The 55,919-nt window shown below is 43.7% G+C and carries 64 protein-coding genes, 1 pseudogene and 1 riboswitch (2 of these 66 cut by a window edge); of the genes and pseudogenes, 10 read left to right on the top strand and 55 right to left on the bottom strand.

Going from position 1 to position 55,919, the window contains the following annotated elements:
• On the bottom strand, positions 1–554 hold the 5' portion of the coding sequence (locus tag H539_RS0118745) for a YpbB family protein (protein WP_162144755.1). Its footprint begins 493 nt before the window's first position; the window shows 554 of its 1,047 coding nt (coding positions 1–554); the start codon lies at positions 552–554; its stop codon lies off the left edge, out of view.
• A gap of 311 nt (positions 555–865) precedes the next feature.
• Between H539_RS0118745 and H539_RS0118740 the strand changes: the two genes are divergently transcribed.
• Positions 866–1,114, top strand: coding sequence for a ferredoxin (locus H539_RS0118740; RefSeq protein WP_026694789.1), 249 nt, complete (start codon positions 866–868; stop codon positions 1,112–1,114).
• Positions 1,115–1,163: 49 nt separating this feature from the next.
• Here the strand turns inward: H539_RS0118740 and H539_RS0118735 are convergent, their stop codons facing one another.
• A complete protein-coding gene (locus tag H539_RS0118735) occupies positions 1,164–1,748 on the bottom strand; it encodes an ECF transporter S component (RefSeq protein WP_035323472.1) in 585 nt (194 codons plus the stop codon).
• Positions 1,749–1,897: 149 nt separating this feature from the next.
• Positions 1,898–2,030: riboswitch (FMN riboswitch) on the bottom strand.
• A gap of 242 nt (positions 2,031–2,272) precedes the next feature.
• On the opposite strand from H539_RS0118735, the gene serA reads away from it, so the two are divergent.
• Positions 2,273–3,847: a phosphoglycerate dehydrogenase gene (gene serA / locus H539_RS0118730; protein ID WP_026694787.1), complete on the top strand. Its 1,575-nt coding sequence runs from the start codon at positions 2,273–2,275 to the stop codon at positions 3,845–3,847.
• A gap of 48 nt (positions 3,848–3,895) precedes the next feature.
• On the opposite strand, the gene H539_RS0118725 is transcribed toward serA, so the two are convergent.
• The 18 genes from H539_RS0118725 to H539_RS0118635 form a co-directional block, all read right to left on the bottom strand.
• Positions 3,896–4,726 carry a histidinol-phosphatase gene (locus H539_RS0118725; protein ID WP_026694786.1) on the bottom strand — a complete coding sequence of 277 codons (831 nt, stop codon included), beginning with the start codon at positions 4,724–4,726 and terminating at the stop codon, positions 3,896–3,898.
• Positions 4,727–4,846: 120 nt separating this feature from the next.
• The gene (locus H539_RS31680) at positions 4,847–5,020 is read right to left on the bottom strand and encodes a hypothetical protein (RefSeq protein WP_155890145.1); all 174 of its coding nucleotides are present in this window, start codon (positions 5,018–5,020) and stop codon (positions 4,847–4,849) included.
• 189 nt (positions 5,021–5,209) lie between these two features.
• Positions 5,210–6,484, bottom strand: coding sequence for a GerMN domain-containing protein (locus H539_RS0118715; RefSeq protein ID WP_026694785.1), 1,275 nt, complete (start codon positions 6,482–6,484; stop codon positions 5,210–5,212).
• Complete coding sequence (gene sigX / locus H539_RS0118710) at positions 6,471–7,010, bottom strand: RNA polymerase sigma factor SigX (RefSeq protein ID WP_026694784.1); 540 nt, start codon at positions 7,008–7,010, stop codon at positions 6,471–6,473. Before sigX ends, H539_RS0118715 begins: the two co-directional genes overlap by 14 nt.
• A gap of 433 nt (positions 7,011–7,443) precedes the next feature.
• A complete protein-coding gene (locus tag H539_RS0118705) occupies positions 7,444–9,222 on the bottom strand; it encodes an ATP-binding protein (RefSeq protein WP_026694783.1) in 1,779 nt (592 codons plus the stop codon).
• Positions 9,219–9,935: a response regulator transcription factor gene (locus H539_RS0118700; RefSeq protein WP_026694782.1), complete on the bottom strand. Its 717-nt coding sequence runs from the start codon at positions 9,933–9,935 to the stop codon at positions 9,219–9,221. Before H539_RS0118700 ends, H539_RS0118705 begins: the two co-directional genes overlap by 4 nt.
• Positions 9,936–10,193: 258 nt before the next feature.
• Positions 10,194–11,372 carry a c-type cytochrome biogenesis protein CcsB gene (gene ccsB / locus H539_RS0118690; protein ID WP_026694780.1) on the bottom strand — a complete coding sequence of 393 codons (1,179 nt, stop codon included), beginning with the start codon at positions 11,370–11,372 and terminating at the stop codon, positions 10,194–10,196.
• A 17-nt stretch (positions 11,373–11,389) separates the two neighbouring features.
• On the bottom strand, positions 11,390–13,009 hold the full coding sequence (resB, locus tag H539_RS0118685; RefSeq protein WP_026694779.1) for a cytochrome c biogenesis protein ResB: 1,620 nt from the start codon (positions 13,007–13,009) through the stop codon (positions 11,390–11,392).
• A 15-nt stretch (positions 13,010–13,024) separates the two neighbouring features.
• Positions 13,025–13,552: a thiol-disulfide oxidoreductase ResA gene (gene resA / locus H539_RS0118680; protein ID WP_026694778.1), complete on the bottom strand. Its 528-nt coding sequence runs from the start codon at positions 13,550–13,552 to the stop codon at positions 13,025–13,027.
• 247 nt (positions 13,553–13,799) lie between these two features.
• Positions 13,800–14,534 (bottom strand): pseudouridine synthase, encoded by a 735-nt coding sequence (locus tag H539_RS0118675; RefSeq protein ID WP_026694777.1) that lies wholly within the window; start codon positions 14,532–14,534, stop codon positions 13,800–13,802.
• 150 nt (positions 14,535–14,684) lie between these two features.
• Positions 14,685–15,218 (bottom strand): spore maturation protein, encoded by a 534-nt coding sequence (locus H539_RS0118670; protein WP_026694776.1) that lies wholly within the window; start codon positions 15,216–15,218, stop codon positions 14,685–14,687.
• 1 nt (position 15,219) lies between these two features.
• Positions 15,220–15,813 (bottom strand): nucleoside recognition domain-containing protein, encoded by a 594-nt coding sequence (locus H539_RS0118665; protein WP_026694775.1) that lies wholly within the window; start codon positions 15,811–15,813, stop codon positions 15,220–15,222.
• Positions 15,806–16,951, bottom strand: a complete 1,146-nt coding sequence (locus H539_RS0118660) for a D-alanyl-D-alanine carboxypeptidase family protein (RefSeq protein ID WP_026694774.1) — start codon at positions 16,949–16,951, stop codon at positions 15,806–15,808. Before H539_RS0118660 ends, H539_RS0118665 begins: the two co-directional genes overlap by 8 nt.
• A 338-nt stretch (positions 16,952–17,289) precedes the next feature.
• On the bottom strand, positions 17,290–18,162 hold the full coding sequence (locus tag H539_RS0118655; RefSeq protein ID WP_026694773.1) for a superoxide dismutase: 873 nt from the start codon (positions 18,160–18,162) through the stop codon (positions 17,290–17,292).
• 105 nt (positions 18,163–18,267) lie between these two features.
• Positions 18,268–18,756 carry a DUF3907 family protein gene (locus H539_RS0118650; RefSeq protein WP_026694772.1) on the bottom strand — a complete coding sequence of 163 codons (489 nt, stop codon included), beginning with the start codon at positions 18,754–18,756 and terminating at the stop codon, positions 18,268–18,270.
• A 21-nt stretch (positions 18,757–18,777) separates the two neighbouring features.
• Positions 18,778–19,197, bottom strand: a complete 420-nt coding sequence (locus tag H539_RS0118645; RefSeq protein ID WP_026694771.1) for a hypothetical protein — start codon at positions 19,195–19,197, stop codon at positions 18,778–18,780.
• Between the two features lie 66 nt (positions 19,198–19,263).
• The gene (gene scpB / locus H539_RS0118640; RefSeq protein ID WP_026694770.1) at positions 19,264–19,836 is read right to left on the bottom strand and encodes an SMC-Scp complex subunit ScpB; all 573 of its coding nucleotides are present in this window, start codon (positions 19,834–19,836) and stop codon (positions 19,264–19,266) included.
• The gene (locus tag H539_RS0118635) at positions 19,826–20,593 is read right to left on the bottom strand and encodes a segregation/condensation protein A (protein ID WP_035323291.1); all 768 of its coding nucleotides are present in this window, start codon (positions 20,591–20,593) and stop codon (positions 19,826–19,828) included. The genes scpB and H539_RS0118635 overlap by 11 nt, the downstream gene beginning before the upstream one ends.
• Positions 20,594–20,911: 318 nt before the next feature.
• Here H539_RS0118635 and H539_RS0118625 point away from each other — a divergent pair, with 318 nt between their 5' ends.
• Positions 20,912–21,448 (top strand): DUF309 domain-containing protein, encoded by a 537-nt coding sequence (locus tag H539_RS0118625; RefSeq protein ID WP_026694768.1) that lies wholly within the window; start codon positions 20,912–20,914, stop codon positions 21,446–21,448.
• A 37-nt stretch (positions 21,449–21,485) separates the two neighbouring features.
• On the opposite strand, the gene H539_RS0118620 is transcribed toward H539_RS0118625, so the two are convergent.
• The gene (locus H539_RS0118620) at positions 21,486–21,833 is read right to left on the bottom strand and encodes a GNAT family N-acetyltransferase (protein ID WP_026694767.1); all 348 of its coding nucleotides are present in this window, start codon (positions 21,831–21,833) and stop codon (positions 21,486–21,488) included.
• Positions 21,834–22,266: 433 nt separating this feature from the next.
• Between H539_RS0118620 and H539_RS0118610 the strand changes: the two genes are divergently transcribed.
• Positions 22,267–23,142 (top strand): DUF1002 domain-containing protein, encoded by an 876-nt coding sequence (locus H539_RS0118610; protein ID WP_245602220.1) that lies wholly within the window; start codon positions 22,267–22,269, stop codon positions 23,140–23,142.
• A 34-nt stretch (positions 23,143–23,176) separates the two neighbouring features.
• On the opposite strand, the gene lysA is transcribed toward H539_RS0118610, so the two are convergent.
• The 15 genes from lysA to spoIIM form a co-directional block, all read right to left on the bottom strand.
• Positions 23,177–24,496, bottom strand: a complete 1,320-nt coding sequence (gene lysA, locus H539_RS0118605) for a diaminopimelate decarboxylase (RefSeq protein ID WP_026694765.1) — start codon at positions 24,494–24,496, stop codon at positions 23,177–23,179.
• A gap of 238 nt (positions 24,497–24,734) precedes the next feature.
• Positions 24,735–25,352 (bottom strand): stage V sporulation protein SpoVABEA, encoded by a 618-nt coding sequence (spoVAEA, locus tag H539_RS0118600; protein ID WP_026694764.1) that lies wholly within the window; start codon positions 25,350–25,352, stop codon positions 24,735–24,737.
• A gap of 36 nt (positions 25,353–25,388) precedes the next feature.
• Entirely contained in the window at positions 25,389–25,841 is a 453-nt protein-coding gene (locus H539_RS0118595) for a stage V sporulation protein AB (protein WP_081415950.1), read from the bottom strand.
• Positions 25,801–26,421, bottom strand: a complete 621-nt coding sequence (locus H539_RS0118590; protein WP_026694762.1) for a stage V sporulation protein AA — start codon at positions 26,419–26,421, stop codon at positions 25,801–25,803. Before H539_RS0118590 ends, H539_RS0118595 begins: the two co-directional genes overlap by 41 nt.
• Before the next feature lie 390 nt (positions 26,422–26,811).
• Complete coding sequence (gene sigF, locus H539_RS0118580; protein WP_026694761.1) at positions 26,812–27,570, bottom strand: RNA polymerase sporulation sigma factor SigF; 759 nt, start codon at positions 27,568–27,570, stop codon at positions 26,812–26,814.
• A 12-nt stretch (positions 27,571–27,582) separates the two neighbouring features.
• The gene (gene spoIIAB / locus H539_RS0118575) at positions 27,583–28,023 is read right to left on the bottom strand and encodes an anti-sigma F factor (RefSeq protein WP_026694760.1); all 441 of its coding nucleotides are present in this window, start codon (positions 28,021–28,023) and stop codon (positions 27,583–27,585) included.
• Positions 28,024–28,374: an anti-sigma F factor antagonist gene (gene spoIIAA / locus H539_RS0118570; protein WP_026694759.1), complete on the bottom strand. Its 351-nt coding sequence runs from the start codon at positions 28,372–28,374 to the stop codon at positions 28,024–28,026.
• 125 nt (positions 28,375–28,499) lie between these two features.
• Positions 28,500–29,666, bottom strand: a complete 1,167-nt coding sequence (locus tag H539_RS0118565; protein ID WP_026694758.1) for a D-alanyl-D-alanine carboxypeptidase family protein — start codon at positions 29,664–29,666, stop codon at positions 28,500–28,502.
• 665 nt (positions 29,667–30,331) lie between these two features.
• Positions 30,332–31,636: a pyrimidine-nucleoside phosphorylase gene (locus tag H539_RS0118560; protein WP_026694757.1), complete on the bottom strand. Its 1,305-nt coding sequence runs from the start codon at positions 31,634–31,636 to the stop codon at positions 30,332–30,334.
• Positions 31,637–31,658: 22 nt separating this feature from the next.
• The gene (locus H539_RS0118555) at positions 31,659–32,474 is read right to left on the bottom strand and encodes a purine-nucleoside phosphorylase (protein ID WP_026694756.1); all 816 of its coding nucleotides are present in this window, start codon (positions 32,472–32,474) and stop codon (positions 31,659–31,661) included.
• A gap of 15 nt (positions 32,475–32,489) precedes the next feature.
• Positions 32,490–33,677 (bottom strand): phosphopentomutase, encoded by a 1,188-nt coding sequence (gene deoB, locus H539_RS0118550; protein WP_026694755.1) that lies wholly within the window; start codon positions 33,675–33,677, stop codon positions 32,490–32,492.
• 461 nt (positions 33,678–34,138) lie between these two features.
• Positions 34,139–35,032 (bottom strand): site-specific tyrosine recombinase XerD, encoded by an 894-nt coding sequence (gene xerD, locus H539_RS0118545; RefSeq protein WP_026694754.1) that lies wholly within the window; start codon positions 35,030–35,032, stop codon positions 34,139–34,141.
• Between the two features lie 2 nt (positions 35,033–35,034).
• Positions 35,035–35,262, bottom strand: coding sequence for a YqzK family protein (locus tag H539_RS0118540; RefSeq protein WP_026694753.1), 228 nt, complete (start codon positions 35,260–35,262; stop codon positions 35,035–35,037).
• Positions 35,263–35,383: 121 nt separating this feature from the next.
• Positions 35,384–35,866, bottom strand: a complete 483-nt coding sequence (gene fur, locus H539_RS0118535; RefSeq protein WP_026694752.1) for a ferric iron uptake transcriptional regulator — start codon at positions 35,864–35,866, stop codon at positions 35,384–35,386.
• Between the two features lie 113 nt (positions 35,867–35,979).
• Complete coding sequence (gene spoIIM / locus H539_RS0118530; RefSeq protein ID WP_026694751.1) at positions 35,980–36,627, bottom strand: stage II sporulation protein M; 648 nt, start codon at positions 36,625–36,627, stop codon at positions 35,980–35,982.
• A 110-nt stretch (positions 36,628–36,737) separates the two neighbouring features.
• On the opposite strand from spoIIM, the gene H539_RS0118525 reads away from it, so the two are divergent.
• Complete coding sequence (locus H539_RS0118525; protein ID WP_342664022.1) at positions 36,738–37,325, top strand: GNAT family N-acetyltransferase; 588 nt, start codon at positions 36,738–36,740, stop codon at positions 37,323–37,325.
• A gap of 72 nt (positions 37,326–37,397) precedes the next feature.
• Here the strand turns inward: H539_RS0118525 and H539_RS0118520 are convergent, their stop codons facing one another.
• Positions 37,398–38,567, bottom strand: coding sequence for an endonuclease Q family protein (locus H539_RS0118520; protein ID WP_026694749.1), 1,170 nt, complete (start codon positions 38,565–38,567; stop codon positions 37,398–37,400).
• Positions 38,564–39,118 carry an NUDIX hydrolase gene (locus H539_RS0118515; RefSeq protein WP_026694748.1) on the bottom strand — a complete coding sequence of 185 codons (555 nt, stop codon included), beginning with the start codon at positions 39,116–39,118 and terminating at the stop codon, positions 38,564–38,566. The genes H539_RS0118520 and H539_RS0118515 overlap by 4 nt, the downstream gene beginning before the upstream one ends.
• A gap of 74 nt (positions 39,119–39,192) precedes the next feature.
• Here H539_RS0118515 and mciZ point away from each other — a divergent pair, with 74 nt between their 5' ends.
• Complete coding sequence (mciZ, locus tag H539_RS30960; RefSeq protein ID WP_081415949.1) at positions 39,193–39,360, top strand: Z-ring formation inhibitor MciZ; 168 nt, start codon at positions 39,193–39,195, stop codon at positions 39,358–39,360.
• A gap of 111 nt (positions 39,361–39,471) precedes the next feature.
• Entirely contained in the window at positions 39,472–40,392 is a 921-nt protein-coding gene (locus tag H539_RS0118505) for an aldo/keto reductase (protein ID WP_026694747.1), read from the top strand.
• A gap of 49 nt (positions 40,393–40,441) precedes the next feature.
• On the opposite strand, the gene H539_RS0118500 is transcribed toward H539_RS0118505, so the two are convergent.
• Positions 40,442–40,702, bottom strand: coding sequence for a YqkE family protein (locus H539_RS0118500; RefSeq protein ID WP_026694746.1), 261 nt, complete (start codon positions 40,700–40,702; stop codon positions 40,442–40,444).
• 211 nt (positions 40,703–40,913) lie between these two features.
• On the opposite strand from H539_RS0118500, the gene H539_RS0118495 reads away from it, so the two are divergent.
• Positions 40,914–41,816 carry an alpha/beta hydrolase gene (locus H539_RS0118495; RefSeq protein ID WP_026694745.1) on the top strand — a complete coding sequence of 301 codons (903 nt, stop codon included), beginning with the start codon at positions 40,914–40,916 and terminating at the stop codon, positions 41,814–41,816.
• A gap of 40 nt (positions 41,817–41,856) precedes the next feature.
• On the opposite strand, the gene H539_RS0118490 is transcribed toward H539_RS0118495, so the two are convergent.
• A complete protein-coding gene (locus tag H539_RS0118490) occupies positions 41,857–42,183 on the bottom strand; it encodes an iron-sulfur cluster biosynthesis family protein (RefSeq protein ID WP_026694744.1) in 327 nt (108 codons plus the stop codon).
• A 122-nt stretch (positions 42,184–42,305) separates the two neighbouring features.
• On the opposite strand from H539_RS0118490, the gene H539_RS0118485 reads away from it, so the two are divergent.
• Entirely contained in the window at positions 42,306–42,524 is a 219-nt protein-coding gene (locus H539_RS0118485; RefSeq protein WP_035323286.1) for a CDGSH iron-sulfur domain-containing protein, read from the top strand.
• A gap of 206 nt (positions 42,525–42,730) precedes the next feature.
• Here H539_RS0118485 and H539_RS0118480 read toward each other — a convergent pair whose 3' ends face one another.
• From H539_RS0118480 to H539_RS0118465, 4 genes are all read right to left on the bottom strand, one after another.
• Positions 42,731–43,066: a YolD-like family protein gene (locus H539_RS0118480; RefSeq protein WP_026694742.1), complete on the bottom strand. Its 336-nt coding sequence runs from the start codon at positions 43,064–43,066 to the stop codon at positions 42,731–42,733.
• A gap of 27 nt (positions 43,067–43,093) precedes the next feature.
• Positions 43,094–44,353: a Y-family DNA polymerase gene (locus tag H539_RS0118475; protein ID WP_026694741.1), complete on the bottom strand. Its 1,260-nt coding sequence runs from the start codon at positions 44,351–44,353 to the stop codon at positions 43,094–43,096.
• 258 nt (positions 44,354–44,611) lie between these two features.
• Positions 44,612–45,952 carry a DUF4179 domain-containing protein gene (locus tag H539_RS0118470; protein ID WP_026694740.1) on the bottom strand — a complete coding sequence of 447 codons (1,341 nt, stop codon included), beginning with the start codon at positions 45,950–45,952 and terminating at the stop codon, positions 44,612–44,614.
• Positions 45,945–46,463: a sigma-70 family RNA polymerase sigma factor gene (locus tag H539_RS0118465; protein ID WP_026694739.1), complete on the bottom strand. Its 519-nt coding sequence runs from the start codon at positions 46,461–46,463 to the stop codon at positions 45,945–45,947. The genes H539_RS0118470 and H539_RS0118465 overlap by 8 nt, the downstream gene beginning before the upstream one ends.
• 302 nt (positions 46,464–46,765) lie before the next feature.
• Between H539_RS0118465 and H539_RS29055 the strand changes: the two are divergent.
• A pseudogene (locus H539_RS29055) lies at positions 46,766–47,422 on the top strand (HAD family hydrolase).
• Between the two features lie 48 nt (positions 47,423–47,470).
• Here the strand turns inward: H539_RS29055 and H539_RS0118455 are convergent.
• From H539_RS0118455 to H539_RS0118400, 11 genes are all read right to left on the bottom strand, one after another.
• Positions 47,471–48,265 (bottom strand): SDR family NAD(P)-dependent oxidoreductase, encoded by a 795-nt coding sequence (locus tag H539_RS0118455; protein ID WP_026694738.1) that lies wholly within the window; start codon positions 48,263–48,265, stop codon positions 47,471–47,473.
• A gap of 16 nt (positions 48,266–48,281) precedes the next feature.
• Positions 48,282–49,241: an MBL fold metallo-hydrolase gene (locus H539_RS0118450; protein ID WP_026694737.1), complete on the bottom strand. Its 960-nt coding sequence runs from the start codon at positions 49,239–49,241 to the stop codon at positions 48,282–48,284.
• Positions 49,242–49,603: 362 nt separating this feature from the next.
• The gene (gene gvpU / locus H539_RS0118440) at positions 49,604–49,996 is read right to left on the bottom strand and encodes a gas vesicle accessory protein GvpU (RefSeq protein WP_342664021.1); all 393 of its coding nucleotides are present in this window, start codon (positions 49,994–49,996) and stop codon (positions 49,604–49,606) included.
• Positions 49,996–52,365, bottom strand: a complete 2,370-nt coding sequence (gene gvpT / locus H539_RS0118435; protein WP_026694735.1) for a GvpT/GvpP family gas vesicle accessory protein — start codon at positions 52,363–52,365, stop codon at positions 49,996–49,998. Before gvpT (H539_RS0118435) ends, gvpU begins: the two co-directional genes overlap by 1 nt.
• Before the next feature lie 81 nt (positions 52,366–52,446).
• Positions 52,447–52,920 carry a GvpT/GvpP family gas vesicle accessory protein gene (gene gvpT, locus H539_RS0118430; RefSeq protein WP_026694734.1) on the bottom strand — a complete coding sequence of 158 codons (474 nt, stop codon included), beginning with the start codon at positions 52,918–52,920 and terminating at the stop codon, positions 52,447–52,449.
• A 14-nt stretch (positions 52,921–52,934) separates the two neighbouring features.
• A complete protein-coding gene (locus H539_RS0118425; RefSeq protein ID WP_026694733.1) occupies positions 52,935–53,267 on the bottom strand; it encodes a gas vesicle protein GvpJ in 333 nt (110 codons plus the stop codon).
• A 26-nt stretch (positions 53,268–53,293) separates the two neighbouring features.
• Positions 53,294–53,578, bottom strand: a complete 285-nt coding sequence (locus H539_RS0118420) for a gas vesicle protein K (protein WP_026694732.1) — start codon at positions 53,576–53,578, stop codon at positions 53,294–53,296.
• A complete protein-coding gene (locus tag H539_RS0118415) occupies positions 53,544–53,819 on the bottom strand; it encodes a gas vesicle protein (protein ID WP_026694731.1) in 276 nt (91 codons plus the stop codon). Before H539_RS0118415 ends, H539_RS0118420 begins: the two co-directional genes overlap by 35 nt.
• Before the next feature lie 331 nt (positions 53,820–54,150).
• Entirely contained in the window at positions 54,151–54,957 is an 807-nt protein-coding gene (locus H539_RS0118410) for a GvpL/GvpF family gas vesicle protein (protein ID WP_026694730.1), read from the bottom strand.
• A gap of 3 nt (positions 54,958–54,960) precedes the next feature.
• Positions 54,961–55,221, bottom strand: coding sequence for a gas vesicle protein GvpG (locus H539_RS0118405; protein ID WP_026694729.1), 261 nt, complete (start codon positions 55,219–55,221; stop codon positions 54,961–54,963).
• On the bottom strand, positions 55,221–55,919 hold the 3' portion of the coding sequence (locus H539_RS0118400) for a GvpL/GvpF family gas vesicle protein (RefSeq protein WP_026694728.1). The gene runs 69 nt beyond the window's last position; only the last 699 of its 768 coding nucleotides appear in the window; the start codon falls outside the window, past its right edge — the gene reads right to left on this strand; its stop codon occupies positions 55,221–55,223. Before H539_RS0118400 ends, H539_RS0118405 begins: the two co-directional genes overlap by 1 nt.

Here is a 55,919-nt window from a genome sequence, read left to right as displayed (position 1 = left end):
AGGATAAAAACCTTTTGCTCCCTTTCGCTGACCTCGTTTAACAGCCCGAAAAGCTCTTCATAAAGCTTCTCAGGAATCTCAAAGCGGTTTCCCTTCAAGCTCTTTATATATTGCTTTACCCAATTTTGGATTTGCTGATCCTTTTGAATGGGGAGATACTCCTTTTCATTGCGGACTAAATAGGAAACAGCCTGAATCATCAAAGACAGCCTTTTCCAGAACACTTCTGCACGATTTTGTATTTCCCACCCATTTATGTGTTCCAGTAACGGATATCTCTCAAAAAATATTCTCAGTTCTTTCATGCCAAGCTGACTTACCGCATAATTATTAGTAACTGCATTCAGGAGTCCCCGTTCCGCAAACTGTTTCTGCAGTTCCAGGAGTGCTTCCCGGGTTATGGAGGGGTAAACCCCAAAAAAACAGCTGATCCCGAATAAATGCCCATCCTGGATGGTCTGCGAGGACTTTTTACCCTTTAACAGATGGTATAGACCAGAGATAGACCTCTCGCCGTTCAGCTTAGAAAGGCAGTATAAAATTATTCCTTCCATGTAGGAATGCATCACAGAATCACTCGCTTTAGTTTTACTAATACCTGTCTTAATTTTAACAAATACTAAGGTATACTGTGTTGAAAATTTATAGTTCTTTTAGGATTTTGTCACATTCTGTCCTCAGTCTGGATGTTTAGGTGAAATTATTGCCAAATTAAGTTCTCTCAAGCAATCCATGAAAACACTTACAATTCTTTTGTCCTTGAAAAGTTTATAAAACAGCTTTACAATGAATTTTAGTAACCATGTTTTCTGTTGTTTTTTAAGAAATACACAGTACATAGTGTTTAATAATGGGAGGGTAAACAATGGCCAAATATACGATCGTTGATAAGGATACTTGCATTGCCTGCGGTGCATGCGGCGCTGCGGCACCTGATATTTATGATTATGACGATGAAGGCATTGCATATGTAACACTTGATGACAATCAAGGAATTGTAGAAATTCCTGATGTATTGCTGGATGATATGATGGATGCGTTTGAAGGCTGCCCGACAGATTCAATCAAAGTGGCAGATGATCCTTTTGATGGCGATCCGGTTAAATTCGAATAAATGCATGAAATAAAACCCGCAGGCTATAGAAAAGCCTGCGGGTTTTTGTTTATACATTCTTATATATAGCCTGCTTCTCAAGCCAAGTGCGCAGCCTTGCAAATAAAAGCATAAACACGATGGTGATCAATGCTCCCTTAACCAAATTGAAAGGGAATATAGACCCGACAACCAGCTTTTTAGTCTGCGCAGAAGTCATCATATCCGCACCCAGGAAAATCGAATACGCTGGCAGGAAAACATAATAATTTAAAACACTCATTAAAAGGCTCATCAGGACAGTTCCAGCAATAAGGCCAGCCACCATTCCCTTCTTGGAGCTTATCCGCTTATAAATATAATACGAAGGCAGGATGAACAGAACCCCGGCTGTCAAGTTTGCGATTTGTCCTACCGGAACGCCTGTAGCAGCCCCAGTCGCAAGGTAATCAATCGTATTTTTAATTAGTTCCACCAGTACACCGGCAAGCGGACCAAAGATAACCGCCGCAACCAATGCGGGAATATCGCTGAAATCAACGAGCAGAAAACCCGGGAACCCAGGAAACGGAAAGTTCAGCAGCATTAGGATATAGGAAATGCTGCTGAACATTCCAATTCCCACCATTGTTTTAACCTTTTGTGTTTTTGCCATTTCTATTCTCTCCTTTTCGTCTATCACCAAAAAAGAGGAAAGGTCCATTTGAATTCCATAAAAAAATCCCTCCAAAAAAATTCGGAAAGGGACTTGTATGGCAAATTCAAATAAACGTTCGATAAATGCATGTTTGAACGTCTTAGAACCTCCATCTTCTCCCATCCAGACTGTACTGTCGGCTTTGGAATCTCACCAAATCCTGCCAAAAAAGGCTCGCGGGCTTAGAGCTTTCAGCTCAATACCGCCGGTCGGGAATTTCACCCTGCCCCGAAGATAGACTTATTAATTTTCTTATTACATTACACATTATATACCATAATTCTCTCGATGTGAAGATAAATCACTTCGAGAGTAAAAGACCCCTAAGACAATAAGGAAGCCAATATATTTTAAAAGCCTTTGATATTCGGGAACAGGCGTAGTTTAAGCGCTTTCACTCCTTTTATCTTATTTGACAATATTTTTTCAGCGAGGTAGAATTAACCGAATATTGAGACTTTACTGAAATGGCTGGTGATATTTTGTTTAAGATTTTAGTCGCAGATGCTATAAAACCGGAAGGATTAGCCCCTCTGCATGAAGCTCCGAATGTGGAAGTTATTCAAAAATCCGTACAGGAAGCGGGAGAAGAATTACAGAATATTGATGCACTTCTGGTAAGAAGTGAAACAAAAGTAACAGATGAGCTGTTTGCGGCCATGCCGAAGATCAAGATTGTCGCCCGCGCAGGAGTGGGAATTGACAATATTGATGTTACTGCCGCAACAAAGCACGGTGTTGTAGTCATAAACGCACCGGATGGGAATACGATCTCAACTGCTGAACATACCTTTGCCATGATGGCTTCCCTGGTCAGGAATATACCCCAGGCCCATTCTTCTGTAAAGAATAAGGAATGGAAGCGTTCGGCGTTTACAGGTACGGAGCTTTTCGGCAAGACCCTGGGCATTGTAGGCATGGGAAGAATCGGCACCGAACTTGCGAAACGTGCGAAAGTTTTTGGCATGAATGTCCTTGTCTATGATCCTTTCTTTTCTGAAGAGCGCGCAAAGCAGCTGAATGTCAAGGCATCCGCACTTGAAGAATTACTGGCTGAGGCTGACATCATAACCGTCCATACTCCCCTCACAAAAGAGACGAAGGGATTAATCAATGAGAAAAATATCGGTTTATGCAAAAAAGGCGTCTACTTCTTAAATTGCGCGCGCGGAGGCATCATTGACGAAGATGCTCTGTATAATGCCATTATCAATAAGCATGCAGGAGGGGCTGCTCTCGATGTTTTTGTTGAAGAACCGCCATTTTCCAATAAGCTTCTCGAATTGGATGAAGTGATTGTCACTCCCCATCTTGGAGCTTCAACAAGGGAAGCACAGCTGAATGTCGCATCACAGGTTGCCCAGGAAGTGATTCAGTATCTGAATGGCAATCCTGTATCCAACTCCATTAACCTGCCTGCGATTTCTAAGGAAATTTTTCAAAAGATCCAGCCGTTCTATTTGCTGGTTAAACAGATGGGCTCCCTTGCTTCTCAATTAACGAAACGTGCTGTTTTAGAGCTTTCCGTCACCTATGCAGGTGTTCCGGAGGAATTTGAAAAAAGTCTATTGACCAAAGTGCTCGTTGCCGGTTTCTTTAAAAGAATGATTGATACACCTGTGAATGAAGTTAATGCACTTCTGGTCGCTAGAGAACGGGGCGTAACCATCGGTGAAAAATCCTCCGAAAATACATATGGCTATGCAAATTCCATTTCCCTGTCTGTAAAAGCAGAGAATCGGAATTTTGAAATCCGTGGAGCTTATATTGATCATTATGGACCTCGCATCCTGAGTTTGAATGGCTTCAATATTGATTTCAGCCCTGAAGGAAATCTTCTATACATTCAGCATACAGATAAACCGGGTGTAATCGGCTATGTTGGAAAGGTACTTGGAGATTTAGATGTAAATATTGCCACCATGCAGGTAGGAAGAAAGCAGGCAGGCGGCGAGGCGATTATGGCGCTGACCTTCGACAAGCCCATCTCTTCCCAGGCAGTCGAAAAATTATCCGAATCGGAAGATATCACATTTTTGCATACAATCCATTTATAAAATAAACGAAAAAACAGAGGGAACTTTCATTTCCCTCTGTTTTTTCGTTTATATGGTTAGGGTTTTATCTCCCAGCGGCACGGCTCTCCGCTCTCCTTTTGAAAAGGTCATTAAGCTGTCATATCCTGCTTCCCTTGCAAGCTGTTCAGCCTGGTCGAAGTCTGCACCAACATGCTCCGGGAAATGGGCATCGGATGATAATACAATCGGGATTCCCTTTTGACGGCACATTTTCAGCAGAACCGGATCAGGATACATCTTGCCAACGGGTTTCCGGAGTCCGGCGGTACTGATTTCTACACAGGTTTTCGAATTCTTTAGTGCATCCGTCGCCCTTTCATACTGCTCCAAAAGAAATTCTTCGTCGCTTGGTATGTAGTTAAAAATTTTTACAAGATCTATATGTCCGATGATATCAAATAAATTGCTTTCAGCCAGCGTTACAACCTGATCAAAGTACTTTTTGTAAACCGTCTTGACATCTCTCTTTTCCCATTCATGGAGATATTCCTTGAGATCAATCCCAAAATCCCCAACCCAGTGGATAGATCCGATTACATAATCAAAGTCATAGGAGGAAATAAACTTCTCCATTTCTTTGTGTCTGCCGGGAGTATAATCCATCTCGATTGACATTTTCACATCAATTCCTGCATCCCAAGCCTGTTTAAACAATGAGGTATAGTCTTCCATTTTGTAGTATCTTCTGGGATTTACCCATCCGTTTTGAAGAATATCCGCGGTTTCATAAAAGTGATAGGCATGTTCAGAAATGCCAAAAAAGTCAATTCCTTCTTTCCTGGCACGATCTGTGAATTTTTTCAAATAGTCGAGTGTCAAAGTGCCTGTTTCCAAATGGTTATGATAGTCTGTTCTCATCTTTAATGCCTCCCTATATCTTTCCATTATACGGGGGAGATCAGAAAATACCAGTAAAAACTATCAGAATATTATAATTTTCACCCTTACCTTTCTACCTGTTTTTTTTAGGCCTGTCTATCATTTCTGGTTCTCTCCGAAAGGAAAAGCAGACAATCCTGGATTCCCGGCCCAAATCAGGCCAGGCCTTTCAAAAATACCGTTAGCAGCCGACAGCCGCCCTCCAATAAACAGCAGACTGATGCAGATTCCCACTAACAGTACAATCAAAAATCTTTTTCCATAATCCAGCATAAAATCCTCCTTGCATCTCAAATATCCATCTATATTTTATGAATTCATCCTTTAGGGCAGAACAGGAAATGGTTTGGCTCGATAAAATAAGGGATCCAGAACATAATATCCTGAATCCCTGTTCTAAGACCGGCTGCCTCTCCATCAGATTTCTCATTTTCAACATTCTATAATAAAAATAGAATGGCATTATTCTACAACGTTAGGTGCTGAAGGGACTTCTATTTCCTTTGTTAAATCATATCGTCCCAGTTTTTCCAGCGGGGCATTTTCGAATTTCACAGCTTTCAGTCCGAAGTCCTTAGCAGTCAATAAAATCGCTTCAATGGCCAAAAGCGCATTTTCATTCTCGGCCATGAGAGTCCCAGGAGAAAAGGTTACCACAAGGACGCCGTCCCGTTCGGCCGCAGTCTCTATTTTCCAGTCTGATGGAATGGAGGCTGCTGCAGAATTATTTGCTTCAAAGTTCTGCATCTCCTTTAAAGCATCCTGAATGGTTTCTGCCGATGAATTAACATTAGGGACAATAAATTTAGGATGTTCAGGAGAGCTTTGATAAATCAAGAACGATCGCTTCGGCGGCAGGAGCTGAGCCTCCTGCATCGCCCCTGTATCTGAAAGTTCAATCCCCGGCTTCCCTTCAGTGGAGAAGGTGATTTTTGTATAACCGAGATATCTGAATGTATCCTCAAGGGCATTTAAGAGCCCCGATTCATAGCTATTGTTATAAGAGCTTTTATCAGCAAAATCCACATTGACGGTGCCTTCCTCATTCCCTAATGAGAAACCAAGATTCAGCGGATAGTAATTGGATAGGCCATAGCTTTCCTCATTCATGGATTTCATTTTTTCCTCAACAGCTTCCAGTTGTCCCTGCTTATCAGTCTTATCTGTATCAAAGGACAGCGGGATGAAGTATTGGAGATTTGGATCTGGTACAGAAATCGTTATATACGAATGGCTTTCGCCTTCCTTCGAAAAGGCGAGGCTGCTTTTGAGCGGTGCGTTCAACACCTTATTTTCTTCAGTGCCCGGTTTCCCTTCAATGGTTTCCGCCTTATCGTCTGAAGGTGCAGGCGCCTCCTCCTGCTTTTTATCTTCAGCTGCCGGAGGAGTGCTTCCGGTCTCCTTTTCTGTTTCTTTTTTGCCCGCGTTTTCAGGCTTCACGGTTGATCCTGCTTTTTTATCCCATTCCGAATTAGATTGATAAACAGCATTTCTGTCTTTTACCTTTACTTTATGTTCAGAGTTAAGATTCATTCGAAAGGAAGCGGCCAATATTGAAAACAATACAATTACAGCAGCACAAGCCGCGATTGGAATCCATCTTATAGGACTTCTGCGTTTATCTGCAGCCAATTGCATATTCTGATAGATATCTGCCTTGGGACGGGTATCTGTAACTGATGGTAAGTTTCTCAGCAGCTCTTCAATTTCCTGTTCACTGTAATTAGATCTTCTCAATACGCACACCTCCTTTCTCTTTTTGAACATTCATCATTTTTTTCAGCTGTTTTAGAGCACGATGCTGGGTGGTCTTTACCTTGCTTTCTGACCAGTTCAAAACACCGGCGGTTTCGGCAATGCTTAAATCCTGGATATACCTCAATATAATGACCGTCTTTTGATCCACTGTGCAGGAATCAAGGCAGTGATAGATGGAGCTCAGCTCTTCCTGCTCCATTACCAATTCCTCCGGAAGCGGGTGATCATCTCTTATCTCATGCTTCCCCCAGTCAAAGTTGTCCATGATTCTCTGCTTCCAGCTTTTTTGTTTCCTGAAATGGTCAATGGCCGTATTTCTGGCTATAGAATACAGCCAGGTTTTTTCCGCGCTTTTCCCTTGAAATGTATGATGAGATTTATAGACGCGTATGTACACTTCCTGTACTAAATCCTCCGCGGTCTGCCGGTTGTTTACCATATAGAATAAGAATTGGAATAAATCCTTGTGATGCTCCTCATATATCCTATGGAAAACGGAGTCCACTTCCCCCACCTCCGCTCAATCAATTAGTCGGAAATACCCCGCTAAAAGTTACATTCTTACTATATCATTTATATAGAAAAAAAAGGAAGGTCTGTTTAAACCTTCCTCTCGTTTTATAATCAAAATCTCTTATTTATTTGTAATACAAAATAAGCTTGAACATTTAGATTTGGTGTCCTAAAAAAAGAAACAGGCGGCAGTATACTATTTGTTACTCCTGGTGATCTACGTTCCAGGCACGAAGACTCCTGCGGGATTAGCGGGACAGGTGAGACCCCGCAGGCGCTTGCGGCGAGGAGGCTCACCGCCTGCCCCGCGGAAAGCGAAGTGCCTGGAACGGAAACCAACAGCCTTGTTTTGGATGAAACTTTTTTTAGCACGGCTCTTCTTTTGTTACCCATGTAACAAGATTAATCTACATGTTCCTGGTGATTTAGTGGTTTTCTTTCATTTTTTGCGGGATGGTGATGTAGAAGGTGGTTCCTTCGTTCAGGGTGCTTTTGACGGTTATCTGTCCGCCGTGGGCGTGGACGATGTTCTGGGCGATGGCAAGGCCGAGTCCGGTCCCTGCACGCCCTCTGGTCCGGGCTTTGTCGGCTTTGTAAAAACGTTCAAAGACGAAAGGGAGATCTTCTTTCGGTATACCTGAACCGGAATCCTGGACCTCAATTGACAGGCTGCCCTGTATATCCCGGGATTGGACAATCTGGACGCTTCCCCTTTCCGGAGTGTGCCTGATTGCATTATCTATAAGGTTGGTAAGGACCTGCTCCAGCTTATCCGGATCAAATAGGTATATTGCCTCTGAATCGTGAAGCTCCACAGATATGGCTATGTTCTTTTCCTTTGCAAGCCCCTGGAATTTATGGGCAACCCTCTTTAAATACGAGCCGATTTCCATTTCCTCATAGTTCAAGGTAATACGCCCGGCTTCCATTCTGGCCAGGTCCAGAAGATCATTGACAAGCCTGCCCATCCTTAAGGATTCTTCATAAATGACCTGGGCCATTTCCTTTTTATCTTCTTCTGTGCCGATGTCATCGATAATTGCTTCACTATATCCCTGCAGCATGGCAATGGGAGTCCTCAATTCATGAGAAACATTGGCAATGAAGTCCTTACGGAGCTTTTCAAGCCGCCTTTCCTCTGTCATATCCCTCAGGACGGCCACAGCCCCGCGGATGGACTTATTATTATAGAGCGGACTGACAATGAGCACCCAATTGTGGCGCTGGATAGAGATTTCGCCTGTCTGTTCGCTTTCCAGCTCGACTGCCTGCTCAAACATCTTCATGAGAACGGATGGGACAGCTTCATGGGTCCCTTGGATGAAGCCCTTTTCCTGGTACCAATACTGGAGGAATCTCTCGGCTGGCGGATTGGATACGAGGATGGTTCCATCACTGTTAAAGGTAATCACTCCATCAGCCATACTGCTAAGGATACTTGCAAGATTTTCTTTTTCCTGATTCAAAGCATTCAAATTAAATTTCAGCTGTTTCCCCATCTGATTAAACGCTGTTGCGAGTTCGCCGATTTCGTCATGTGTCAGAATCGGCACCTTAGTATCAAACTTGCCTCTCGCCACTTCAAAAGCAGCCTGTCTCATTTTGCGGAGGGGGGCCGTGATGCGGGTGGATAAAAAGAAGGCAAAAATTGTGGTCAGGATTGCAGCCACTCCTGCAGCTAAAAGGATCACCTTCGTTGTCGAATGCACGGTTGCCTCCATGGCCTCTAGGGATTGATACAGGAATACGGCTCCCTGCTGTCCGTTGATTTCCAGAGGGACCCCGATCAGAATGACAGGTGCAGCTTTCTCTCCCCTAAACGGAAGTTCCAATTGCTTTTTAACGGCTTTATGTTGGTCTATCACCCCGGACAGATCTGAATTCTCTTTTACAAAGGCAAGCATATTCCCGGGCTGGTGGATATTCCTTGAAGCAAGATAATGATTCTCATCTTCCATCACAAAGACCTTTGTGGATTCTCCCACTAGTTCTGACGATATTTTCAACGTGGTTTCCACTTCTTTATTCTGCTGAAGAGTGGTCACAATCCTTCCTGCAGTCGCCGAAAGCTGCTGCTCCATCTGGTTTTTTTGATAGTTTTGAAAAAACTCAAGCATTAGTACGGTTAGGATCGACAATACAAATGAAACAAGCAGCAGGATGGTGACCCACAGCTTGCCTACTACACTTCTCCAAAGAATCATCCATTCACAACCTCAAATTTATAGCCGACTCCCCAGACAGTGACAATCATTTTAGCCGCATTTTCGGAAACCTTATTCAGCTTTTCCCTAAGCCTTTTCACATGAGTATCCACGGTCCTGAGATCACCAAAAAATTCATAATGCCATACTTCCTTTAACAGCTGCTCACGGTCGAACACTTTATCCGTCGACTTTGCCAGGAAATAAAGCAGTTCATATTCTTTCGGTGTAAGAGTTACCTCCACCCCATCCGCTGTCACTCTATGCGCATCATTATCTATATTTAAATGCGGGAAAACCAAAATATCCTTTGTAGATGTATCAGCCTGGATATAGCCATGATTGGAAGACCGTCTAAGTATGGCCTTCACTCTTAAAACCACTTCCCTTGGACTGAAAGGCTTCACAATATAATCATCTGTTCCAGCTTCAAAACCCTGGACTCTGTTTATTTCCTCTCCTTTTGCCGTCAGCATAATGACAGGAGTCGGTTTCTTCTCCCTTAAATCCCGGCAGACCTCCACCCCGTCTTTTCCCGGCATCATAATATCAAGAAGAATTAAATCATAGTCTTTCTCGACCGCCATTTCGAGGGCAGTTATTCCATTTTCTGCTTCTTCAATCTGATAGCCTTCTCTCTCAAGGTACATTTTGAGAAGTCTCCTAATCCGCTCCTCATCATCCACTACAAGAATTCTATAATCTGTTTCCATTTATGTAATGCCCCCTCATTTCTTCTCTTGGGTTAACTGAGATAGCCCTATTATTAGTATCTTTATATATCTTTTATTATAGTTGAAGCACAAAAGTTTTGCGATTTTGCTCTCTTTTGTTTGTTTTTTGTCCTTATTCCCCCTGACAAAGACAAAAGGGCCTGCCCCCGGATCTCCATATTCAACTCTAACTATCATTAGATGTCCAATATGGAAGTTGTCCGAAAAGCAGCCCCTTAGCCGGACGCTTCTTAGTTATTACGCATAAGAATGCAGGCCGGCGATGACCAGATTTACAGCGATCAGATTAAACATGATAATCACAAAGCCTATCACTGCAAGCCACGCTGATTTTTCTCCGTGCCAGCCCTTAGAAAGGCGGAGATGGAGAAATACTGCGTAGAATAAGAAAGTAACAAGGGCCCATACCTCTTTAGGATCCCAGCCCCAGAACCTTGTCCAGGCCATCTGTGCCCAGATCATGGCAAAGATTAAGGCTCCCAGTGTAAAAATCGGGAAACCGATCAAGACGGACCGATAACCGATTTCGTCCACAAGGTTTAAATCAATCCGCCTTACAAGCGGCTGAAGAAGGGCTGCCACCCTCCTCCTTGAAACCAGACGGATGATGAGATAGATGATAATTCCGCCAAAGAGCGACCATATCACTGTGTTCAGCTTTTCTGCATTGACCATGGCAGGCATTTCAGCCAGAGGTGCCATATTTCCCTTTGTTTTCATTTCATACTTGTGTGGACCGACTAAGGCAGGCATATGATAAACCGTCTCGGCATCGCTGCCCCGCTTATCGACCCAGCTGAATTTCGTCTCATAGCCAGCTGAAGAAAAAGCTGATGAAACAGCTATAAAGCCAAGAGTGGCAATTAAGCCAAATAGAGTCAATTCCAGCCAGAAGGTCCTTTGGCTTCTCCTTGTCTGGTCCACATGCTTGATTAAGTAGATCAGCCCTGCCGCAAAGCTGATGGACAGAATCGCTTCCCCGGCCGCCGCAGTCGTTACATGAATATGAAGCCAGTCACTCTGCAAGGCCGGAATTAAAGGTGTGATTTCCTTGGGAAACATACTTGCATAGGCAATGACCAATAAAGCGACCGGGAGGGTAAACACTCCCAGAACAGGTGTTTTGTATATAAAATAAATGATAATAAAAGCAGCTACTAGCATCATTCCAAAAAACGTGGTGAATTCAAATAAGTTGCTGACGGGTGCGTGGCCGCCTGCTATCCACCGCGTTATAAAATAACCAACCTGTGAAACAAAGCCTATTATGGTAATCAGGATTCCGATCAAAGACCAGCGGTTGGTTTTCTTTGCTGCTTTGTCAGAGTGGATTTTAATCGAGCCTGCAAAGAAGAAAGTTGCAATTAAGTATAAAATAAAAGCAATGTACAATAAATTACTGCTGATTTGAACCACGTTTGCTGCCTCCCCTTTTATGACTTCTCATCAAGCTGGTCCTTTGGCTCCTGAAGAGCGGTCCCAGTCAATATCGAATGTATCTCCCTTTTCATTCCATACCAGTTTTTATTTGTATGCGCAGCAATCCATACTTGTCCTTTTTTTCTCTGAATCCAGATTCTTCGGTGATTCCAGTAAGCTCCCTGCACTACCCCAATCATAAAGATTGCTCCGCCTATTGCAAGGAACCAGAGAGTCATATCCTTTCGAACCGTGAGCCCGGTTACGTTTTGTGTCTCAATTCCATTAAAGGCCATTTTATATTTGTTATTCCCCTCAGGTTCGATGGTCTGCCGGATAGCCACAAAGCTCGCTTCGCCTTTTGGCCTGTCAGGAGTGACCATATTGAATACAAAAGCGGGATTATTCGGGATCCTGGACTTGGTAACCGGTTCGCTGTTTTCATCAAACTCAAAATCCGGAAAATAATTTAACAGTTCAACCCTGTATCCCTTGCCAAGATTGTAGTCCTTTTTAGGATCATATAAATCTATGGTCAGGCCGCCAAAGCTTGTCTGAGTCTTTTTATCTATCAATCTAAACTTCATTTTATTCATTTCATCGAGCTTATAATCGGATTGGTAAAAAGCAAAATGTTTATACTTTAATGGCCTGTTCACCTGGATTTTATCTGTTTCCACTTTTTTCAGTTCCGGCTGCTCACCTGGGAGTGTATCCCCTTTTTTTTCATACAGAACAGCATTGGTTTGAAAGTTTTTTATGACGGCCGGATTCTTTTTTAATGCGTCTTGAAAGACCTGGTCATCCTTACTTTTATTATAAAGCTGCCGGATAAACTTTTCGTTTTTCAAATAAAGCTTTCCGTCTGTTCCCGGAACCTCTTTCGTTTCCCCTTCCCGAACCCAGAGTGTTTCATCCACATACATGCCGGGTACAAATCGAAGGAGGGCGCCAAATAAGAAGATGATTAACCCTATATGGTTCACATATGGACCCCACCTTGAAAACCGGTTTTTTTCAGCAAGGATGCTTCCGTTTTCTTCCTTTATGGAATATCTCTTAGAAGCAAGATTCTGTTTGATGGATGGAATGTCCACTCCGTCTGCGCTGTCCTCTGTTATACCAAAGAGTCTTTGTTTTTCCAGGAAGCCTTCCCTTGGAGCTGTCCGCTGATTCTTAAGAGCTTTATAGAGCGGAATGACCCTGTCCAGACTGCAGATCACCAGAGAGATCCCGATCGAAGCGATCAAAATCATGTACCACCAGGAGCTATATAGATTGTCGAAGCCCAGCTGGTAATAGAGCTGGCCAAGCGTACCATATTCCTGTTTATAATATTGGTCGGCAGGTATGGTTGGAGGAATATACATTTCCTGTGGGAAAATGGTGCCGACAGCCGAAGCGACCAGCGTGATGACAATCAGCCAGACGCCGACTTTTACAGAAGAGAAAAAGTTCCAGATTTTATCGACAATGGTTTTGTTGTAATGCTGTGATCTTCTGGGGCTTGCTTCGTAACGCATATCGAGAAGCTTTTCGCTGCCGTCGCCATCCCCGATCACTCTGCCGCATGCTTCACATATAACCGTTCCAACAGGATTTATGTGTCCGCATTCACATTTTACTTCCTTCATATGTAAAACTCCCTATTAAGGTTTAATCCTGTTCATAAAGCTATTAATTTGAGATTCACTCAAACTCCCAGTAAACTGGTCGATCACCTTACCGGTTTTATCAATAATAAAGGTAACGGGCAATGGATCTACTTTATAAGCATTCTGGACTTCACTTTTTTTGTCAATCATAACCGGGAAACTCAAATGATATTGATCTATGAAATTTTGGACAGAATAATTGGATTCCCCTACGTTCACGGCCAAAATTTCCACTCCCTTGGCTTTGAAATCCTTGTACTGGCTGTCCATGTAAGGCATTTCTTTTTCACATGGTTTACACCAGGTTCCCCAAAAGTTCAGGACCACACCCTTTCCTTTATAATCGGAAAGTTGATGTTTCGTACCCTTCATATCAGTCAGCACAAAATCAGGCGCAGCTGCATTCATTTTGACTTGTTTGGTTTTATCTTTAGTAAGGTTGGCATACAATGCATAAACCAAGGCTGCTGCAAGCAATAAAAGAATGATTGTCCGCACCACAAGCCGCTGTTTCTTAGCCATCCTTTCCCCCCCCAATGTTCTTATATGGCCCTCCAAAGATTATAACATTTTACATTGTTAGACAAATCCGATTTATTTGAATTGTTTGTGACAAAGCCCCGCAATATAAGTAAGCGCTTAAACAGCCAGCAGAGCTGCACGGCCTTAAGTAAGAATGAAGAGCCCTGCCGCTTCGCCCCTTGCTCATTTTTCAGTCTGCGGGGCTCTTCTTATCCATTATTTTTCCATCACAAAGCCTGGAAACAAATCAAGATTTCTTTCCAGTGCTTTGTGCAAGCGTCCGCAGCTGCTTCACTTCATGAGGAGTCAATTCCCTTGAATCTCCAGGCTGAAGGCCGCTCAAATCAAGCATAGCGTATCTTTCGCGTTTCAGCTTCATGACTTGGTGTCCGACAGCTTCGAACATTCTTCTGACCTGTCTGTTTTTCCCTTCATGAATGCTGATTTCTACGATGGACGTCCCTTTTTTCTTATCGGCAGAAAGAACCTTCACTTTAGCCGGTGCAGTCATACCGTCTTCCAGTTTAATTCCTCTTTCAATCTTCCTTACCGTTTCGCGAAGGATCATTCCTTTGATTTTTGCAACATACACCTTTTCTACTTCATTTCGCGGATGCATCAATAAATTCGCAAATTCTCCGTCATTTGTCAGCAGAAGCAGTCCTGAGGTATCATAATCCAGCCTTCCAACGGGATAGATTCTTTCCTCCACTTCCGGAAAGAAATCAACCACTGTTTTTCTTCCTTTATCATCACTTGCAGCAGAGATGACTCCTCTTTCTTTATAATGGAGGAAATAAACCGGAATTTCTTTTTGAAGGGGCACTTCGTTTACTTCCACTTTATCATTAGGGCCGACCTTTGTGCCCAATTCCTTGACAACCTTGCCGTTTACCTTAACTTTTCCTTCTAATATCAATTTTTCCGCATTCCTTCTGGAGGCAACGCCGGAATGAGCTATAACCTTTTGTAATCGCTCCATGTTCATTCATCCTTTTCAACTTACTTCTACATAACTTTTGCATGCGATACACAATTATGACATATTTACGCAAAAAAACAAAGAGGAGCTAAAAGCATGTTCCACGAAGGCAAATGCTCCAGCTCCAAAAAAACCTTTCATCATTGGGTTTTAGTATCCGAAAAAAAAGGTGACAACAAGAATGGCTGCCGCTATTCCTACAAGATCCGCCAGCAGCCCCACCTTTAGCGCGTCTCCCATTTTCTTAATTCCGACTGCTCCAAAGTAGACGGTCAATACATAAAAAGTCGTGTCTGTACTTCCCTGAATAGTGGCGGCCAAGCGCCCGATATAGGAATCGGGACCGTGGACCGCAATGAGATCGCTGGTCATACCCAGGGCTGCATTCCCCGATATAGGCCTTATTATGGCCAGAGGAAGGATTTCGGAAGGGACTCCAATCTTATCAAGAAAGGGGCGGAGAAGATCAACAAATGCATCGAGGGCTCCTGATGCCCGAAAAATGGAAATCGCTACAAGCATCCCTACCAAGAATGGGATGATCGAGAAAGCCATTCCTATCCCTTCCTTGCCTCCTTCGACGAAGCTTTCATAGGCCGGGACTTTCTTTATTACGGCATAGATCAGGATAAATCCAATTAACAGAGGAATGATCCACAGTGAAATAGAATTCAGCCACTGCATCCTACTCCCTCCCTTTTCGCTTTCTTCTATAATAAAAGTATCGGTCGATCAGAATACCGCCGGCTGCCGAAATGATGGTGGCAATAAGGGTAGGAAAAACAATGTCGGTCGGCGATGCGGAATGGTAATTCATCCGGATGGCTATGACAGTAGCCGGAATCAAAGTGATACTGGAAGTATTAATCGCCAGAAAGGTGATCATGGACCTGCTGGCTGAGGTTTTCCCGCCATTTAATTTTTTCAGCTGCTCCATCGCTTTGATGCCCAGAGGAGTGGCAGCATTTCCAAGCCCGAACAGGTTCGCCATGATATTTGAAACAATATATCCCATGGCGGGATGTGAGCTCGGAACTTCAGGAAAGAGGCGCCTGACAAGCGGTCTGACGAGGAGCGATACCTTCTCCAGGAGCCTGGATTCCTCTGCGACCCTCATCAGGCCCAGCCAAAAAACCAATATACTGATTAGCCCAATGCAGAGCGTAACAGCTTCCTTTGCGCTTTTAAAGACAGCCTCATTGACCTGCTCCATCGTTCCGTTGATCATGGCAAAAATGATCCCTATCAGTGTCATGCCTACCCAGATATAATTAACCATTTTGAATACCCAGTGCCGCAGACAGCATGGTTTTCCAGCTTTGGAGCAGGGTGGGCTTTACATTTAGCTTCCCATAGAAGATATTGCGGCTGCCAATCTTTTTACCTTCCAGATAAAAACTCATTTTCCCTACGACTTCGGGGATGTCTTCCTTATCCTTCCAGCCTGTTTTAGGCTTCAGAAGACGAATCTTTGAAGTTACTGAATCTGCTTCTTTGGATGTCAGGGGGAATAGGAAATCATTTTTTAGATACACATTATTTTTATATATTTTATTTTTGATGCCTTTGATCTCCCCCGAATGGGCAAGAGCCGTTAGATCATAATTTTTAAATCCGCTCTCGAACAAACTTTTATGGTCATCCCAGTCATTTCCATCGTTCAGAGTGACAGCAATTAAATCCAGCCCATCTTTATGTGCAGTCGTGACCAGTGTCCGCCTGGCCATTTTCGTGTAGCCTGTTTTTCCTCCTGTACAATATTTATAAAGCTGTGTGAGCAGCCTGTTTTTATTTTTCCAGGTGTAGTCCCAGTTTTCATAAGGGTTGGGCGCTTTGTGAACCTTCGTTCCGGCTATTTTTCTATATTCTTTATTATTCATCGCATAGCGTGTCAGCAGCGCCATATCGTAGGCTGAGGAATAGTGATCCTTCGTGTTGTCTAATCCATGCGGGTTTGAAAAATGGGAATGGTGCATGCCAATTTCTTCTGCCTTTTTATTCATTAAGTACGAAAATCCTTCTAGACTCCCGCCGACATATTCGGCGATCGCTGCTGCTGAATCGTTACCAGACCGGAGCATCATCCCGTATACCAAGTCCTCCAGCTTCATTTTCTGTCCGGGCTTCAAATAAAGGGATGATCCTTCTGTCCCGGCTGCTGTATGGCTGATGGTGACCGTTTTTTGCATTTTTCCGGATTCAATTGCAACTATTGCCGTCATGATCTTTGTAATACTGGCAATTCTTCTCGGTTCATTCTCATTTTTGGCATATAAAACCCTTCCGCTTTTCTGTTCCATTAAAACGGCACTTTTTGCACTCACCGATATTCCCGCCCCTTCAGCCCGTTTCGGCACTGCAGAAGCGACGAGACCGAATAAGACCAGAATGATGACAGATTTATGTAAAATCTTCATGATAACGACCGCCCTTTTATGTTTTGTACAAGTTTATGCAGTCGGACAAGGGTTATGACCAAAATCTAATAAGGGGCAGGCGGCTGCTCTTGCCGCATGTAAGAAATAGAGGTTGATTTCCGTTCTGAATGTGGTGTTTGAATCCAAAACTTATTCAGAAACACTACTATCCATCAGACAGCCATTTATTGAAGTTTAACTGCGAAGGCAATAAAAGGATAGACCATTTATGTCTTTTTTGCTGCATTGAAAAAGCGGAAACTGCACTGCGAAAACAGCTAAAAAAAAAGACGCATGCAGACACACGACACACGTCACGGTTCACAGCATTTTGTTTCTCAAAATGGCACCCATTCAAGCTGCCTTGCCTTGACAAAACGGGCTTCTGCATTCGGCCAGAATACAACTCTCCACCAATTCTCCACATATTGAGCCCTTACATTTTTGTATTGAAGATAGTAGGCATGTTCCCAAACATCCAGCACCACTATTGGGATGGTGTCCCACTGTGTGAGGTTCATATGAAATTCGGATTGAAGGACCTCCAGTTTCCGGGATCGGAGCTGCCACACTAGTAAAGCCCAGCCGACACCTTCCACCTGCTTGGCCGCTTCACTAAAGTGGCTTTTGAAGGCGTTAAAGGAACCAAAGTCCTTTTCAATTTGTCTGAGCAGAGCTCCCTGCGGTGTCCCTCCCCCTTTCGGATTCATGATCTCCCAAAAAATTGTATGAAGGTAATGTCCAGATCCATGGAACGCTGCTTCTTTTTCCCAATGCTTAAGCATGGTATAGTCATTCTGGCTTCTGGCCAAGGCCATCATTTTTTCCGCTTTGTTCAATCCATCCACATAGGTTTTATGATGCTTATCGTGATGGAGGCGCATGATTTCCTCGGATATGACCGGAACCAGAGCATCATAGGCAAAAGGCAGGGGAGGCAGCCTGTGTTCTCCTATTCCCACTCCGTTCCGTTCCCAGCCTTCCGGCTTAACGCTCGCTAATTTTTCCGTAAGTATTTCCGCTCTCATTTGAAGTTCAAGTATTTCCTCCATTTGTGGTTCCCTTGATTCAAGCTGCCATGCCAGATCTCTTACATTATTTGCAATGTCATACAGCACAGGATTTGCGATCGCCGCCCTGCCCGCATCGGTGTCCGTAATTGCTTTTACCCATTTGGAAACATCATTTGCATATTTTCTATAGTGAGACATCTCTACACCTCCCATAGTAATCGTATGATGCTCACTCATGGTTATGCTGGCAAAAACGCAAAACAGCCTTCCCCATTTAAAGAGGAAGGCTGACTCGCATTCTAGTTAATTGGATTGAATCATTTTAGTTCGGTAATCTGTCTCATAAAACTCCAGTTCTTCCCTTACAGCCTGAAATGCTGACTCCAGCTGTTTGACCAGGTCAGACATGGAGCCGGGATGTTCCATTCTGAATTTAATGGAGTTTTTCCCCGTATAGGCAGACCGGCTGTCTTCAAACCAGCAGTCGGATTTGGGAGAAAAGAATTCCTCTACTACCTGATGATATACTCTATATAATATTTTTTCGGCAGCAGCTTTATGAAACACTTCATTTTGAAGAACGACTCTGCAAGCCTCAAGGTTTTCTTCACTATAGACAGCCAATTTCCTGATTGCAGACAATAATGCCTTATAATAGTCAGAGTCTCCTGCCTTTTCAGCCTGCATGGAGTTGAGTGTGGTGGCATTCAAGTAGTCCTCTATATGTATAATGGATGTCTGTAAAAAGGATTTTACGTCCTCGAGCTGAGATTGGATTATAGTATTGGCCATTGTTCACTGCACCCTTCTTTATTAATTAACTGTGGTCTGCGAAATAAAATCCTTTGGAGACAGGATGTACCCCGAATCTTCCATCCTTTCAAACACCTTGGCGAATCCCTGCAAGTCCATTCCTTTAAATAACTCAATAAAAGCTTTTTCTTGATTTATATATACTCTTTTCCTGCTGTGGAATGCCGGATTTTTGACGAGAGCGGCAAGGGCAGCAAGATCTTTTACATGAACATCCCTGCCGGCTGCTGTAAAAACGGGGCCCTCCTGGATGGAAAGCCATTCAAAGAAGGCACTATCAAATGTCCTGACATAAAGAACGCTCAGAGACTTTTCTTTCCCTTCATCCACATAATGGACTTCTGACCGATTAAAGAAATCTTCAGAAGTGGTCGGAAGCTCCTTTTCCAATTCATACCCTATACACCTTTTTATCAGCATACTATTCTCCTTCCGGAAGAGGTATTCCCTTGGATTTAATTTTACCAAATTCAGAAAGTTATGTCATTAGTCCCTGTTATTCATATTGCCAAAAAACAGGTCGGCATCTCCGTCTTCAAAGCTATCCTGTTCTTCCTTCAGCTCAGGCAGCTCATCGAGAGTGTTAAGGCCGAAATAATCCAGGAATTCTTTAGAGGTTCCATATAGATAGGCCCTGCCGGCTCCTTCTGCCCTGCCGACATCTTTAATCAGCCCTTTTGATACCAGCGTATGAAGCGGTCTTTCCGTCTTGACACCCCTGATATCTTCTATTTCAGCCCTGGTAATGGGCTGCTTATAGGCAATGATGGCCAGCGTTTCCAAGGCAGCCTGTGAAAGCCCTTGAACACCTGGTGATTCCACAAGCTTTTTCAGATAATCCGAGCAGTCTTTTTTCGTTGCAAGCTGATAAACCCCAGCCATTTGGAGGATGTGAATCCCTCGGTTCGAAGAGCTGTATTCTCCATTTAACTCTTCCAATAATTCCTCTGCCTCATCTTCGGTGATTTCCATTACCCTTGATATTTGACTTAATGACAGACCTTCATCCCCTGCTACAAATAACAAGGATTCCAGTATTCCTTTATTACTAACTTCCAACTGCTACTACACCTTCCTTAGCTGCAACATAGATCTCGGAGAAATTGGTATCCTGTTCGACAATTATGTTCCTAAGCTTCATTAATTCCAGCAGTGACACAAAGGTCACGACGATATGCTGTTTTTCCGGTAAGGGAAACAAATCGTAAAAGCTTACTTTCCTTGCTGCCGAACTGGCAAGGAAGTCCATGATATCCTTCATTCTAGTTTCTATGGATACTTCCTGTCTCTCAATTTTTGCCGTGATCGGCTTCTGGATTTTTTTCCTTCTTAGCAGTTTTTGGAAGGCTCCAAGCATATCATATAGAGTTACATCAAGCTCCAGCTTTTCAGGCTCCGCACTTGATGCATACTCAGATAAATCACTCGGCGGCTTGGTAAAGACCAGGGAACGGTCCTGTTCAAGCTCCTTGAATTCAGAAGCGGCATTCTTATATGCCCTATATTCCAATAGCTTTTCGACCAATTCATCACGAGGGTCCTCCTCAAGGTCGTATGCATCTTCGTGATCATAGCTTTCTTCTTCATATTTTGGAAGAAGCATTTTACTTTTAATTGCCAAAAGAGTTGCAGCCATCACCAGATATTCGCTGGCGACATCCAGCTGAAGCTCTTTCATGGCATGAATATATCCGAGATACTGCTCCGTAATCTTCGCAACGGGAATATCATATATATCGATTTCGAGCCTGTTGATCAAGTGAAGCAATAAATCCAGCGGGCCCTCGAAAGCTTCTGTCTTAACACTATAAATCATATAATTCACCAGATTTTCTTCTTAAAATTCCATCATCAATGATAAACTAATCCTAGTATAGAGGATAAACGGCCAAATCTCCAATACATTAGGCAAAATTACCGGCTGGAAATGCAAAAAAAACAGGGATTCCCTCGTACTGTACCTAACTGGCTTTCCAGGGCTAAGGTACATTCTGTTCCTGATTATTCTATGATAAAATGAGCAGCAAGGACAATCCAAAGGAATGGCAAGGACAATCCAAAGGAATGCAGGGGCTGAGAAAGGCTTAAGGCCTGGCATGACCATTTACATAGCTGCCAAAGAAAGGAAGTTTACATGAGCTATCCACCGGAATATATTCAATTTTTAGTTGAATTTCATTGTACCCGTGATTATTTTGAATGCCATGAGATATTAGAGGAGTATTGGAAGAATCAGCCGGCAAAGGACCGCAATCCTGTCTGGGTGGCTTTTATCCAGTTGGCTGTTTCGCAGTATCATTTCAGAAGAGACAATCGTAATGGGGCCATCAAATCCCTCAGAAGCGCCGAAAAACGGTTCATCCAAGAAAAGAAACAGGTAACAGAGCTTGGAATCAGCCATCATCTATTACTGGAGATGTTAAATGGACTGAAGGAATCCATTTTAAATAAAGGGGAATATCACAGCGTGAACCTTCCCATTCAAAACAGCCGTCTTCTCCTTTTATGCCAGGAGGCCTGCAGGAAAAAGGCCCTGCAATGGGGATCGCCCAGTGACCTGTCCCAGGACATTCTTGTCCATAAACATAGGATCCGTGACCGGTCGGTCGTCATTGAGGAAAGAAATCGGCAGCTTGAAAAAAGGCGAAATCAGGGGGATGTAAAAAGATAGGGGGAGCGGGCAAAAAAAGCCGCCCCCTATTAGGTTCTTAATCAATATGGCACTTTCCGACTATGCCTGCTGTCAATTCATTCGTAACAATCTTTTTATCCGGAAATTGGTTCTTCATGGCTTGGACCATGCTTTTTGCGACTCCCTGTTTCCTATATGGCGGATTTACAGAAATATGCAGAACTTCTAATTCCGTATCGCTTAACATTTGAACTCCGATCAGTCCTTGAATTTCTTCCTGCTTCCACAGAAACAGCAGAAATCTCTCGTCTGTTTCGTATAGCTTCATAGTGGACTGAAGCTTTTTAATATCCTTCTCATTTGGCATGAAAGAGAGAAGGCCCATGGCAATCTTCTCAAAGCTTTTCTTATATTTTATAAGCATCAAATAATCCCTCGTTATTAAAGGTGGTTGCTTCTAGAGCAGCGGCAGGCAGCTGCTGCAGCATCATCATAGTATCTTTCCTGCTGGGGGCCAGGCACAATCCTATTAATACTTAATTTCTTCTTAACTCGTTTTAATCATACAAAAATTAAAATCCTTATTCAACATTTTCTTCTTTAAACCGATATATAATCCATCCTTTTTCTCCATAATTTACCTGCCTTTTAGTTTTTTCTTTCCGGTTTGCAAAAAAAATGTTAGTCTACTAAGGAAAATGATTTATAGTACAGATGGCTTTTTTAAGATGGGTGCAAAAGCAGGTCCGCAATTTTGGATGAAAGAATAAACATACAAGCGGCCTTTTAAAAGCTGCTTTTCAAAAAGTGAATCCTTTTACTTTTTTATCCGTCTATATAGTTAGAGGAGGATTACTATGAAACTACTTAAAATGAAATGGCTGGCTGGCGCCATTGCGCTTGCGATGGCTGTCATGCCTTTAAAAGCCTTTGCCGATGCGGCGCCCGGCGACCAGATCGTAACTCTGGGCGAAAACCTTACAGAACAGCAAAAGTCAGCGATCCTCGCCGAATTTAAGGTGCCCGATAATGTCGAAACAGTTACAGTTTCAAATGATGAAGAACATAAATATCTTGGAAAATATATTTCTTCCCGTCTGATCGGAACAAAGGCACTGTCTTCGTCGGCCATTACGCTTGGACAGAGCGGATCCGGTCTGTCCGTCCACACCAAAAACATTACCTGGGTAACGAAGGAAATGTATATTAATGCATTGGTAACAGCAGGGATTAAAGATGCCGATATTCAAATCACAGCTCCATTTCCTGTTTCTGGGACTGCTGCTTTAACAGGCATGATTAAAGCTTACGAAATCACTGCTGATAAAACGATACCTGAAGATGTCAAGCAGGCGGCTAATGAAGAGATGGTCAAAACCGCTCAGCTAGGGGATGAGGTCGGAAAGGATAAAGCCGCCGCCCTGATCACCCGAATTAAAGAGGAAATGGCCAAAAACCCGCCGAAAAATGAGGATGATATCCGGACCATCATTGAAAAAGCAGCCAAGGATCTTGGCATTACCTTGACAGACCAGCAGCTTCAAAGCCTGGTAGATCTTTTCAAAAAACTGAAGGACCTGAACATTGACTGGAGCAAGGTCGGCCACCAGCTGAACAAAGCAAAGGATGTTGTCAGCAACTATCTGAAATCGGATGAAGGCCAAAGCTTCCTGGAAAAACTCAAACAATTTTTTATAAGTTTAATTGATGCGATTAAGTCATTATTCTCATAATAAAAAAGCAGCCTGCCGCTGCTTTTTTTATGAATTATTTTACGGCTTTTTGCTTTAACGGTCTGTCGTGTTTGATTAAATCATCTAAGGACTCCCGTTCTATTACCAGCTGATCTTCCCCGTTCTCCACAAATACAACAGCAGGTCTCGGGATCCGGTTATAATTATTCGACATAGAATAACCATAGGCACCAGTACAAAATACGGCCAGAATTTCTCCTGCCTCTGCTTTTGGCAGCGGAAGGTCCCAAATGAGCATATCACCGCTCTCACAGCATTTCCCTGCAATGGACACCACTTCTTCCGGAGTATCCAACGGCCTGTTTGCCAATACCGCTTCATACTTGGCATCGTATAGCGCCGGGCGTATATTGTCGCTCATGCCCCCATCTATCGCCAGGTATTTGCGAATTTCCGGAACTTCCTTCACAGATCCAAGCTCATACAGAGTGGTCCCTGCATCTCCGACCAGCGAGCGGCCAGGTTCAATCCAGATTTCGGGCATTTTTAAATCGGAGCCTGCTATCTGCTCCTTTACCTCTGTGACTATTTTTTCGACATAAACAGATGCCGGCAGCGGGTCGTCATCTTTCGTATAACGAATCCCAAAGCCGCCGCCAAGGTTTAATACCTGCGGCTCATAATTGAATTTCCTATGCCAGCCCTTCAATTGCTCAATAATTTTTCTTGCGGCAAGGATGAAACCTGTCGTTTCAAAGATTTGGGATCCAATATGGCAATGGATGCCCAATAGGGTAAGGGATTTTGACTGAATGGCATATTCCAGGGCCTGCTCTGCCTGTCCGTTCATTAAATCAAATCCAAATTTCGAATCTTCCTGTCCTGTCAAAATATAATCGTGGGTATGAGCTTCTATGCCCGGTGTCACCCGCAGCAGGATGGCTGCCTTTTTATTCATTTCCCGGCATAGGTCATCCAGAAGGTACAATTCTGAAAAATTATCTACTACGATACATCCTATATTTTCATTTAATGCCATGGTCAGTTCAGCCCGGCTCTTATTATTCCCATGGAAATGAATCTTCTGTCTGGGGAATCCTGCTTTGATAGCCGTATAGAGCTCCCCGGCCGATACCACATCAAGGGAAAGCCCCTCTTCTTCTACAAGCTGAATCATCGCAAGAGAAGAGAATGCTTTGCTGGCATAGGCCACCTGGGCTTTGACTCCCATTTTTTCAAATGTCTCTTTGAAGCCTCTTGCTCTTTCGCGGATCAGGGCTACGTCATACACATATAGAGGAGAACCGTATTTCGATACTAATTGTAAGGTATCCACTCCGCCAATTTCTAAGGAATTATTATCGTTCACTCTGCTTGTACCGTAATAATACATCTTTTCTCTTCCCTTCTATGCTCACAGAGGCTGTTTGCTCTATTAAAAAAAGGCCGGGCCCATTGAATTATAAAGGGAGCCTGACCCTTTTTCTTTATTATATCCTTGTACCAATGATAAGGTTACAGCTGACTTGTAAGTATTTCCTTTTTATTCGCGTAAATAGTTCCTTAATTAAGAATAATTTATTCCCTAAGTTATCATACAATTCACTTTTCAGCAACATCCATTTACCAGGCTATTGTAATTCGTCCCTTCCTTCGTCAATAAAAGGAGTGCCATAAAGGCTTTCATTATAACCGCTTCTTTCAAGGATCAGCTCGACCGCTTTCCTTGTGACAGGGGATCCCTTGTCAGCATGGTCTCTTCCATCCATCTTCCCAATGTCTCCTATTCCGACCACGATGGGAATTTCTAATTGATCAATGCAATATACGGTATCTCCATGAATCATTCCCATTTCGATCTCCGGGAGTCCATTTTTGTCCACTCCATAGGGAATGATTTCACCTTCTCTGTCTATGGATACATGGACCCTTGACCATTCATTCTGCCTCGTGTTGGACGCGACGGCAATCAGGCCCAGCACTTCAATATCCTGATGGCGGGCTATGTATTTTAAGGCCAGCTCTCCCGGTCCCTCCCCAACCAGACCGCTGTCATCAAACATGACCAGCACAGGATCATAGGGAGCCATTTTAATTAACTGAAGGATTTCTCTTCCTGTCAGTGCTGTTGGATTTCCGTGAGAAAGAGAGATGCACCGGCCGCCAATATCACGTGCCACTCTTTCTACAGCGCGTTTGGCATATTCATCGCCATCTGTAATTATGATGATCTTTCGCTTATCCGCCATAGAAATGTCCTTTCCTTCTTTCGGCCGTTCAGCCTGTTATAAATCCACATAATACAGCCATTGAAAGAGGGAACCGGCAACTTTCCCCAGTACAATAGCCATCATCAAATAAATGATTTTCTCTTGCACCCCGATCCGTTTGGAAAGGATCGGCAGCACATTCATTACTTCTGTAAGAGCGGCTGCGAGCATCCCATTAAAAACACCGTTTGCAGTGCCGATACCCGCCAATATAAGAGGCGGAAGATGGAATGTGTGATCTCGGAGGCTGAACCAGCCGCCCGCTGCTGCCCCAAGAATAACCGCCCATTCATAATACCTTGCCTTCGTGACAGTTTTGGTGAGCTGTGTCAATCTCGGCACGATACCCAGAACGGTCAAAAAAGCGACAAATCCGGTGCCTACTGCCAGGCCGCCCGCCAGACCCACAAGAATCACCGCCAATATGCTAATGATCACGGATATGCTTAATATTCTCCTTATTTTCATGCATGATGACATACCGGTCGAGATCCTGCTGATAATTAAAGATTTCTACTTCAAGCGGGCTTGGCTCTTCATTGAATTTCTTCTTAAAAAAGTGATTGAAAAATAAAATCATTCCTGCACCCAATCCAAGGGAATAGGGAATTTGCAGAATCAGGGGCTTTTTGACGTCCCTTCCTGTAATCAGTCTATAAAGCTTCTGGTGCACTGCCTGCATACTCACATCTTCATGGAAATTCATGATGGCAATGGCACCTCCCACAAATAATAGAATCCACACCAGGACAAAGAGGATGGTTGAATGTTTTCTTTCCTTAAGTATAATCTCCAAAATGGTTTGGGAGGGTCCAATGCTTTGAATTTCAGCCTGGGGCTCCTGTGCTAAAATCCTTTGGATCATCATTGAACAGTCTATGATCACCAGATTCTGATCCTTTGGCATGATGCGATGGACCACGATATTCTCTATCTTGTTTAAAAGATCTTCGCTCCCAATCAAAATAGCAATATCCTTTACTTTAACTTCTTTAAGGTCCTTCACTTCCACCCTGTGGCGCATTCTTACATATACGATATTGTCCATAATTTTGCACATCCTGCCCATAAAGAACTTATATGCTTTAGTATTTATCTTTTAAATGGGATTATGTAGAAAAATCATTTACTGAACCAAGAATTGGATTATGACATCTTAGAATGGAGCTGTTGATTTCCGTTCCAGGTACTTCGCTTTCCACTTCAATCAACAGGATTTTTAAACAAATTTAGTGGTAAAGAAAATTTTTTAAAAAAATCACTTCCTATGTTATGTCATTAGAAAGAATGATATTTGTCTTCTTTATAACCAGCTTCCTTTCTTTGCCTTTGGGATTGTTATGGCGCATGTCAAAAACCGCAAAAAAATAGACGGAGTATATTTGCTCCATCTATCCTTACTCATTGCCTTCTAAAATCCCGGCAATTTTCTATTCCATTATTCATCCATGCGGATTTTCATTTGTTTTAATATTTTTTTTTCAAGCCTTGATACCTGGACCTGGGATATTCCAAGTCTGACGGCCACTTCAGATTGTGTCTGGTCCTTGTAGTATCTTAAATAGACAATCAGTCTTTCGCGTTCGTCCAGCTCTAAGATTGCCTCTTTTAAAGCTATTTTATCAAACCACTTTGTTTCATTTGTGTCTGCAATCTGGTCTAGGAGTGTTATAGGGTCGCCGTCATTTTCAAATACAGTTTCATGGATGGATGATGGAGAACGGCTCGCTTCCTGAGCCATGATGATTTCCTCCGGTGTAAAGCCAAGATATTCGGCAAGTTCATTGACAGAAGGTACACGCCCTGCTTTTTTCGAAAGCTCGTCTTTTGCCCGGCGAATTTTGTTGGCCATTTCCTTTAGTGAACGGCTTACCTTGACCGTTCCATCATCACGGATAAATCTCTGGATTTCACCGATAATCATCGGTACAGCATAGGTGGAAAATTTCACATCAAATGATAAATCAAATTTGTCCACAGATTTTAAAAGGCCGATGCAGCCTATTTGAAACAAGTCATCCGGCTCATAGCCGCGGTTCAAAAAGCGCTGAACCACAGACCATACAAGCCGCAGGTTATTCTGTACAATCGTATCCCTTGCCGACTGATCCCCATCCTGGCTGCGCTGAATTAAATCCCTGACATCCTCATCCTTCAAATGCGTCCTGTTATTGTCGTTCTTGACCTCCACATCCATATGCAAGTCTCCTTAATTGCAAAAAGCATTGCTTTTAGTTAATTGCTTTTTCAACCGAATTATTGTTCCTTCACCTGTATGGGATATGATAGAAATCTCGTCCATAAAATTCTCCATGATGGTAAAGCCCATTCCCGATCTTTCCAGATCCGGCTTTGTTGTGAAAAGCGGCTGCCTGGCTTCCTCTACATCTAGAATGCCGACCCCTTCATCCCTAATGGTCAGCTCCACGGTGCTGTCGTCAATCGACACGGAGATATAAACCATGCCTTCCGGATCATTCTCATAGCCATGGATGATGGAATTTGTGACGACTTCAGATACAACCGTTTTAATTTCCGTCAGTTCATCCATCGTGGGATCCAGCTGTGCGATAAAGGCTGCAACGGCTACCCTCGCAAAAGATTCATTCTGGCTCAGGGCGGAAAACTGCAGATTCATTACATTTTTCATTTAAGCAACCCCCAATTTTTGCAAAGCATTTTCTTCTGATAATTCCAGTTTAACAATTTTCAATAACCCGGACATCTCAAAAAGCCGCTTTACTGGCGGAGAAATAGCACAGACTATCATCTCGCCGTGGTTTTGCTTGATCTGTTTATATCTGCCCATCACTACCCCAAGTCCTGAGCTATCCATGAACGATAATTCTTCCAAATTTAATATAATATGTCTGATATTGTGCTTCACAATGGCTGTGGAAGCCCGGTTTTTCAAATCCTCCGCCGAATGATGATCCAATTCACCGCTTAAGCGGATGCAGAGGATATTGTCCCTGATTTCCTGCTCGATCTCAAGACTCACTATTTACAGCCTCCTTATCTGTCTTATAGTGAGTCAAATTCTAGATTTCAGGCTGATTCTCCTTCTAGGCTGACAAAACTAGTGGTGTTTCTTCTAAACTTGTCTGATTGCACTTTTTTTTGACATTAGTGGCTGCCAGTAAACATTCCAAAGGATTGTTTAAAATTTTTCCACCATCCTGCTTTCTCGATCGTAGTATTGGCGATGATGGCTGACTTTGAAATCGTCTTTCCGTTTTTTTGGACCATCAGGGTTCCAATCCGGTCCCCTTTTTCAACCGGTGCCTTCAGGTTTGAGTTCATGACCACTTTCTTGCTGATGCCTTTTTTGGACTCACCCTTTTTCGTTAATATGGATACAGGTTCTCCAGTCACCCCAGTAACTCTGCTTTTGGCTCCTTTACTTACAAAGGCTTCCGCAAGCTTTTCTCCGCGTTTATACACAGGATAGGTCTGATAATGTGAAAATGCGTAATCAAGCATCTTCGTGATCTGCGTATTTCTTTCCTTTGGAGAAGGGGCGCCAAAGATCACAGCAATGACACGCATATTGTCCTTTTTTGCGGTTGCCGTCAGACAATATTTCGCTTCCTGGGTAAAGCCGGTTTTCAGCCCATCCACCCCCGGATAGAATTTAACGAGTCTATTTGTATTAACAAGCCAGAATTTTTTATCCGTATTTTCGCGCAGATAATCCTCATACTTCCCGGTGAATCTAGTGATTTTCCCTTCATATTTCAGGAGTTCCTTTGCCATGACAGCCATATCATAGGCGGTGCTGTAATGATCCTTGACAGGCAGCCCTGTTGCATTTTGAAACTTTGTATGCTTGATCCCAAGTTCTTTTGCCTTCTTGTTCATCATCCCGACAAAAGCTTCTTCTGAACCGCCGATTCGTTCCGCCATTGCTACTGCTGCATCATTTCCGGACCCAATCGCAATCCCTTTCAGCATCTGCTCTGTTGTCATTTCCTCACCCGGCTCCAGGAAAATCTGCGATCCTCCCATAGACGCAGCATGCTCACTCGTTCTAACCTTCTCATTAAGTGACAGCTTCCCTTTATCGACGGCTTCCATAATCAGCAGCATAGTCATGATTTTGGTCATGCTCGCTGGCGGAAGTTCAACATTTGAATCCTTGTCATATAAAATCTTTCCGGTATCCCTTTCGATCAATACCGCTGAGCGTGCATCAGAAGCCAGTTCGGTGGATGATTCCGCCGCTTCAGCCTTCGGCAGTCCAATTCCCAATACAAACATAAAGAGCAGCGCTCCAGTGAAAATGCGTTTCATGCCAAGCCCTCCTAGTTATCATGAACTTTTCAGCTTTTAACATTTTTTTCTAACAGCCTTCATTTTTTCCAATTGAGTCTTTTTTATACAAAAATATACAGGGCTGTTTGGCTTTTTTCTTTAGAGGGCCTATCCTCCAGTCCTCGGCTATTGGTATTTTAGAGTGCTTGAGATCGCACTAGAGAAAAAATTTAGTCCAAACAGGTGCAGTACAGCAAAAGGAGGCTTGGAATGAAACCATTCCAAGCCTCCTTTGCTTAATTTTATTTTTTCGGCTTTTTTATAAGTGATGAAGACGGCAAATGTGGCGGAATTGAGCTTTATCCCGTTCATTTTGGAGGGGATGGGGATATTTCGGCAGGCTGGATCAGTTAGCGGTGAATTGGAATCACTCCTCGGGTTCTAAGATCATTTAATTAGAGTGCGGATCAATTCAACTCTTTACCGATCAATCCCCATAAAACCGGACCATTGCTAAAGCTGGTTCATTTCAGATCATTTAATGATTATACCGGACCAATAAAGTTGAAAAACGGATTATTGATCCTGAATTTCGGATCATTCCCTTAAGTCCATTAATAAAAAGGCAGCAGACAGACCCGATACTGAATCGGGCCTGCCTGCTGCCTCGTTCTGCTTCCTTCATACGAAGCAGAACGTTTATTTTACAGGGTGATTTCTCCGTAAACCAATGTCGGTTTTGGCACCTGTTTTTCTGTCACTTTGATATGCTCGAGCAGAAGCTGCTTCACTTCAGCAACATCTTCAAAATTGCTGTAAATCGTTACCAGGGAGTCACCCTTTTCAACCTTGTCACCGATTTTTTTATTGAGCATGAGTCCTACACCAAGATCGATCTGTGATTCTTTGGTCGCTCTTCCCGCCCCAAGGAGCATGGCTGCTGTACCGATTTCATCAGCGGTTATTTCTGAAACATAGCCTTGTGACTCTGCTTCTACCTCAATCTTGAATTGTGCCTGCGGCAATCTTTCAGGATGGTCCACAACTGAAGCATCGCCGCCCTGTGATTCAAGGAATGTCTTGAACGACTTCAAGCCTGAGCCATCTTCAATCGCTTTTTTGAGTTTTGCTTTTGCTTCTTCAAGATCCGCGGCTTTTTCCGCCAGGAGTACCATATGACTTCCAAGAGTCAAACATAGCTCTGTTAGATCTTCCGGACCTTTGCCTTTTAGCGTATCGATGGCTTCCTTCATTTCCAGCGCATTACCGATTGCAAAGCCCAGCGGCTGGCTCATATCTGAAATAACGGCCATCGTCTTGCGTCCGACGTTATTCCCGATGCCGACCATTGCTTCTGCAAGGGCACGTGAGTCTTCCAGAGTTTTCATAAATGCCCCGGCACCCGTTTTAACATCCAGTACAATCGCATCTGCGCCCGCCGCAATTTTTTTGCTCATGATGGAGCTTGCGATAAGAGGAATGCTGTTGACAGTAGCTGTGACATCGCGCAGTGCGTACAGCTTTTTGTCTGCCGGTGTCAGGTTTCCGCTTTGGCCGATCACGGCAATTTTATTTTTATTCACCAGGTTGATAAATTCTTGATTTTCGATCTCCACATGGAAGCCTTCTACGGATTCCAGCTTATCGATCGTTCCGCCTGTATGTCCAAGGCCGCGGCCTGACATTTTCGCAACCGGTACACCTACCGAAGCAACAAGAGGGCCAAGTACAAGTGTTGTGGTATCTCCCACACCGCCTGTACTGTGCTTGTCTACTTTGATCCCTTCAATTGCACTCAGGTCAATTTGATCCCCGGATTCCACCATTGCCATTGTCAGATCTGCCCGCTCCTGCTGGGTCATATCCTGAAAATAGATGGCCATGGCAAGTGCGCTCATCTGGTAATCCGGAATGGATCCGTCTGTGTATCCATTGATGATAAATTTGATTTCTTCTGTGGAAAGGGCTTCTCCATCCCGTTTTTTTTCTATTAAGTCAACCATTCTCATTTTATATCACCGCTTTATCTAATTATGGTAGTTCGCTAACAATCTTTTTAATTAAGTTCAGGAAGTTTGTTTTTACCTTTTCAGTCGTTTCGATTACCTCATCATGGGAAAGCGGCTGATCAAGGATCCCCGCTGCCATATTGGTGATGCAGGAAATCCCTAAAACGGAGAGTCCGGAATGGCGCGCCACGATGACTTCAGGTACTGTGGACATCCCAACCGCATCCCCGCCAAGCACTCTCAGCATGCGAATTTCAGCAGGTGTTTCATAGGTAGGACCTGAAAGCCCCATGTAAACTCCTTCTTTTAATGAAATTCCCAGGCTGTCTGCCGCCTTCCTGGCAATATTGCGGTACTCTTTTGAATAGGCCTCGGAAAGATCCGGGAATCTCACTCCAAAATCACTGTTATTCGGACCGATGAGAGGATTTGTCCCGATGAAATTGATATGATCGGAAATCAGCATTAGATCACCAGGCTCAAAGCTTTCATTCACTCCTCCTGCCGCGTTGGTCACAATGATTTTCTCTGCGCCCAAAAGCTTCATGACGCGGACAGGGAACGTTACTTCATCCATGGAATAGCCCTCATAAAAGTGGAATCTTCCCTGCATGGCTATTACTTTCTTCCCGGAGAGGTCGCCTGCCACCAGCTGGCCTTTATGGCCTTCAACGGTAGAAACAGGAAAATTCGGGATCTCGCTGTATGGAATGGTAACCGCATTTTCAATCTCATCAGCAAGCACACCAAGGCCAGAGCCTAGAATCAATCCCAATTCAGGTGTTTCAGTCAATTTTCCTTTTAAATAATCTGCTGCTGCTCTCATTTTTTCATACATACTCTCTACCGCCTTTTATTTAAGATCAGATAAGAAGCTCTTTCCATATTCAGGCATCTTCACACCGAAGTTATCTGCAATGGTAGCCCCTGCATCCGCAAATGTTTCCCTGATTTCAAGCTCCCTGCCTCCATTGAAGCGCTTGGAGTATACAATCAGCGGCACATACTCACGGGTATGATCTGTTCCCGGATGGACCGGATCATTTCCATGGTCAGCCGTAATCATCAGAAGGTCATCTTCCTTCATTTTTTCTAATACTTCCGACAGCCTGGCGTCAAACTCTTCGAGAGCGTTTCCATAGCCGATCGGATCACGTCTGTGGCCAAAGGCAGCGTCAAAGTCTACCAGATTCAGAAAGCTGATTCCGTTAAAATCCATATCCAGTGTCTGATTCAGCTTATCCATGCCATCCATATTGGAAGTGGTTCTTAAAGAGGAGGTAATTCCTTCTCCATCATATATATCGGAAATTTTCCCAATTGATAAAACATCAAAGCCAGAATCCTTTAATTCGTTCATGACCGTACGGCCGAATGGCTTTAATGCATAATCATGGCGGTTAGGCGTTCTTTTGAAATTCCCCGGCTCGCCCACAAACGGCCTTGCGATGACCCTTCCTACCTTATATTCATCCTGAAGCGTTAATTCCCTGGCAATTTTGCAGATTGAATAGAGTTCGTCCAGCGGAACAATTTCTTCATGGGCAGCGATCTGAAGCACAGAATCTGCCGATGTGTAAACAATCAAGGCACCTGTTTCCATATGTTCTTTGCCCAGTTCATCAAGAATCGCCGTCCCGCTTGCCGGCTTGTTCCCAATGATTTTTCGGCCTGTCCTTTGTTCAAGCTCATTCAGGAGGCCCGCCGGAAATCCATCCGGAAACACTTTAAACGGATTCTGGATATTCAAGCCCATGATTTCCCAATGCCCCGTCATCGTATCTTTGCCATTGGATGCCTCCTGCATTTTTGTATAAAAAGCCAGCGGCTTCTCTGCTTTTTCAATCCCCTGAATTTCCCTGATATTTGAAAGGCCCAGCTTGGCCATATTCGGCATGTTCAGTCCATCCATCCGCTCTGCGATGTGGCCTAAAGTGTCTGCCCCTTTATCTCCAAACCTCTCTGCATCCGGCGCTTCCCCAATTCCTACTGAATCCATGACAATCAGGAATACACGTTTAAAGTTTATCTTTTGCTCCATATATAACTCCTCCAATTTCTAAAAAACTATGGGTTGTTATAAATATGATACCCATCGAGCAGATCATTCACTCTGGCAGCTCTATGTAAACGTCAGAAGTCTGACAACCTCATTTTATACGATAAGCATCCGTTTTCACAATGAAAACTTTACATTTGCTAAAAAAATCCTATTCTAGCTTTTTATTTGACATGTCCAGGTAGAATGCTGCTATAAAGGCAGGTTAATTTCCGTTACAGGATGCTCGCTTTCCGCAGGGCGGGCGGTGAGCCTCCTCAGCTTTTAAGCCTGCGGCGTCGCACCTGGAACGTAGATCAACCTATTTTAATAATTTGATGATTTCACAGAACATTTAATAAAACAGCAGTTCTTTACGAAATAAATTTTATTTATTAGAGAAATAATAAAAAAAGCAGCCCGTTTATGACAACTCTGGCTGCTAGATCTATTAAGCTTGCAATCTATGCTCTTGGATGGAATTTGGTATAGACATCCTTAAGCCTGACATTGGTGACATGTGTATAAATTTGTGTGGTCGAGATGTCAGCATGGCCAAGCATCTCCTGGACGGCCCTTAAATCGGCTCCATTCATGAGGAGATGGGTAGCAAATGAATGTCTCAGCGTATGGGGTGTAAGCTCTTTTTCAATGCTCGCTTCACTTGCGAGCCTTTTAAGAATCTTCCAAAACCCCTGCCTTGTCAGCTTGTTTCCATGATGATTCAGGAATAAGAAATTGGTTTTATTTTTTTTGCTTACAAGCTGCCCCCGGCCTTTTGAAAGATACTCTTCCACTGCATTTAAAGCCGCCTGGCCGATTGGGATGATCCGTTCCTTATTCCCCTTTCCGACACATCTTACAAATCCCATGGATGTATGAACATCGGAAAGCTCAAGGGAAATCAGCTCACTGACCCTCATTCCCGTGGCATACAGCACCTCAAGCATGGCTTTGTCTCTTAAGGAGAGTGCAGTCCCCGATTTAGGAGCATCCAGCAGCGCCTCAACTTCTTCCATGCTCAGCACCTTTGGCAGGGCCCTCTCAAGCGCCGGGCTTTCAATATGTACGGAAGGGTCTTCATCTGCAGCTTTTTCACGCAGCAGAAATTGGTGAAAGGAGCGTATAGAGGCGATATGCCTTGCAAGCGTCTTGGACGACTTGCCCTGCCCTTTCAGGTGGGAAAGAAAATGAATGATATTCACCCGATTGCATGCCTTCCAGTCCTTGACCTGCTCCACATTGATCAGATACTTCATATACGAATTTAAATCCCGTTCATAGGATATGATGGTATTTTTAGAAAGTCCCCTCTCCACGGTCAGATAGTGAAGAAAGTCTTGTATTTGGTCCTGCATGTTTATTCTCCGTTCTTATAGAACAGCAAAAGCCGGTCAAACCACTTCCCATCCGAGGAATGGACCGCGTTTGATACCTTGATTGCTGATCCCTTTGGCTCATCATAGCGATGGTAATCCTCATATTCCTGGTTTAACCAAATCATCCCGAAATAAAACAAGACCGTAAAACTAACAAATAATATAAATACCTTTGCAGTATGAAAAATCAAGTTTGCCGAACTCTTCATAATACTCCCTCCGTTCCTTCCATATATCAATCTATGCCAATTTGGATAAGATTTATACCTGGAACAGATGAAGCTTGAAATGAATAAACCTTTTCCTGTCCGGAAAAGGCTTTTATGAGTGTTAAGTTAGTTTCAAGGCCGGTCCGGTCAATTCCACATCTTCCATTTTCGATTGACATCTATGGCAGATTCCGTGGAATGTCAGTCTGTGGTCTTTAATCTTGAAATTCCAGTCCCGTTCGACGATTGTTTCTACATCCCCCAGGAGATCTTCCTGGATTTCATCCACTGCCCCGCATTCTATGCAGACCAAATGATGATGGAAATGCGCTGCGCCTTCCTGCCTTAAATCATAGCGGGAAACGCCATCGCCAAAATTTATTTTATCCACAATTTTTAATTCAGTCAGCAATTCCAGAGTTCGATAAACTGTTGCCAATCCAATCTCAGGCGACTTCTCTTTTACTAGGAGGTAAACATCTTCCGCACTCAAATGATCCTCTTCGTTCTCAAGCAACACACGGACGGTAGCTTCTCTTTGAGGAGTTAATTTATAACTGGATGAATGCAACAGTTTTTTTATTCGTTCTATTCTGCTTTCCATATCTTTCTCCCTCCCTCGCCGCTGTCTTTTTTATTATAACAAATGAAGAGGGAGTGTCAAAATATAATTATTACAATCTAGACTTTATAATTATTATCATAATAAAATGATTATCATTTACTAGCCATACTAACGACGCTTTTCATGAGGTGGGGAGATAGGAAGGTCTCCAATGCCCCTGCGGCAAGCAGGAATACTGCAGCTGCGGTAAGGCAGATGAAATAACGGATGATTGCAGGCTTCAGGGGCTTCTCCAGCTGCTTCATGAACAGCCGTCTAAAAATCTTTATCGATAACGATAACGCCAGGGTTGTGATAAGGATAAAGACCGGGACGATAATGATATTCTGGGGGAAGATGGACACAATGGCCAGCAGAAAGCCTCCGAGGCCCATCTGGTTCACTAGGAAGCCTACCGTAAACCCCACTACCATTCCCTTAAGAAAAAGCAGGACTAAAATGATTGGCAGACCGATAATAGAGATACCAAGCAGCCAGATCAATCCGATATACTTAATATTATGGCTGACGGTCTGCCAGAACATACCGCTGTCGGCACTGATCTGTCCCTGCTTGACTTGTCCAAAGAACTGCGATAAATAGTAAAATAAATCCTCTTTCTGATTGAAGCTGAGACTATTTACCACAATTGCCCCGAATATGACTCCCATTAGAAATAGAATGGTTATAAATAAATAGATTGAGGAATGTTCCTTAATATGGCTTATTGCAGCATTTTGTATTACGGATTTTTTCTTCATTCTCTTTTCCTCCCCATTGGCTTACTAGATTCTATGCAGATCATCCGGAATAATATGACAGAAAATTCTATTCTTTCAGCTTTTGATCTGATATAATCCTAAACAATTTAATGGATTGGAGGCAAAGGAATTTGAATGCTGTTTTAATGGATTTCCCACAGAAGATTGAATCTGAAAGATTATACATAAGGCCTTGCATGCCAGGAGATGGGAAGGATGTTTATGAGGCTGTCATGGCCTCAAAAACGGAGCTGGCAGAATGGCTTCCCTTTGCCCGTAAAGATACGGCCTTGGAAGAGACAGAAGAGGGAGTAAGAAAATCTTATGCAAAGTTTATCGCCAGAGAAGACATCCGCCTTCATATCTATCGGTCGGAGGACGGCCACTTTGTTGGCTCAACCGGCTTTCATCGGATGAACTGGGAGGTGCCAAAGGTTGAAATCGGCTATTGGGCGGATACGCGGTATAGCGGGAATGGATATATTACAGAAGCAGTCGATGCCCTTACTCAGTTTGCCTTCACTTATTTTAAAGCCAAGAGAGTGGAAATCCGCTGTGATTCCCGTAATACCCGGAGCCGGAGAATTCCGGAAAAGCTTGGCTTTGCCCTTGAAGGCGTTTTGAGAAATGACGGGCTGTCCCCAGATGGGGCTTCTGTGAGAGACACCTGTATTTTTGCAAAAATCCACCCTTCTTAATAGGCTTTTTGATAGAGAAAAAAGAGACACTTTCATAAGGGGAATATTTCCTTACTGAGAGTGCCTCTCTTTTTATGTGATCCGTACTTTTCCGTATCTGCCTCCGCCACCGGCCTCTATATCCAGCTGTCCTTTCCTTGCCAAATCAATATAGTTCGCTGTCTTTTCTCCCACAATGACGCTCAACTCTTCAAAGCGGGCATGATGGATGATGCCCATCTCTGTTTTAAAAGCTTTCAGCAGCTTCTCGAGAGATTTTGGACCCAGCCCTGGAATGAACTCCAAAGGAACCTGATGAATGTAAGGCGGCCTCTTTCTTTGGTGGTCATTCGGAAAATAACTTTTCAATTCTTCAATTCTTTTGGAGACGCCTTTGATGAATTTCTGGCTCCCGCAGCTGCAGGCTCCATCGTCTGCCGGCTTTTTCTGCAGGCACTTTGGACAAACCGAGTCATAATACTTTCCAAGCAGGGGATTCAAGCCGTAATTCGCCTGTATTCTCCGGTCTTCTTCCTCGGACAGAGCCTTTTTCAATTCAGCGAAGCTTGGCTCCATGAGGTACACAGACTGATACTCCCTCGCAATTTTACCTAGGGAATGGGCGTCGGAATTGGTTAAAAACACATAAGGATTCAGCTCTTTAATGCCCCCGGCCATATATGTGTCTGAGCTCAGCCCCAGCTCTATGCCATCTATTAAATCAGGGTCAAAGACCTCCTGCAGGCTGACCTCCACCCCTTTTCCAAATAAACTCTTAAAGGGAGTGAACACATGGGCTGGGATAAAAAGTCCGCCAAGCTCCTTGACTTTTTGCTGAAGAATGACGGCATTTACATAAATCCTCTGCGAGCTGAGCCTGATATTTTTTAAATGGTTTTGCATCCACAGCGAAAACTCTCTCATTTCCGCCAAGTGCGGAAAATAAGCCAGAATATGAATCGGCCCTTTACAGTTTTCATCGTAAATTTCTATTTCGCTTCCTAATATAAGAACCAGGTCCTGATATTTCAGTCCCCCGCCTTGAACCTCTGAAAGTTCCCCTGCCTTAAGCATTTCCTCCAGTTCCGAAAGGATTTCCGGAGAATGGGCGTCTATGATCCCGATCATATCAAGGCCCTTTCTATCATTGGCTGATTGAAGGATGTTAGGAAGAGTCAGCGATTTGGCGCCGGTAATCTTAACAGCCTTTCCGGAAGAGGTCCGTCCTATATGGATATGGAGATCGGCAAAGAAGGTCTTCATTTCTTCTTTTCAGCTTCTCTCAATTGCAGATATTGAATGGCATATACCGTTTTGGCATCATAGATTTTCTGATTTTTTACATACTCCAGCGCTTCCGGAAGAGTCAGCTCCAATACCTCCACGAACTCATCCTCGTCGAGCGGGGCTGAGTCTTCCTTCCTTGTTAATCCGGAAGCATAAAAGATATGGACCAGCTCATCCGCAAAGCCCGGTGACGTATAAAAGCCCGATACATATTCCAGTGAATCGCATACATATCCGGTCTCCTCTTCCAGCTCCCTCCTCGCTGAGTCCATCACATCTTCCCCTTTTTCAAGCTTTCCTGCCGGAATCTCAACCAGCGTTCTTTCCATCGCTTTCCGATATTGCTCAACCAGCAGGATTTTATTTTCGGGGGTAAGGGCAATAATAGCTACTGCACCTGGATGCTTGATGATTTCCCTGGTGCTCTTCCTTCCGTTCGGCAGTTCTACCTCGTGCACCTCGAGGGAAATGACTCTGCCTGAAAAGATGGCGGATGAATCCAATGTTTTCTCTTCTAGTTTTTCCATGATTTACACTCCCATGTTCTATTAACTCTCATTCTGTTCATACATTTTAACATAACTGGCAATGGAGGTATTCTATGAAGATTTATGTAGCTGAAAACAGCGTCATTCTCAGCGGCAAGGCTTGGGAAATCAAAAGGAAACTAGCTGAATATTCCCGTACGCACACTCTGATGGCAGAGTGGATCGAGTCCATCCATACTAAGGGTGAAAAGGCTCCCAAAAAACACCAGAGCCTTTCTTAGCATGCCCAATTATTTGATGTTTCTAAATTCAAGGGCTAAAATATGGATAAAAACCAGCAGAATACCAGACTGCCTGCAGACTGGATCTGCCGTTTAGAAGGAGTGCCCTTAATGGAGAAGAGAAGAATCGGAAACTCAGATCTTTATGTAAGTAAAATCGGCCTTGGCTGCATGTCGCTTGGCACGGATTCCGCCAAAGGAGAACACATCATCAGGCTGGCCTTAGATTCGGGCATCAATTATTTTGATACGGCCGATTTATATGATAAAGGAGAAAATGAGAGGATTGTCGGCAGAGCCCTGAAGGATGTACGCGACAAAGTGATCATTGCCACAAAGGTCGGGAACAAATGGAATGAGGACGGAAACGGCTGGAGCTGGGACCCTTCTAAGGAGCATATCATGGAGGGAGTCAAGGAGAGCCTCCGGAGGCTGGAAACCGATTATATCGATTTGTATCAGCTTCATGGCGGCACCATCGAAGACAACGCGGAGGAAACGATTGAGGCCTTTGAGGAGCTTGTAAAAGGCGGCTATATCCGTCATTACGGCATTTCTTCCATCAGGCCCAATGTGATCAAACGCTTTGCGGAAAAAGCTCCCGCCATGGTCTCCAATATGATGCAGTACAGCATTTTGGACAGGCGCCCCGAGGAGCTTATGCCCCTATTGGAGCAGCACCAGGCCAGCATCATCGCCCGCGGTCCCGTGGCCAAGGGACTTTTGACCGACAGACTGCTGGATAAAGCCTCAAGCACTGTAAAAGCTCAAGGGTACCTTTATTATTCATATGAAGAACTGGAAAAAGTCCTTTACGAATTAAAGAATCTATTTCCGGACAGATCGGTAAATGAAGTGGCCCTGCAGTATCTGCTATCCCATGAAGCAGTAGCTGCCTGCATACCAGGAGCCAGCTCGGCTGAACAGCTTCTTGAGAATATCAGGGCAGCCGAGAGCCGTCCTTTGAATGAATCTGAAATTCGGGGCATCCAGGCCATCAGCAAGGCTGCCGTTTACGAGGAACATCGTTAGTAATAGGAAAAGAGGCGGACCCGCATGAGTCCGCCTCTTTTATGGTCTTTTATTTATAGCTCCGCCAGTCGGCTGTGCTCTCATTAAGCAGTTCTTCGAAGCTCTTGTTTTTTTCCCGCAGCTTCCGCTCTTCTCTTTTTTTCTGTTCTTCCCGTTCCTTTGCAGCCGTTTCTTCCCTGTTCAGTTCATTCTGGGCTTCCTTCAGCTTTGATAGCGTCTCAGCATTGATAAGATCGCCAAGAGTCACGGCATCTTTTCCCTCGTTGTTCTTCGGCTTTCTTCCAGCCTGGGTTTTCCCTCTTTTTTTCATGCCATATCCCCCTTTATCTGTAAGCCTTCTGCCTTCTTTTTAGGAGAGGCTGCTGTCTTTATCAAACTGTTATTAAAACAGCCTTATTATATCACGGCTTCCGCCTCTCATGCACCGTTCTCTGCCTGCGGCTAGCCATCCAGAAGAAAAACATTCTTGTTTATGATATTATAAAACTGACAATAAATTCCTATGTGTACGGAGGCTGAACATGAAAAAAGGGTGGATGCTCCTGGCGGGAGCTGCAGCATATTTTTTAGGAATCGGGATGTACTTTTCAAGCCGGGTGATGTTCATGAGAAAGAAGGATGAGCGCTTGATTATCGAACGGGAAACTGCTGCCCGGAGGCTCAATCTGAAGGAATACGATTCTCTTCCGAAAACAGAGGTGAAGGTGGCTTCTTCCTTCGGCTACTCTCTGCACTGTGTATTCGTCCATCCACATCCTGCAAAAAAATGGATGGTATTCTGTCATGGAATTACGGAAAACAAATACAATTCCATCAAATACATGAATATGTTCCTGAAACGGGGATTCAATGCCGTCATTTATGATCATAGGAGGCATGGGGAGTCCGGAGGCAGAACAAGCAGTTACGGGCATTATGAAAGGATGGACCTCCAGGCGGTGATCCATGAGCTGCTGGAGCGGGAAGGGCCCGATATTACGATTGGTGTACATGGCGAGTCCATGGGAGCTGTCACCGCCCTGCTTTACGCCGGGACGCTTGATGACCGGGCAGACTTTTATATAGCTGACTGCCCTTTTTCGGATTTCACCGAGCAGCTTAAGCATAACTTAAAATCGGAGCTGCCTGTTCCCTCCTGGATGGTCCTGCCAATCGGCAGTCTATTTATGAAGCTGCGTGACGGCTATTCCATCAAGGACATATCTCCGATCAACTATATCGAAGCCATCCAAAAACCTGTCCTTTTCATTCACAGCCAGGACGACGCCTATATCCTGCCAGAGATGAGCCGTGCCCTCTATGAAGCTAAAAAAGGCCCTAAAAAGCTGTTTATTGCCGAAAAAGGCGCCCATGCCCAGTCTTACAATGAAAACAGGAAAGAATATGAACAGGCAGTGGATGAATTTCTTGACAGCATGATGTAAACCTATGGATTGGCGGCTATTCTGCCGCCAGCCTCTATTATCAACCCGTATAATCCCTAAAGCTCAGACGGGCATTCAGAATTTCATTGTCACTCGATAATCTAAATGAATGGGTTTCTTCTATAAAATCAATCTTCAGCACTTCATCAAGAAAAATTTTCTTGGATGTTTCGACATACAGAGGTCCCGCGTTTGTCTGCACTTCTTCTTCTTCCGGTACAGCCTCTTTTTCAAGCCATAGAGCGGTTACTCCGCTGACCACACAGCCGCAGCCCTCGGTATCATACTTCAGTTTGAGAAATCCCCGCTTTCCTTCTATTCTCTTTTGGAGCTGTGTTTTTGCATTCCTTGTCCATTCAACCTGCATGTGTACTCCTCCTCTCGCAGCCAGGGGCTTATATCTATACTAGCATCTGATAAAAAGATTTAAAAATCCTTCGTCTTCATATAGGATAGAATTGTTCGAATCATTTACAAGGAGTGATGAAAATGTCAAAGGTGCAAATCAAAGTGATTGATAATGGCGGCCTGAGAATCACTGGCGATGTAGAGCTGGTCGATATGGAAGGCAATGCTTTCCCTTCCAAGCCGGCGTTCACCCTATGCCGCTGCGGCTTATCAGGCAATCTCCCTTACTGCGACGCTTCACACAAAGGGAAATTCGAATCCTGTGTCCGCGCCGAAAAAGTACTGGATGATAAAGAATAAGTAAAAGGGGGAGCTTTTCAGCTCCAGACTGAGACCCTCGAGTCATAAGCCAATCAGTCCATGAGGAGAAAACCGCTCCTCACGGCCTGCTCGTCTTATGCTTGTCGGGTCTCTGCCTGCTAATAATATTATTTCTATAAACAGATTCCTAAGCATTGTTCTAATCATTCGTTATGCTTTGCAGGCACCGTCCTCCGCTTTTCTTCTTATTCCTCTGCCAGCTGTACATCCACTATATCCTCAAGCTTTAAATAGCAGGCGTCATTGAAGCGGTCCACCACATGAAGCCTGCGGTCCCATTCATTATAATAATGAATGGTGCCGATCAGCAGGTGATGACGGTGATTGGCATAATAAGTAAGTGCCACAGCCCTCCCCGCCTCCATCGCCTCCCCGATCAGGGAGTTCATTTGCTCCAGCTGCTGCTCATCCGGTTCGCCCTGTTTTTCATAGGTATCTTCATGGGCCCAGTCCCGAAGCAGTTTAACATGCTCCGGCAGCATCATGGAGGTCCACTTTATCCTGCCTCGATCCCGTATCATTTGATTCTCTCCTTTCTCCTAGTCCATCTAACCCTTATGGCCGCCGAGCAGGCCGCTCCGGTAGACTGCCGTCCCGGCAGCCGTATACGAAACCGCCCTCAGCAAAGCTTTTGATCCAAACTTCCGCCGGAGGGTGTCGACCGTGTAGCCAAGCTCCCTCTTTTTCCAGCGGCTGGGGTCAAACAGTGAAAGCTGCATTTCCTTGTCATCTGCAATATTGGAGAGCGCAATGGAAATCTGGCGAACCGTTTTTCCGCTATAATTTTCTTTGAACAGCTCCAGACAGATTCTGTATAAGTCCATCGTAATATTGGTCGGTTCCCCTATTGTCCGGGACCGTTGAAATCCTCCGCCGAATTCATCCTGGCTGTAGCCGAGCCCGAAGCTGATGGTCCTCCCCGCCTTGCGGTGCGACCTTGCCCTTCTTGCCACTTCTTCGCACATTTCCAGAATGACATGTTTAATTTCCCCTTCTTCCTTATAATCCCTCAGGAGAATCTGGCTTTTGCCAAAGCTGATTTGTCCCTCCATAATGGGCGCCCCTATTTCGGATAAATCGACTCCCCAGGCGTGGTAATACAGCTGGCTGCCCATGATGCCAAACTTCGCTTCCAGTTTTTCCAGACTGTAGTTGGCCAGCTGGCCCACTGTGAAGATTCCCATGGAGTTCAGATTCCTCTCCATCCTCCGGCCGATTCCCCACATTTCACTTAACGGGGAGACCGTCCAGAGTTTTTCCTTCACATCTTGATATTTCCATTCGGCAATTCCCTTCTTTTTCGCATCCAAATCCAGGCACAGCTTGGAAAGAAGCAGGTTCGGGCCGATGCCGATCGCGCATGTGAGCTGAAACTCCCGCTTTATTTCATCTTTAATTTTTTGAGCGATGGTATAAGCATCCCCCCAGAGAGGGATAGCCCCATCCACTTTGATAAAACTTTCGTCCACGCTATAGGTATGGATGGCTTCTTTTGGAACATATCGGTGAAAGAGCCGGGTAATTTCGGTGGAAATCCTCAGGTAGGCGGCCATACTGGGCTCCACAATATGAATGGAAGGGTCATTTGGAATTTCGAACATCCTTGACCCGGTTTTTATTCCGAAGTCTTTTTTGAGGCTGGGAGACGCAGCCAGCACTACGCTGCCTGTGCGGTTTACATCTCCGACAACTGCCAGGTGGCAGGTTAAAGGATCAAGGCCCAGCATGACGGCCGAGCAGCTCGCATAAAAGCTTTTCATATCGATGCACAATATAGAATGATGAGGCAGGGTGCTGTAATCAACCATATTGTTCTTCCTCCAAAAACAGAATGTACGTTCGTTTATATTCTACCCATAATCTTAAACGAATACACGTTCGTATTCAATGGAAATTTACTTGCAATTTTCAACAATAAGGGCAATATGGCTTAAAAAACCAGGAGGATGTACCTATGTGTTAATTTTCTTTTTCGGTTTGTGCTTTTAAATCAGCAGGTTTGACTCTTTTTAACATTGCATATCCAAAAAAGGTTCTTCTAATGAAGAACCCCCTAGATTTCACAGCTATTTCAATTCCAATTTTACGGATCCATGGATATAGGCAGGATAATCATCCAAGTGGATGGTCAAAGGTCCTGGAACCAGCTTTTTTTGATCAATATAATATGTGACCGCAAGCTTTTTATCTGTATCGGAATAAGACATGCCCATTCCATCTTTACCGATGTTAATTTGATCTGCATTGAGGACCGTGCTTGATCCCGATATAATCCTGCTCTCGGACTTGATGTCCATGGTCAGCTCTCCCGGTTTTTGTTCCATTCCGATAATCTTATGATCACGGGGGGCTTTCAAGATTTTTCCGGAAGATGGGTCATAGACCACCATCAGTTCGTCTTTGTCCAGAGCACGAGTCTTATTGAACTGAAGATACAGCTTTTTAGGCTTTTTAAAGTAATTGCTTTGCAGATAGACAATCTGTTCGTTTTCATTAGGGTATACGGCGCTGATTCCGTTATCAATCCCTGACCAGACCTCTCCCTTTTCATCTACCAATCTTACATCCTCGATATGGAAGATCTTTTTTATATTTTTAGGGTCAAAGAGAAGATGGACCGAGGTCCTCATCGGCGAGACCGAAACCTCTTTGACAGTGACCTTCTGATGATCGATGCTCACCGTCTTGTCCAGGTGATAAATCTTTGGTTTATTTTGGCTCATTTTAGGGCTGAGAGAGAATGAATACGTAAAAACTCCCGGTATTCTCACCCTCTTTTCTCTACTCGGATCAACATCCTCCGCCTCAAGGCTTAAGACCAGCCTTTTGGCGGGAAGGGGATTCTCATAGCCCATCTCGATTGTGGTTGTAACGCTTTTTCCCTTCTGAAAATCCGTCATGGGCAGTCCAGCCGAGACCTTTATCTGTTCCCCATCAAGCGTTTTTAATTCCAGCCGATTGAGACTTATATATTGATGTGCCCCCGTATTTTTCAGCGTCACAAAAACGACCATCCTCCCTCTGTCTGCCATGATGGAATTGAGGGTAATCCGGAGTCCGGAGTGCTCCTCAGACAGGTTGATTTTTTGGATATAGCCATTCTCGACAGCAGACATCATCCCTTTGTCTCCCCTGATCATCTCGACGGCCATTTCCATTCCTGGAATCGATGTGATATAACTTGCAAAAGCGGGGGAAATACGGATGAAAGCAGAAACCACCGTAAGAAGGAGGAGTGCTGCAAGGGAGGCGGCAAACGTCCAACTCTGCTTTCTTTTTATCTTTTTTTGTTTTTTTGCCCTCGAAAAGCCGTGAAAGACTGCCTCATCAAGCAGTGCAAGTGGAATAGGAACGCTGTCATAATCCTTTTTTAAGTTTTGAAGCTGTTCTTCCTCTTCTTTAAACATCCCATGCCCCTCCTTTTTTCATCATTCTCCGAAGAGATTGCAGTGCTTTTGTGAGCCATGTTTTGGCTGTTCCCTCCGGACATTGAAGGACATCTGCAATATCCTTGATTTTCATATCATGGAAATATCGCAGCATGATGATTTCACGCTGTTTCTCCTCTAATCCCTGAATCGCTTCCTGGAGCTCTAAGGACGCACTCCCGGACTGCCCGGAAGGAAGATCACCGAGCCTTTCTCCACTGACCAGATTCTTATTCATTCTCAAATGGCTGCTGCAATAATTGATTAAAATACGGACAAGCCAGGTAGAAACAAATTGCGGCTGCCGTAAGGTCCCGATGGAGCGGTAGGCTCTAAAGGTGGTCTCCTGGACGGCTTCAAGGGCATCATTTTGATTTTTCAAATAAGAAAAAGCGATTTTATAGAGTTTTATCTTATGCAGCCCTATCAATTCGAGGAATGCTTCATCATCCCCGCCCGCTGCTTTTTCCGCAAGCTCTGCTGCTTTCAATCTAGTCCCCCTCTTCCTATTCTTTTCTATTTCTGATAATTAGACTGTACAGCGTTAAAAAAGTTTTAATAATTTTTAGTTTTTATGAATTAACTCAGGTTGTTTCCGTTCCCGAGGTGAGACCCTAGAACGGAAATCAACCTACTGCTTTAAAACCACACTTTAAAAAAGAGTCAAGAAACAACCGAGAAAATATTCTAGGATAATTTTTCCTTTGTACATCCATTTTTTATGATAAACTTTGGAGTGGATATAAACATTTTTGGGGAGAGATGACAATGTCACAATAGCTGATCTTTGATATGGATGGTACGCTGTTTCAAACCGATAAAATTTTAGAATTGGCACTGGAGGACACTTTTGATCGGTTGAGGTCACAAGGGGAATGGAAAGAAGCAGCTCCAGTAGAGAAGTATCGTGAAATAATGGGTGTCCCTTTAAAAGAAGTCTGGAAGGTCTTACTGCCCCATCATTCAGATGAAATCCGGGAACAAATCAATGATTATTTTCAAGAACGATTAATTGAAAATATAAAAAATGGAAAAGGTGCACTCTATCCCAATGCTGTAGAAGTTCTCAGCTTTTTGAAGGAAAATAACTGTTCCATATACATAGCAAGCAACGGACTGCCGCATTATTTAAAGGCCATTGTAAGCCATTATCATCTGGATGCCTGGGTAACTGAAACATTCAGTATCGAGCAGATCGAATCAATTAATAAGGGAGATTTAGTCAAAACGATTCTCCAAAAATACCATATTACGTAGGGAGCAGTCATCGGAGACCGCCTATCCGATATTAAAGCCGCTAAAGATAATGGACTGACTGCCGTTGGATGCCGGTTTGATTTCTCGCGAGAAGATGAATTGGCGAAGGCAGATATCGTGATTGATGGTTTGATTGAGTTGAAAGCGGTCCTATCAAGATTGAAGGCCCTGTTTACAGCTGAAATAAGGTAAGAACCGGCATTCATACCCGCACCAGCGGGTATGTGCCCAGCAAAAGGGTTATTTTTTAAAAATAAATTTTCTCCCGATTCGTTCAAAGGACTTCGGAAACAAAGAAAAGAAGATGCTTCCCAGGCTCATCCAGCCCGGCAGATTGATTTCCCGCTTGTCAGTCAGCATGGCATCGACCACTTTTTCAGCCACAAATTCCGGCTGAAGCATGAATTTTTGGACATTTTTCACATAGCTTCCGGATTCATCAGCAATATTGAAGAAATTGGTGGCAATCGGACCTGGATTGACTGAGGTCACCTTGATTCCATCGTCTGCAAGCTCCATCCGGATACTGTTGGTATAGCCAAGGACCGCATGCTTAGTCGCCGAGTAGATGCTGGATTTCGGCGAAGCAATCTTGCCAGCCTGTGAAGCGATATTGATAATATGGCCCGACCTGCGTTTCTTCATTTCGGGAAGGACCGCACTTGTGCAGGCTACGAGCCCCAGCACATTCACTTCAAACATGGCCTTTGCTTCTTCAAGGTCCACCTCATGCGCTTCCTTAAAAACTCCGAATCCTGCATTGTTGATCAATACATCAATTGGGCCTGCTTCCTGCTGGATATCCGCAAAGACCTTTTCAATCTTTCGGGCATCCGAAACATCCAGGTTATACACATAGGCCTTGTGTTCATATCTTGATTCAATTTCCTGCTTAAGGGTTTCCAGCTTATCCACGCTTCGTGCCATCAAGACGAGATGAGCGCCCCTTTCGGCAGCCTTCAGGGCGATTTCCCTGCCGATGCCGCCGGAGGCCCCGGTAACGGCCACCACTTTATCTTTCAAATTCTTTCCCATTTCTTCACCTCGCTTCTCAAATAGAATAAACCATCCCAGATTTAGTTTCTTCTGGCTGAATGGCTTCAAGATCCAGCAGATAATCCAGCTGCCCTACGGTTTCAGAAAGAGTAAGACCCGGCTCCTTCCTGAACACTTTTGGAAAAAGCTGTATACAGACTTCAAAAGCTGACATTGGCTTTCCCTCGAGCATGGCCTTTACGTTCATGGCTCTCTCATGCTGTCTGTCCAGATTCCGGGTGATGATTCCCTGGACATCCTCAATATTTCCTCCATGCCCAGGATAGACAATGGAAATAGGCATCTGGTAAAGCTCCTTGATAGAAGCATTGTACTGAAGCAGCGATTTTGGGCGTTCCTCCCCAGGCTTAACAGGAGGCTCTATTAACGGATTCGGTGAAATCCTGTCCAACAGATGATCACCACCCACCATGCTTCCGTCCAATTCCCTGTACAGGGAGATATGGCTCTGTGCATGCCCGAGAGTCTCGATGACTTTCCACCCGGGATGCCCTGGAACCTCATCTCCATTATTTAGAAAAGAGGTTAACGTTCTATTGCCCGAATAGCGAAGGGATGAACGAAGATATTTAATAAAACCTTCATACTCCCGGGGCACGCCAAGAGTCTTTGAAAGCGAAAGAAAAAATTCATCATGTTCCTGCTGAAAAGCTTCTTCAAGAGCCAGCCAGCGCTGATTGCCTGGATGTCCTATATACGGAATCTCCTCCCGCAAAAAGCTCGATCCTCCGGCATGATCGGGATGATGGTGGGTGATTAAAAGCTGTTCAATATCACTGAGGCTGTATCCTTCTGCCTGAAGGCCGGCCTCAAGGGCATTCCGGGACTCCTCGGTTTTTGTCCCGCAATCAACGAGCGTCAAGGTATCCCCCACTAAAAGATACGCGTGGACATCCCCAACGGCAAACGGAGTCGGCAGTGTGATTTTTATGATCTCCTGTTTAAAATAAGACATGAGCAATCTCCTTCAACATTATATTTAAATAAGTATAAGACATTGTTTTATTTGCTACCTAGAAGTTAATATTATCAGTTTAACTTTTCGCCAGCGGGTTGTCATTATATTCCTATAATGTGAAGGAGATTAATACATAATTAAAAAGCTCAATTAAGACGGCCGCTTCTTTTGAAATATTAACACTATTAACGTATTCTTCTAATGCAATATATAAAATATTTTGAACCGCTGGCAAGTTTTTAACAGTCTTTTTCATTTTACTATCTTCCACGCTGCACTGACAGCTCTTGGATTATGTATCTAATAGCAGTAGAAGCAACTGCCAGCTCCCCCACTGGCAATTGCTTCTGATTTGTAATCTATGATTCTTTTTCACTGCTATCATATATTTTCCCTAAAAAGAAGCCGTCTATTTCTGATAGCTTTCCCCGCCAGAGTATTTTCCCTTTGGATGGGGTCGGCTTGCTGTCACCGCAATAGACCTTTGCTTCCTTCATGTGGATGAAATTAGCCTTGGAATCGCCATTCTGGGCTGATTCGCCAGCCTGTGACAGCTGCTCGCTGATTGCCTGAGCGAGGTCATTTCCATCTTCAAACGTTTCACTTAGAGTATCAAAATACTCCTTGGCAGAAACCATTGTACCCGTAATAACGGCCCCCTTCACATTCAATGTAATATCCAGGGCAAAATCATGATTATTTGCGGCCTGGACAAAAAATTCCAGAATGTTGTCCTGTGAACTGCTCATCATCAAGTCTCCTTTCGTAACCCATTTAGAAGAAGGTAGGTTTCTTCGTCGGCGGAGATCACTGCGTAGTCCTCCCCCTTCTCTGAGTTTTTTGGGGCAGATTGATTTTTATTCTCATTGTTCTTATTTTTACCGGATTTATTTTTTTTCTTATTGGACTTACTTTGATTATTTACATTGTTATTGTTATTATTTTTGTTTTTATTTTTTCCCTGAGCATTACTTTCTTGACCAGCATCTTCTTGATTCTCATCCTCTTCATTATTCCCTTGATTACTATAATCTTCGGACTCTTCCTGGTTGTCCTTCTTAGCTTCTGAATCATCAGCGCTTTCCTCATTATCCGCCTGATTTTCATCGTCATTTTTCACATCTTTGTCAGTCTCCTGGCCATCTATACCGCCTTCAGACTCTTCACTGTCTTCCTCACCTTCTGATTCATCAGCGCTTTCTTCATCATCCGCCTGGTCTTCTTCGTCATTTTTTACATCTTTGTCAGTCTCCTGGCCGTCTGTACCGCCTTCAGACTCTTCGCTGGCTTCCTCACCTTCTGATTCATCAGCGCTTTCTTCATTATCCGCCTGATCTTCATTATCATTTTTCACATCTTCGTCAGTCTCCTGGCCGTCTGTACCGCCTTCAGACTCTTCGCTGGCTTCCTCACCTTCTGATTTATTAGGGCCCTCACCGCTTACAGCCTGGCTTTCGCCTGTATTCTTTTCAAACTGGCTGTTCTGGCTGTTCTGCCCGCTGTCTCCGGAGATTTCAACTCTGATGCCGGTTTCGGCTTCTCCTGAACCGCCGGGTGAACTCACACTCTGTTTTTTGTTTTCCTGCTTGGACTGGCTTCCATCCTGGCCGTTGTCTGTGCCCTCTTCACTGTCTTCCTGTTCTTTTTGGTCTTTATTATTTTCACATGTATCTTCTAGGTCAGAATTTGTTTCTTGATCACTGTCTTCTCCACTTTGTCGATTTGTATTTGACTTATTGTTTTGACTGTCTTCTTCGGTGTCTTTATTAATGTCAGACCCTTCGTTATTTCGACTTTCTAGACTTTTATCCTCGCCCGTGGGATTTTTTTTTTGTGTTTCCTGGGAATCTTCTTCATCTTCCGTTTCAGAGTTTTCCGTCCCTGCTGATTCTCCGCTCTGTGAATTTTCCTCACTCTTGTTTTCTTTCTGGTCGTCCTGCCCCTTTTTTCCCAGCATCGCTGCTAACATTTCTTCTATCTTGCCCAAGCGATTCTGAAGACTTTTATTTTCTTCTTTAAGAGACTCATATTTTTGATTTCCTGCCTGTTGATCAGAAGCTTTGCCTTCATTTTGGCCTTTTGGCTGTGATTGTGTTGACTCTGAATCTTCACTGCTCTCCTGGTCCTCTGACTGATCACCTTTTCCTTTGCTTCCCTCTTTATCCTTGGAAGCCTCTTCTATGCCCTTACTGTCCTTTTGACTTTCTGATTCAGGCTGTGATTCTTCGCTTTCCTCCTGACCCTGGGATTCAGAACCTTTACTTTCGTTGTGGTCTTCTGATCCACGCTGTGATCCTTCACTTTCCTCCTGGCCTTCTGATTGGGATTCAGAACCTTTACTTCCGTTTTGGTCTTCTGATTCAGGTTGTGGTCCTTCGCTTTCTTTTCCTTCTTGCTGGGTCTGTGAATCCTCAGAATCATTTGATTGAGACTTTGAATTCTGACTGCTGCACTGGCCTTCTGATTTTGATTCTGATTCACCGGATTCTCCCTGTGTTTGATTGCTCCCCTTTGATTCAGACTCGCCTGCGCCTAGCGGGGATTTTAGAAATGATTCAGAGTCTTTTTCCTTTGATTGAGATTGGTTATTCCCCTGGTTCTCAGAGCCTTCTTGTTCATTTTTTTCCTTGTTTGATGATGCTGCAGCCTTCGCGGATTCGCCGGAAGATTGGTCTTTCTTTTGCCCCATTTTCTCTTCAAGAAGTTTTGAAAGCATTTCTTCTAAACGATCAAGGCGCTTATTAACGTCTCCCTTGTTTGTATCAACAGATGCACTTGCTGAAAAGTCCGCTTCCGCTTCAGCATCGCCATCTTTAGATGCATCTTTTTTAGACTTTCCGCTGTCTTTGTTGAAAAGTTTGGTTGCCGAGTTTTTCACTGTATCAAAGGCTTTTTTAGAGTTTTCTTTCATGGCATGTCCTAAGTCAGATCCTTTGCTGGACAGCTTTTCACTATCAAAGACTTCTTTAAGCTTTCTTCCAGTCTCAGGAGATGCTGCATAGCCGACTGCTGCCCCAATTAAGCCCCCTGCTAGTGAGCGGATGATCTGGCTGTTATTTGAGTCCTGTTTCTTTTTTGATTCTTCTGTCTGATTTTGATTATTCTTTGTTTCTTCTGCCATGGTTATAACCCCTCCAAATAGTAGATAGATATTTTGCTTTATAATGTAGGTTTCTTTTTTGTCTAAATAAATATGAATCTATTAATCTTCACCCAGCTGGGACATCATCTTTTCTAAGCGTCCCAGCCGCTCATTTAAGTCTTCCTGCTTTTTAGCATTTTCTTTTTTTGATGGCTGTTCTTCATTTTGGCCGCTGTTTCCCTTCATTCCCGGCTTGAGGCTTGTTTCATTCTCAGAATTGTCATCCTGCTCGTTAGAATAGCCTTCTATTGAAATATACTCTTTTCTATGGAACAGCTTGGCGGTTGCTTCTTTTATGGAAGCTGATGCTTTCTTTGACTTTTTCTTCACAGCCTGGCCTAGGCTGGCACCTGAGTTTTTGAGTTTATGTGCACTTATGTTTTCTATAAGCTTCTTCCCATTCTCAGGAGTTGCCAGATACCCAGCAGCAGCTCCAATCAGGGCTCCGGCTAGGGAACGTTTGAGGACACTGCCGGCCTCAACCTTTCTTTCATTTGTTTCTTGATTTTGATTTTCATTTTTTGTATTTTCCATAGTACTAACTCCTATCAATAATTAAATTCAGGAGATCCCAGGCGGTTAGAAGGCATACCTTTTTCTAGAGCCTCCAGTCGTTCCTGCAGCCGCTTATTTTCTTGTTCAAGTGCTTTGGTATTATTGTCTGCAGCCTTGGAAGTCAAGTATGGATCCGTCTCCCACCAATCCATTCCTATTTCCTTTGCCTTATCAACGGAGGCAACAATAAGGCGTATTTTAATGGTCAGTAATTCAACGTCAGCAATACCTACTGTGATGTCACCAGCAATGACTACACCTTTATCCAGTATTTTCTCCAGGACATCCACAATGGTGCTGGACTGCACATTATGTTCGATTGCCATTTGTGATTCCACCTTTGGATTATGAATTAAAGCAAGCTGCCTAAAGGACCAAGATCAATATTCAAGTCTTCGGCATTCAAGCCGAAAATTTCTTTTAATTCTTCCATCTTTTCTTCCAGATTCGCGAGAGCTTCACCCAGATTTTCAATTTGTTCATCTGTCAGGGTCCCACCCTCCACTCGCCTGATGGCATGCCTTTCCACAATCTGCCTTAGCAGTTCTATAACCGTTAAAACAAGCTGCGCCAATCCATGCTCTGCATGATCCGGATCAAGATTAATTTTTCCATTTGTCTGGCCGGCCGGTTGCATCGATCAACTCCTCCCTCTGTCTATCGAATTGTCCCGATGATATCGGTTTACGTGTTCCATTTTGGGCTTGTACTAGTGATTCTACCGATGCGATCAATAGTCTTAGATCCAGATAAACCAGATCGACACCGGCAATAGAAATAACTAAATCTGCTTTTATGGCGACACCCTTATCAAGGATGACGTCCAATATATCAATTAACGCAATATCCTTGTCCTCAACTGTTTCTCTTATTGACATATCTCCTATTCCTCACTTTATAAGAGATGTTTTTTAGTGACTCTCACTTAAATCACTGGCCTTTAAAAAGCTTCCTGCCGGGCAGTTAGGCCTTTTGCCTGCTAATATGAAGGTCTGTTTTCGCAAACCCATGATGCTATTGAACAAAGAGGTTGAATTTGACGAAAGGATGATCGCTTTCCGCTGGGCGGGCGGTGAGCCTCCTCGGCTTCGCCTGCGGGGTCTCACCTGTCCCGCTGCTCTCGCACCTTACATTCCAATCCCCTGTTTTAACAATGAGATGACTTCACAAAACTTATTAAAATAGCAACACTCTTTTAGAAAATGACCCTTAGGAAAAACAGGAAAAATGATAGGCCGGCCACGGACCTGACGCTTCAAACTGCCATCCTTTTTTCTTCATTTCCTTTTCGTATTCTTGAATTTGTTCCAGGAACTCCTCTACCCGGGGTACTGAAATAAGATAGACACTGTTCCAGGTCATATTTTCTTTTCGGCCCGTAACATCCTTATTCCAGGTCCTTTTGTTAGTTCCCTTAAGGGTGTACTGTTGAAGATGCTCATGGATCCGTTCGCTGACCCTATTTTTTTCTTCCTGAAGTTCTGATTCTATTAACTTATCCAGCTTTTTCTTTTCAAAAAATTGTTTTCCCTTTGGCAGCTGGCTTATTTCTTCTCTTTTGGCCTCTATTGTTGGATTGCTCTGGCTTACTTTTTCTTTTAAAAGCTTGTCATCACAGTAGATTTTGAGATTCCACTCTTCATTTCCTGTAATTAAATCCAGAGTATCCAGCATTTTAGCCTCATTGGATTGTACAGCCTTCTCAAGGCTAGCCTGATTTTTATAAAGAGTGCAGAACTTTAATGGAATGAGAGTATATAGCTTTGAAAGCTTCAGGGCTGTTTCATGATGATGGAATGCTTTCTCTCGCAGCCATTCCATATCATTATTTGTTTTATCCTTGATTACCTCTTCCGAATACTCGATTGGATCAAGGCTGCAGATAATCGCAGCAATGCTGCCGATTGGAACGGTGTAGATCTCTCCCTTTCCATCAAATCCTTTTAAAGCAGGCAGCGGCTGCTGTTCTGTTTCCCTTGCCGGAACTAATCCGTATAAATAAATAAGACCGTCCATCACTTACTGTCCTTTCTTCTTGGTCATTTCTTCCCATTGCTCCATTTCCATGCGTTTGGCAATTTCATATCGTAAAAGCAGTTCTTCCTCCTTAGCGGTATAAGCCTCTTCTGGTATTTCCCCAAGCTCAAACATCATTTGGAGCTGAATCAGCTTCTGCTGGATTGTAGGAAGGTCATAAAGCTCTTTATCTGCTTCTTCTTTTACCTTTTGTCCAATCTTTATGACAAGGTTAATAGGAGCCGATATTAGTTTATGAATCATTAGTCATCCTCAACTTTTAGCCGGATATTGATGAAGTTATAGGCTGGCCATGGCCCGCTGTAATTGAACTCCACCTTATCCTTCCATTTCTCGTAAAGCTCATTAATTTTTTGGTCAAACTCTGATTCTTTATTTCGTTCTACTAAGAAAGCAGCATTTAAGAGCATTTTCTCGCTTGTCGGATCATTTGTTTTTGACGCTTCGGCTAATTCAGATAATGGATTAAACACTTCCTGCTTCACTTCTTGCTGTAAAGAAGTAATCAGCTTCTGGGCTGCTCCGCCTATTTGAATTCTTTCATAGTAGCTGGCTGCTTCCGATTTACCCTGTACAGCCTTGGCCATCTTATCTATTTTTGAATTTTGGGCTACCTGTGATTCAAGCCATTCTTTTTTGCCGATCACTTTCAATCCAAGCTCAATCTTGCCTTTTATTTCTGGGAAAAGTTTTTTAAATTGTGGATATAAATTTTCGAGCAGTACGCCCACATCTGCTTTTGATTTGAAGACATTGCCGAAGCTTACAGGTATGACTGTCTCATTTCTTTTCATAACGGTTGAAACAGCATTTTGGTGCATGATTAAATTGTTTTTATTCGGATGATAAATTTTCATAGGAACCTCGGCAGCTACCATTGCTGAATCTTGATACCTGATGGTGAATAGTTCTTTCCTTTCGCCTTCGATTTCGATTTCTCC

The sequence above is a fragment of the Peribacillus kribbensis DSM 17871 genome, assembly GCF_000430765.1.
In the GTDB taxonomy this organism is placed as follows: domain Bacteria; phylum Bacillota; class Bacilli; order Bacillales; family DSM-1321; genus Paraperibacillus; species Paraperibacillus kribbensis.
Note: the sequence above shows the minus strand (reverse complement) of the source record. Positions and strands in the feature narration are given on the sequence as shown.

Excerpts from the sequence above, each read along its gene's own strand:
- H539_RS0118520 (WP_026694749.1), bottom strand. The coding sequence starts at position 38,567 with ATGAAGACCTTCTTTGCCGATCTCCATATCCATATAGGACGGACCTCT.
- H539_RS0118555 (WP_026694756.1), bottom strand. The coding sequence starts at position 32,474 with ATGTATGAAAAAATGAGAGCAGCAGCAGATTATTTAAAAGGAAAATTG.
- spoIIM (WP_026694751.1), bottom strand. The coding sequence starts at position 36,627 with ATGAAGAAAAAATCCGTAATACAAAATGCTGCAATAAGCCATATTAAG.
- H539_RS0118425 (WP_026694733.1), bottom strand. The coding sequence starts at position 53,267 with ATGGCAATCGAACATAATGTGCAGTCCAGCACCATTGTGGATGTCCTG.
- H539_RS0118410 (WP_026694730.1), bottom strand. The coding sequence starts at position 54,957 with ATGGACGGTCTTATTTATTTATACGGATTAGTTCCGGCAAGGGAAACA.
- mciZ (WP_081415949.1), top strand. The coding sequence starts at position 39,193 with ATGAAGATTTATGTAGCTGAAAACAGCGTCATTCTCAGCGGCAAGGCT.
- H539_RS0118595 (WP_081415950.1), bottom strand. The coding sequence starts at position 25,841 with ATGAAAATAAGGAGAATATTAAGCATATCCGTGATCATTAGCATATTG.
- H539_RS0118455 (WP_026694738.1), bottom strand. The coding sequence starts at position 48,265 with ATGGGAAAGAATTTGAAAGATAAAGTGGTGGCCGTTACCGGGGCCTCC.
- H539_RS0118515 (WP_026694748.1), bottom strand. The coding sequence starts at position 39,118 with ATGGAAAAACTAGAAGAGAAAACATTGGATTCATCCGCCATCTTTTCA.
- H539_RS0118525 (WP_342664022.1), top strand. The coding sequence starts at position 36,738 with ATGGATTGGAGGCAAAGGAATTTGAATGCTGTTTTAATGGATTTCCCA.
- H539_RS0118415 (WP_026694731.1), bottom strand. The coding sequence starts at position 53,819 with ATGTCAATAAGAGAAACAGTTGAGGACAAGGATATTGCGTTAATTGAT.
- fur (WP_026694752.1), bottom strand. The coding sequence starts at position 35,866 with ATGGAAAGCAGAATAGAACGAATAAAAAAACTGTTGCATTCATCCAGT.
- H539_RS0118620 (WP_026694767.1), bottom strand. The coding sequence starts at position 21,833 with ATGCTTATAAAATATAAGAAAAGCTTTGAGAAGATTGCCATGGGCCTT.
- H539_RS0118590 (WP_026694762.1), bottom strand. The coding sequence starts at position 26,421 with ATGGACAATATCGTATATGTAAGAATGCGCCACAGGGTGGAAGTGAAG.
- H539_RS0118650 (WP_026694772.1), bottom strand. The coding sequence starts at position 18,756 with ATGGCCAATACTATAATCCAATCTCAGCTCGAGGACGTAAAATCCTTT.
- H539_RS0118625 (WP_026694768.1), top strand. The coding sequence starts at position 20,912 with ATGAGCTATCCACCGGAATATATTCAATTTTTAGTTGAATTTCATTGT.
- xerD (WP_026694754.1), bottom strand. The coding sequence starts at position 35,032 with ATGCAGGACCAAATACAAGACTTTCTTCACTATCTGACCGTGGAGAGG.
- H539_RS0118505 (WP_026694747.1), top strand. The coding sequence starts at position 39,472 with ATGGAGAAGAGAAGAATCGGAAACTCAGATCTTTATGTAAGTAAAATC.
- H539_RS0118560 (WP_026694757.1), bottom strand. The coding sequence starts at position 31,636 with ATGAGAATGGTTGACTTAATAGAAAAAAAACGGGATGGAGAAGCCCTT.
- spoIIAB (WP_026694760.1), bottom strand. The coding sequence starts at position 28,023 with ATGAAAAATGTAATGAATCTGCAGTTTTCCGCCCTGAGCCAGAATGAA.
- H539_RS0118480 (WP_026694742.1), bottom strand. The coding sequence starts at position 43,066 with ATGATACGGGATCGAGGCAGGATAAAGTGGACCTCCATGATGCTGCCG.
- H539_RS0118540 (WP_026694753.1), bottom strand. The coding sequence starts at position 35,262 with ATGAAGAGTTCGGCAAACTTGATTTTTCATACTGCAAAGGTATTTATA.
- H539_RS0118700 (WP_026694782.1), bottom strand. The coding sequence starts at position 9,935 with ATGGAAACAGATTATAGAATTCTTGTAGTGGATGATGAGGAGCGGATT.
- resA (WP_026694778.1), bottom strand. The coding sequence starts at position 13,552 with ATGGCTAAGAAACAGCGGCTTGTGGTGCGGACAATCATTCTTTTATTG.
- H539_RS0118660 (WP_026694774.1), bottom strand. The coding sequence starts at position 16,951 with ATGAAGATTTTACATAAATCTGTCATCATTCTGGTCTTATTCGGTCTC.
- H539_RS0118735 (WP_035323472.1), bottom strand. The coding sequence starts at position 1,748 with ATGGCAAAAACACAAAAGGTTAAAACAATGGTGGGAATTGGAATGTTC.
- H539_RS0118565 (WP_026694758.1), bottom strand. The coding sequence starts at position 29,666 with ATGAAACGCATTTTCACTGGAGCGCTGCTCTTTATGTTTGTATTGGGA.
- H539_RS0118450 (WP_026694737.1), bottom strand. The coding sequence starts at position 49,241 with ATGTCTTATTTTAAACAGGAGATCATAAAAATCACACTGCCGACTCCG.
- H539_RS0118495 (WP_026694745.1), top strand. The coding sequence starts at position 40,914 with ATGAAAAAAGGGTGGATGCTCCTGGCGGGAGCTGCAGCATATTTTTTA.
- H539_RS0118670 (WP_026694776.1), bottom strand. The coding sequence starts at position 15,218 with ATGCAGTGGCTGAATTCTATTTCACTGTGGATCATTCCTCTGTTAATT.
- H539_RS0118490 (WP_026694744.1), bottom strand. The coding sequence starts at position 42,183 with ATGCAGGTTGAATGGACAAGGAATGCAAAAACACAGCTCCAAAAGAGA.
- H539_RS0118725 (WP_026694786.1), bottom strand. The coding sequence starts at position 4,726 with ATGAGAACAGACTATCATAACCATTTGGAAACAGGCACTTTGACACTC.
- H539_RS0118665 (WP_026694775.1), bottom strand. The coding sequence starts at position 15,813 with ATGGTTAATTATATCTGGGTAGGCATGACACTGATAGGGATCATTTTT.
- sigF (WP_026694761.1), bottom strand. The coding sequence starts at position 27,570 with ATGGATGTGGAGGTCAAGAACGACAATAACAGGACGCATTTGAAGGAT.
- H539_RS0118675 (WP_026694777.1), bottom strand. The coding sequence starts at position 14,534 with ATGGAGCGATTACAAAAGGTTATAGCTCATTCCGGCGTTGCCTCCAGA.
- gvpT (WP_026694734.1), bottom strand. The coding sequence starts at position 52,920 with ATGGAAAATACAAAAAATGAAAATCAAAATCAAGAAACAAATGAAAGA.
- resB (WP_026694779.1), bottom strand. The coding sequence starts at position 13,009 with ATGAAGGAAGTAAAATGTGAATGCGGACACATAAATCCTGTTGGAACG.
- H539_RS0118635 (WP_035323291.1), bottom strand. The coding sequence starts at position 20,593 with ATGATTTATAGTGTTAAGACAGAAGCTTTCGAGGGCCCGCTGGATTTA.
- deoB (WP_026694755.1), bottom strand. The coding sequence starts at position 33,677 with ATGGAGCAAAAGATAAACTTTAAACGTGTATTCCTGATTGTCATGGAT.
- H539_RS0118610 (WP_245602220.1), top strand. The coding sequence starts at position 22,267 with ATGAAACTACTTAAAATGAAATGGCTGGCTGGCGCCATTGCGCTTGCG.
- H539_RS0118470 (WP_026694740.1), bottom strand. The coding sequence starts at position 45,952 with ATGTTTAAAGAAGAGGAAGAACAGCTTCAAAACTTAAAAAAGGATTAT.
- H539_RS31680 (WP_155890145.1), bottom strand. The coding sequence starts at position 5,020 with ATGCTGGATTATGGAAAAAGATTTTTGATTGTACTGTTAGTGGGAATC.
- H539_RS0118405 (WP_026694729.1), bottom strand. The coding sequence starts at position 55,221 with ATGATTCATAAACTAATATCGGCTCCTATTAACCTTGTCATAAAGATT.
- H539_RS0118475 (WP_026694741.1), bottom strand. The coding sequence starts at position 44,353 with ATGGTTGATTACAGCACCCTGCCTCATCATTCTATATTGTGCATCGAT.
- H539_RS0118705 (WP_026694783.1), bottom strand. The coding sequence starts at position 9,222 with ATGATTCTTTGGAGAAGTGTAGTAGGCAAGCTGTGGGTCACCATCCTG.
- H539_RS0118420 (WP_026694732.1), bottom strand. The coding sequence starts at position 53,578 with ATGCAACCGGCCGGCCAGACAAATGGAAAAATTAATCTTGATCCGGAT.
- H539_RS0118645 (WP_026694771.1), bottom strand. The coding sequence starts at position 19,197 with ATGCTGATAAAAAGGTGTATAGGGTATGAATTGGAAAAGGAGCTTCCG.
- gvpT (WP_026694735.1), bottom strand. The coding sequence starts at position 52,365 with ATGGCAGAAGAAACAAAGAATAATCAAAATCAGACAGAAGAATCAAAA.
- H539_RS0118740 (WP_026694789.1), top strand. The coding sequence starts at position 866 with ATGGCCAAATATACGATCGTTGATAAGGATACTTGCATTGCCTGCGGT.
- spoVAEA (WP_026694764.1), bottom strand. The coding sequence starts at position 25,352 with ATGGCGGATAAGCGAAAGATCATCATAATTACAGATGGCGATGAATAT.
- H539_RS0118485 (WP_035323286.1), top strand. The coding sequence starts at position 42,306 with ATGTCAAAGGTGCAAATCAAAGTGATTGATAATGGCGGCCTGAGAATC.
- H539_RS0118500 (WP_026694746.1), bottom strand. The coding sequence starts at position 40,702 with ATGAAAAAAAGAGGGAAAACCCAGGCTGGAAGAAAGCCGAAGAACAAC.
- H539_RS0118655 (WP_026694773.1), bottom strand. The coding sequence starts at position 18,162 with ATGTCTCACTATAGAAAATATGCAAATGATGTTTCCAAATGGGTAAAA.
- gvpU (WP_342664021.1), bottom strand. The coding sequence starts at position 49,996 with ATGATGAGCAGTTCACAGGACAACATTCTGGAATTTTTTGTCCAGGCC.
- lysA (WP_026694765.1), bottom strand. The coding sequence starts at position 24,496 with ATGTATTATTACGGTACAAGCAGAGTGAACGATAATAATTCCTTAGAA.